The 50,021-nt window shown below is 52.6% G+C and carries 31 protein-coding genes; 19 read left to right on the top strand and 12 right to left on the bottom strand.

Features of this window, described 5'->3' with window-relative positions; genetic code table 11:
* Window positions 1–120: 120 nt before the first annotated feature.
* Window positions 121–393, bottom strand: a complete 273-nt coding sequence (locus KOR42_RS27915) for a 3'-5' exonuclease (protein WP_146511631.1) — start codon at window positions 391–393, stop codon at window positions 121–123.
* A gap of 700 nt (window positions 394–1,093) precedes the next feature.
* On the opposite strand from KOR42_RS27915, the gene KOR42_RS20105 reads away from it, so the two are divergent.
* Window positions 1,094–2,980 (top strand): redoxin domain-containing protein, encoded by a 1,887-nt coding sequence (locus KOR42_RS20105; RefSeq protein ID WP_146511630.1) that lies wholly within the window; start codon window positions 1,094–1,096, stop codon window positions 2,978–2,980.
* A 191-nt stretch (window positions 2,981–3,171) separates the two neighbouring features.
* On the opposite strand, the gene KOR42_RS20100 is transcribed toward KOR42_RS20105, so the two are convergent.
* From KOR42_RS20100 to KOR42_RS20090, 3 genes are all read right to left on the bottom strand, one after another.
* Window positions 3,172–4,224 carry a DUF1559 domain-containing protein gene (locus KOR42_RS20100; protein WP_146511629.1) on the bottom strand — a complete coding sequence of 351 codons (1,053 nt, stop codon included), beginning with the start codon at window positions 4,222–4,224 and terminating at the stop codon, window positions 3,172–3,174.
* 166 nt (window positions 4,225–4,390) lie between these two features.
* Window positions 4,391–4,810: a hypothetical protein gene (locus KOR42_RS20095; protein WP_146511628.1), complete on the bottom strand. Its 420-nt coding sequence runs from the start codon at window positions 4,808–4,810 to the stop codon at window positions 4,391–4,393.
* 656 nt (window positions 4,811–5,466) lie between these two features.
* Window positions 5,467–6,342, bottom strand: a complete 876-nt coding sequence (locus KOR42_RS20090; protein ID WP_231741024.1) for an alpha/beta fold hydrolase — start codon at window positions 6,340–6,342, stop codon at window positions 5,467–5,469.
* Window positions 6,343–6,624: 282 nt separating this feature from the next.
* Between KOR42_RS20090 and KOR42_RS20085 the strand changes: the two genes are divergently transcribed.
* A complete protein-coding gene (locus KOR42_RS20085; RefSeq protein ID WP_146511627.1) occupies window positions 6,625–8,145 on the top strand; it encodes a sugar ABC transporter ATP-binding protein in 1,521 nt (506 codons plus the stop codon).
* Between the two features lie 38 nt (window positions 8,146–8,183).
* On the opposite strand, the gene KOR42_RS20080 is transcribed toward KOR42_RS20085, so the two are convergent.
* Complete coding sequence (locus KOR42_RS20080) at window positions 8,184–9,416, bottom strand: hypothetical protein (protein WP_146511626.1); 1,233 nt, start codon at window positions 9,414–9,416, stop codon at window positions 8,184–8,186.
* Window positions 9,417–9,686: 270 nt separating this feature from the next.
* Between KOR42_RS20080 and KOR42_RS20075 the strand changes: the two genes are divergently transcribed.
* Both KOR42_RS20075 and KOR42_RS20070 read left to right on the top strand, forming a co-directional pair.
* Complete coding sequence (locus KOR42_RS20075) at window positions 9,687–10,799, top strand: serine hydrolase domain-containing protein (protein ID WP_146511625.1); 1,113 nt, start codon at window positions 9,687–9,689, stop codon at window positions 10,797–10,799.
* 6 nt (window positions 10,800–10,805) lie between these two features.
* Entirely contained in the window at window positions 10,806–11,798 is a 993-nt protein-coding gene (locus KOR42_RS20070; protein ID WP_146511624.1) for a prepilin peptidase, read from the top strand.
* Window positions 11,799–11,806: 8 nt separating this feature from the next.
* Here the strand turns inward: KOR42_RS20070 and KOR42_RS20065 are convergent, their stop codons facing one another.
* Both KOR42_RS20065 and KOR42_RS20060 read right to left on the bottom strand, forming a co-directional pair.
* Entirely contained in the window at window positions 11,807–12,805 is a 999-nt protein-coding gene (locus KOR42_RS20065) for a tetratricopeptide repeat protein (protein ID WP_146511623.1), read from the bottom strand.
* A 535-nt stretch (window positions 12,806–13,340) separates the two neighbouring features.
* Complete coding sequence (locus KOR42_RS20060) at window positions 13,341–16,424, bottom strand: serine/threonine-protein kinase (protein ID WP_146511622.1); 3,084 nt, start codon at window positions 16,422–16,424, stop codon at window positions 13,341–13,343.
* A gap of 206 nt (window positions 16,425–16,630) precedes the next feature.
* On the opposite strand from KOR42_RS20060, the gene KOR42_RS20055 reads away from it, so the two are divergent.
* On the top strand, window positions 16,631–20,161 hold the full coding sequence (locus tag KOR42_RS20055) for a WD40 repeat domain-containing protein (RefSeq protein WP_146511621.1): 3,531 nt from the start codon (window positions 16,631–16,633) through the stop codon (window positions 20,159–20,161).
* Between the two features lie 97 nt (window positions 20,162–20,258).
* Here KOR42_RS20055 and KOR42_RS20050 read toward each other — a convergent pair whose 3' ends face one another.
* Window positions 20,259–20,786, bottom strand: coding sequence for a DUF456 domain-containing protein (locus KOR42_RS20050; protein ID WP_146511620.1), 528 nt, complete (start codon window positions 20,784–20,786; stop codon window positions 20,259–20,261).
* Window positions 20,787–20,980: 194 nt separating this feature from the next.
* Here KOR42_RS20050 and KOR42_RS20045 point away from each other — a divergent pair, with 194 nt between their 5' ends.
* Entirely contained in the window at window positions 20,981–22,522 is a 1,542-nt protein-coding gene (locus tag KOR42_RS20045) for a B12-binding domain-containing radical SAM protein (RefSeq protein ID WP_146511619.1), read from the top strand.
* A gap of 38 nt (window positions 22,523–22,560) precedes the next feature.
* Here KOR42_RS20045 and KOR42_RS20040 read toward each other — a convergent pair whose 3' ends face one another.
* A complete protein-coding gene (locus KOR42_RS20040; RefSeq protein ID WP_146511618.1) occupies window positions 22,561–23,910 on the bottom strand; it encodes a dicarboxylate/amino acid:cation symporter in 1,350 nt (449 codons plus the stop codon).
* 391 nt (window positions 23,911–24,301) lie between these two features.
* Here KOR42_RS20040 and KOR42_RS20035 point away from each other — a divergent pair, with 391 nt between their 5' ends.
* The 8 genes from KOR42_RS20035 to KOR42_RS20000 all read left to right on the top strand — a co-directional run bounded on the left by KOR42_RS20035 (window position 24,302) and on the right by KOR42_RS20000 (window position 38,329).
* The gene (locus KOR42_RS20035; RefSeq protein WP_146511617.1) at window positions 24,302–26,719 is read left to right on the top strand and encodes a hypothetical protein; all 2,418 of its coding nucleotides are present in this window, start codon (window positions 24,302–24,304) and stop codon (window positions 26,717–26,719) included.
* 87 nt (window positions 26,720–26,806) lie between these two features.
* Entirely contained in the window at window positions 26,807–27,814 is a 1,008-nt protein-coding gene (locus tag KOR42_RS20030) for an ABC transporter ATP-binding protein (protein ID WP_146511616.1), read from the top strand.
* Complete coding sequence (locus KOR42_RS20025; protein WP_146511615.1) at window positions 27,811–29,472, top strand: ABC transporter permease; 1,662 nt, start codon at window positions 27,811–27,813, stop codon at window positions 29,470–29,472. The genes KOR42_RS20030 and KOR42_RS20025 overlap by 4 nt, the downstream gene beginning before the upstream one ends.
* Before the next feature lie 52 nt (window positions 29,473–29,524).
* Window positions 29,525–31,414 carry a HEAT repeat domain-containing protein gene (locus tag KOR42_RS20020; RefSeq protein ID WP_146511614.1) on the top strand — a complete coding sequence of 630 codons (1,890 nt, stop codon included), beginning with the start codon at window positions 29,525–29,527 and terminating at the stop codon, window positions 31,412–31,414.
* Window positions 31,415–31,577: 163 nt separating this feature from the next.
* Window positions 31,578–33,743, top strand: coding sequence for a sulfatase family protein (locus KOR42_RS20015; RefSeq protein ID WP_146511613.1), 2,166 nt, complete (start codon window positions 31,578–31,580; stop codon window positions 33,741–33,743).
* A 148-nt stretch (window positions 33,744–33,891) separates the two neighbouring features.
* The gene (locus KOR42_RS20010; protein ID WP_146511612.1) at window positions 33,892–36,459 is read left to right on the top strand and encodes a CehA/McbA family metallohydrolase domain-containing protein; all 2,568 of its coding nucleotides are present in this window, start codon (window positions 33,892–33,894) and stop codon (window positions 36,457–36,459) included.
* 446 nt (window positions 36,460–36,905) lie between these two features.
* A complete protein-coding gene (locus KOR42_RS20005) occupies window positions 36,906–37,865 on the top strand; it encodes an ATP-binding protein (protein ID WP_146511611.1) in 960 nt (319 codons plus the stop codon).
* Between the two features lie 194 nt (window positions 37,866–38,059).
* A complete protein-coding gene (locus KOR42_RS20000) occupies window positions 38,060–38,329 on the top strand; it encodes a DUF6116 family protein (RefSeq protein WP_146511610.1) in 270 nt (89 codons plus the stop codon).
* A 148-nt stretch (window positions 38,330–38,477) separates the two neighbouring features.
* Here the strand turns inward: KOR42_RS20000 and KOR42_RS19995 are convergent, their stop codons facing one another.
* Window positions 38,478–38,858: a SpoIIAA family protein gene (locus KOR42_RS19995; RefSeq protein WP_146511609.1), complete on the bottom strand. Its 381-nt coding sequence runs from the start codon at window positions 38,856–38,858 to the stop codon at window positions 38,478–38,480.
* A gap of 66 nt (window positions 38,859–38,924) precedes the next feature.
* Complete coding sequence (gene thiC / locus KOR42_RS19990) at window positions 38,925–40,745, bottom strand: phosphomethylpyrimidine synthase ThiC (RefSeq protein WP_197441380.1); 1,821 nt, start codon at window positions 40,743–40,745, stop codon at window positions 38,925–38,927.
* Between the two features lie 676 nt (window positions 40,746–41,421).
* Here thiC and guaA point away from each other — a divergent pair.
* The 3 genes from guaA (at window position 41,422) to ppk2 (ending at window position 46,294) form a co-directional block, all read left to right on the top strand.
* Complete coding sequence (gene guaA, locus KOR42_RS19985; protein WP_146511608.1) at window positions 41,422–43,014, top strand: glutamine-hydrolyzing GMP synthase; 1,593 nt, start codon at window positions 41,422–41,424, stop codon at window positions 43,012–43,014.
* A gap of 212 nt (window positions 43,015–43,226) precedes the next feature.
* Window positions 43,227–45,170 carry a substrate-binding domain-containing protein gene (locus tag KOR42_RS19980; RefSeq protein WP_197441379.1) on the top strand — a complete coding sequence of 648 codons (1,944 nt, stop codon included), beginning with the start codon at window positions 43,227–43,229 and terminating at the stop codon, window positions 45,168–45,170.
* Between the two features lie 209 nt (window positions 45,171–45,379).
* Complete coding sequence (gene ppk2, locus KOR42_RS19975; protein ID WP_146511606.1) at window positions 45,380–46,294, top strand: polyphosphate kinase 2; 915 nt, start codon at window positions 45,380–45,382, stop codon at window positions 46,292–46,294.
* 213 nt (window positions 46,295–46,507) lie between these two features.
* Here the strand turns inward: ppk2 and KOR42_RS19970 are convergent, their stop codons facing one another.
* Window positions 46,508–48,157, bottom strand: a complete 1,650-nt coding sequence (locus tag KOR42_RS19970) for a metallophosphoesterase (RefSeq protein ID WP_146511605.1) — start codon at window positions 48,155–48,157, stop codon at window positions 46,508–46,510.
* A gap of 228 nt (window positions 48,158–48,385) precedes the next feature.
* On the opposite strand from KOR42_RS19970, the gene KOR42_RS19965 reads away from it, so the two are divergent.
* Window positions 48,386–48,976: a DUF1294 domain-containing protein gene (locus tag KOR42_RS19965; protein ID WP_146511604.1), complete on the top strand. Its 591-nt coding sequence runs from the start codon at window positions 48,386–48,388 to the stop codon at window positions 48,974–48,976.
* A 336-nt stretch (window positions 48,977–49,312) separates the two neighbouring features.
* Window positions 49,313–49,924, top strand: a complete 612-nt coding sequence (locus KOR42_RS19960; protein ID WP_146511603.1) for a hypothetical protein — start codon at window positions 49,313–49,315, stop codon at window positions 49,922–49,924.
* Window positions 49,925–50,021 lie beyond the last annotated feature (97 nt).

The raw sequence follows: 50,021 nt of genomic DNA, 5'->3' as shown, positions 1-50,021 counted from the left end.
TTGCGAAGACTGGGCAGACCGATGACAGGGAGTGTTGACCGACATTTGTCGCTTTCTACCGCGGACACGCGGAATGTGGCGACCTCCTCGGAAGGTCAATATGTTTCGCGTTAGGGACTGTCATCGGGGGCTACCGGTGGCAGTCCTGCGCAGGCATGATCTACTGCATGCGGACGGAGCACCTGCAAGCATTTTGGGTGAAATGCCGTGAATGGAAGTCTCTCCCACATCCCGCATTGGGTCGATCAAGGTTTCATATTCATCAATGACCTCAAGATCCCTGTCGAGCACAACAATCCCGATCTCGATGACTCGATCCGTAGATCTCATTCCTGTCGTTTCGACATCGACGACTGCGTATTCTTGTTGTCCCGATTGAAGCTGATCTGACATCCCAAGCCCTTTCGATCTCTATAGCAATTGCCCGTCAAGTTCTCAGGATAACATTCGAAGGGATGCAGAGAAAATCACCCGAAACGAGTTTTGTCGAAAGAAGCGATCAGCTGCTGAGTTCACCAAGCTAGTTAGAGTCGAGTGATTTCAAGTGCGAGATAATTCTTCCCAAAGTGTCCGGAATCTGCATGGATAGAGGCAGGGCCCTTCGGGGATTTGATGTTGACGAAGGTGTGGCTCTTGGGAATTGAACCGGGTTCGTTGTTTTGGGCATGTTCTGTTTCGCATCAATCTTTGATTATCTTTGCATTCGGTGACCTTCGCCCTTGTGGCAGGTTGCTTCAAGCTCTAGCGTGGTGCGGTTCACTTCTTGTTTGTGTCGACTCATCACTGCAATAAAAGCTGTTGAGCAACTCAAAAGAATTACGTTTCAATTGAGAAAAACTGAAATCGCAGAGGGATCTCCTCCTCCGGTTTGCTCACGACTGCGGTGAGACCTCACTTTCAAATCATGGACAATTCGTCCGTTATCCGTTACTGACAATTCATTATCCCATCCGGCGAGTCCGCTCTCCTTGCATTCTCCGAGCACGTCGCAGTTGTCTGTCTGTCGATCGGCACAGATCAACACAGTCGCGGCTTGTTTTGCCTTGCAGGAGTCAGCGTTTGTTTCGATGTGCGCTTCAACTTAAGGTTTGGAATGGAAATTGGAATTCGTTACGTGGCCTGGCTTGTGTGCCTGGCGACGCTTTTGGCCAGTGGAATTCCAAGCTTTGGGGATGATGCAAATCTTAGCCGGGTCGACCTCCATCATCTTAAGGGGGTCGATTTAGAGGGGCATCCCCATCGTTTTGGAGACACGGAGAATCACCGGGCCACGGTCGTCGTCTTTCTTTCGACGAGTTGCCCCATCAGTTGCGCGACCATCCCAACCCTTCAGCGGATCTCGACGAAGTATCGACTGCAAGGTGTGGAAGTTTTCGGAGTCATCTCGAATCCCGGCACTTCCCGTGAGGAAGCGATCGACCACGTCGAGGAATTCGGCATTCGTTTTCCAGTCTTGTTCGATTCTTCCAAGGTGCTTCGAAACGCATTGCAGCCCACACACACGCCTCAAGCGCTCGTCATCTCAAATGCTGGAGTCGTCGCTTACTCAGGCCGAATCGACAATCGTTTCACGGCTCTTGGGCGTCGTCGGGGAAGACCGAGCATTCACGATCTCGAGGACGCCACGAAAGCGGTTGTTCTCGGTCGAAGTGTCAGGTATGCGTACGTTGAGCCCATCGGTTGTCTGCTCGAGAATAAGCCTCAACAAGATGGGGAAACCGAACTGAGCTTTCATCGGGACATCGCCCCGATCCTTCATGCGAACTGTGTGGAATGCCATCGGGCTGGGGAAGCTGCCCCGTTTACATTGCAGAGCTATGAAGAAACATGCCGCCATGCAGAACAAATTGTCCATGTGACGAAAACCAAATTTATGCCGCCATGGCATCCCTCAGAGGGTTATGGCGAATTCCGAAACACGCGGGGACTGGCCCCAGAAGAGATCCAACTGATCGAAGAATGGGTTCGATCGGGAATGCCGGAAGGTGACACCGCCGACGCGCTTCCTCATCAAGTCGTGGATCTTGAATGGCGACTGGGCAAGCCCGACCTCATTTTGACGATGGAAGACGAGTTCGAACTGGGGGCAGAGGGACCGGATATTCATCAGCATTTCGTGCTGCCGATTCAACTTCATGACAGCCGCCTCGTATCGGCTGTTGAGTTTCGGCCGGGGAATCGTCGAGTCGTTCACCATGCTTGCTTCTATATCGACACAACCCATTCTGGCCGCAAGCTGTCGGACCTTTATCCGGATGTTGGCTATGGGAGCTTTGTCGGTCCCGGATTTCTCAACGCTGGTGCTTTGAGAAGCTGGCTTCCGGGAATGTCTCCGCAGCGGCTTCCAAAGGGGACAGGACAGCCACTTCACGCACACAGCGACCTGGTTCTGGAGATTCACTATCAACGAACCGGAAAGGTCGAGAGGGACCGATCACAGGTTGGTCTGTATTTCACTCGCGGAGGACGACAGGTCGTGGGCGAGATTCAGGTGATGAACAAAGCTCTGGTGATCCCTGCGGGAGAATCAGACTACCGCCACGAATCGAGTTTCGTGCTTCCGGTCGATGCGACACTTCTTGATACCGCGCCGCACATGCACCTGCTCGGCAAGGAAATGAAAGCGACCGCGACACTTCCGAATGGGACAACTCAAGAGTTGGTCTGGATTCGAGACTGGGATTTCAACTGGCAAGGACAGTACCTGTACAAGAAACCCGTCCGGCTCCCGAAAGGAACTCGAATCGACGTTGTGGCGATCTATGACAATTCGGAGTCGAATCCGCTCAACCCGAATTCTCCTCCAAAGCAAGTGACGTGGGGAGAACAGACGAAAGACGAGATGGGAGTTTGCCACTTTCGCTATCTGTGCGACTCACACAGCGACCTTGAGAAGATGAACAGACACTATTTGCGGTACGCCGATCACGAGCAAGCGCGATACCGGTCGATGCTATCCGGAGCAGGGCGTTCGGAGTGAACGAGGAGAGGCCACGATCTTCATGGTCCCGTGGCACTCACTCGAGCCTCTTTATTTCGGCGAGTGCTTCGTTCGCTCGCCTGATCTCTTCAATCTGACTGATCACGCAGATGACGGTCGACTGATAAGTCCATAAAAAAAAACACCACGCCCAATCTGTTTTTTGGACGTGGTGTGTCGATTCATGAGGCCTAGAATTCACCGATTGGCTGGCCATCGTTGCGGCTGATGAGGTACTCGTAGACGCTATCCGCGACCGTGTTGTTGTTGCCTCCGTTCATCTTGAAATCAAGATTCTCTGAGAGAAACCGGACGGACCCGTCGAAGAGTGCAACTTGAACTCCGCCTGAGTGCAGGCTGCTCAAGCCTTGTTGTCGCACGAACGAGTTGAACACAGCTGTTTGTGTTGGATTCACAGGAGACCGGGCAGTGGCCCAGGAATCGTCGATGCAGTCGTCATGCCAGGCAGCGGCGCAACCAGCCCATGTCGCAGCGTGCATCATCGCTCCATTGACGAGATAGGCCCGTTCGCCGACACAGATTGTGTTGCTTGTTCCATCGACCATGTCGCGGAAGCTGAAGGAACTGTTGGGACCGAAACCGCCAGAGTATGTCCACCGCCCGCCGCTGATTTGGTGAACGCGGTGGTGATGCATCGCCACATAGTTTGAAGTGGCGAGGGCAATTCGAGGACCTGCTTGACTTCCATCGATATACCAGTCAGAGGCTGCGTTGGTCAGACCGTAAAGGAAGTGATGTTCGCTCGGTGCTTCATTTGTTCCAGGCCCGGTATCACTGGGGCAGCGATAAATCGGGATTGTTCTTTGCAATTCTTTGACGAGAACCGGGTCTGCGACAACGCGTCCCATGACCGGTTCGGCTCCAGCTGTGACTTGATAGAGCGGTCCCTGATCCATGAATGGAAGAATGAAGACACTCCACGTCCATCCGGCTGTCCGAGCCATATTGTTATTGTGCGATGTCGGTGGATACGGGTTTGTGTTCCCAGCTTGCGGGAGAACTGATCCGGGAGGAAAGCGAGAATAGGTGTCCTGGTAGTTGTGAATCGCCAGGGCGATGTTTTTGAGGTTGTTCTTGCACTGAGTTCGCCTGGCAGCCTCCCGAGCCTGTTGAACGGCAGGGAGAAGCAGGGCGATCAGAATCGCAATAATTGCGATCACAACCAGCAACTCAATCAATGTAAACCCACGAGAATGACGCTGTCGCAGTTTCCGAAATGACATAAGATCATCTCCTTAAGAAAAGAATGACGAGACCCTGAGAATTGTTCGAACGAATGGCAGCAACGAAAGGTATCCACGTCTGAGTTGCAAGCAGTGAGGTTCCACCGCAGAACAGAAATGTCGTGCGAATCCATCCATCTACGTAAACCTTGACGTCTTCCGGCCCTTAGAATTCGATCTTCACCTCCCCCATGCCCGGTTTGACTTCGATTTCCATTGTGGAATCGATGCAGGGAAATCTTTTCACGGCATCTGGATTGTCGGCTTCCGACGCTGAGTAAGGCCCAACAGAAACCCGGTGCTTGCCAACGATTGCCCCATCGCCGTTTTCATACGTGGTGAGTTCGAAGTTCCCTTCTTCGTCGGTCACACCCAGTGCTGGACGTCCCGGTCGTCCTTCTTTTCGATCCTCCCCATCCAACGGAGTGAAATTGACAAACGCCTTCGCCATTGGCACTCCCTGACAGGTGATCACCCCTCTCACAGGAACCACTCCATACTGATCGGGATTTCCACCGCACCCGAGCACACCCGCAAGAAAAACTCCGGTCCAAATGAACGAAGTGAAACGCCACAATTCTTTCATTTCCTATAGCCTTATGAATCAAACGTTTTCGTTCAGCATGAAAAAACAATAACCAACATCAAACACGACAGCAACAGACATATCCAAACATTCTGATATCATTTTCAATTGATGAATTTCTCTGAAATGACATCCGTTTTCATGCACTCATCGCTAAAGATCCGCAGTCAGCTGCATTGAGAGAAAGCGAAATCGTGAAGCCCGGAAGATTCTCATCACCCTGGCCCGAAACACCCTCTTTAGGAAAATTTCAACACTTCACTGACACAAAAGGATCGGAGAAATCATTTCATTCTGAAAAAAGATCCATGTCTACCTACGTGTCGAAAGAGAGACGTGTTGGATCGAATTTCGTTCCCGCCATTTTTCGGCTGAGATTGGGTCTGCCTTAACTGCTCGGAATACGCACACTGACTGGAAAACCCTGTGCCCCAATCACTGTGCCCCAAGAAGGGTTGAAGAGAGCCGCAGAAGCGGAACGGGCCTGAGCACCCGCTCCTGATCGTTTTCACGAGCCGTGCGAGCCTGCTCGAAATCAGCATGCCCCATTAGATGGATACAGCGATTGATCACGTGAGCAGCTGCCCGTTGCGGATTCTGAATCGACTGGGATCAGACGGATTGCCGTATCGCGGGGGAGGGCAATGTCTCGGGAGTTAGTCCTGAAGAAAGGCGTCGATCTCTGCGATCAGTTGTTCGGGAGCATCCTCAAAGATGTAATGGCCCGCATCCGGCATTCTGACAGTGGTGGCATGAGGGAAGCGCCGCTCCCACTCGTCCAGAAAGTGCGTCGTGAAGCACCAGTCTTTCTCGCCCCAGGGGAAGAGGAATGGGTGGTCTTTGAATTGTGCGAGGTTCTCTTCGACTTCGACGAGCGTTTGATAGGTCGGATGACTGGCGTGAAGAGGGATTTCCTGAACAAAGCGATGGACTGCAATCCGGTTCGCCCAGCTATTGTATGGAAACAGATATCCACTCTTCACAGCTTGAGACATCGGTTTTTCGACAGCCTGAGTGACAGCTGCACCGGCGAAGAGATTGAAGCCTCGCACGCCGATCGCGCCGAGAACGGGAGTTCGACAGACGGCAATTCTCCAGGGCATTTCCTGCGAACGAAACGCAGCTGTGTTCATCATCACGAAATTGCGAAAGCGATCCGGAAGCCGGCCAGCTGCTCCCATTCCGATACAGCCTCCCCAGTCATGGCCAATCAAAGTGATGTCCTTAAGGTCACGCTCTTCGATGAACCGACAGAGGTTCGAGATGTGCTGGTCGATTGTGTATGCGTAATCTTGCGGCTTGTCGGACAGTCCCATTCCGAGATGATCAACAGCGAGGCAGCGATAACTCGGTGAGTAGTGCGAGACGAGTCGACGCCACGCGAAGCTCCAGGTCGGATTTCCGTGTACCATCAACAGCGGACGACCTTGCCCCTCGTCGATATAGGAGTAGCTGTGACCATCAATCTCCAAAGTGTTTGGATGGAATGGATGCTCGCTTCGGAATGAATCGGGAATCTGAGGAGTCGGCACAGCAAATCAATCAATCGTTAGAGCTTGGTCCAAAATCACTTCGGAAATCGTGAAGTTCTGAAGAACGATCCGAGCTGCGTTTTTTGGAATCAAATCAAGTACTGAAGGAGCAGGGTACTGTATTGAGCGGACGTTGTGAGGGCTACGATAGAAGCAAAATTCCCATCAACTCTGTGTGCCAATCTTGGATCAACCGCGACTGTTGGATTGGTGCGATGTGGCTGATTCTCTAAGATGCGGACCTGTCGAACTGCAATTTTCCAGTTTTCATAAAGATGAGTGATGCAAGAGCCTGAGCTTGCGATTGAATTTCGCGACGTGACCAAACGATTCCCTGGTGTCATTGCACTTGAGAACGTTTCGTTTGATGTTCGTCGCGGCGAGTTCCATTCGATCTGTGGAGAAAATGGAGCGGGAAAGAGCACGCTCATGAAAATTCTCTCCGGAGTCCTCACCGACTACGAGGGAGAAATGTTCATCTCGGGAGAGCGGGTCTCTTTGACCGGAACACGCGCTGCTGAAGAAATCGGCATCAGCATTATTCATCAGGAATTAAATCTGGTGGAAGAGTTGAGTGTCGCTGCGAACATTTTTCTGGGGCGGGAAATTTCAAGGGGATGGTTTCTTAACGATGGGGCCATGGACTCGGCAGCGTCGAAACTTTTCCAACAGCTCGACTGCGAAATCTCCGCTCGTCAGCTTGTTCGACAATTACGTGTTGGCGACCAGCAGCTTGTGGAAATCGCCAAAGCATTATCGTTGAAATCTGACATTCTCATCATGGATGAGCCGACGAGCGCGCTGACGGAAACGGAAGTCGAACGGCTCTTTCGTGTCATTCAAAAGCTTCGCGACGACGGCGTCACGATTCTTTATATCTCCCACAAAATGGAGGAAGTTTTTCGTCTGTCAGATCGAATCACCGTTCTCCGCGACGGGAAGCATGTTCAGACTCTTAATCGGGAAGAGACAAGTCCACAAGAAATCACTCATCTGATGGTGGGTCGAGAGATTGAATCGGTCAAACTCGGTGCAAATCGTGCTGTTGGCGAAACGATCCTCGACGTGAAAAATCTGTCGCTTCCGTGGCCCGGACATGCGAGAGAATGGAGACTCAAGGATGTCTCATTTTCGCTTCGTCGAGGCGAAGTCGTGGGCTTTGCCGGATTGATGGGGGCAGGGCGGACAGAACTTCTCGAAGCACTTTTCGGTGCGAGCGAGACTCCTCCTCAAGGGGAAATTCTACTCCGCGGTGAGTCGGTTCACTTCGAGCATCCGGCTGATGCGAAAGCTGCGGGAATCGCGATGGTCACTGAAGACCGCAAACGCCTGGGTTTGTTTCAGCAGATGTCCGTGCGAGAAAATATTACCGTCTGCACGCTCGACGAAGCTTCGGTGAGTGGAATGATTCAACCGGGTCGCGAACAGAGTGCAGCTCGCGAGTCCATTTCCGAACTGGGAGTGAAGACTGCTTCTGCCGAAACACCGATCACGGCGCTTTCTGGCGGCAATCAGCAGAAATGCATCATCGCACGCTGGCTGAGAACCAATCCTGACGTTCTCCTGTTGGATGACCCGACGCGCGGTGTCGATGTGGGGGCCAAGGCGGAATTGTATCAGGTGATCGACAAGCTGTGCCGAGAGGGCTTGGCGATTATTGTGACATCCAGCGAGCTTCCGGAACTGATCACTCTCTGCGATCGAATTCTGGTGCTGTGCGAAGGTCGACTCACCGGAGAACTCACCAGCGATGAGTTCTCCGAAGAGCGAATTATGGAACTGGCTACCGAAATGAACTGTTGAAGTCGCATTCTTCTTCAACGACTCCAAGCTTTTCGCGTCTACCGAATTGGGACAACGTGTTCCACTGGCCAGTTAATTTCCCAGGCTTCCTGATGCGAATTCATGCCGGCGGGAAAGGTGATGGTCGACCGAATGATTTCCGGGATCTCGATTCGATTCCGTTTCGGAACTGGTGCGATCCAGGTTTTCGAATCGTTTTCTGAAGAAGTCACGCTTCCGATCAGTTCCTCTTCTTCTTCCTGAACGATGATTCGTGGACGAAGTGCGAGGAACAAATGGCGGTCTTCAGAATCGGGAACTTTCACGCCAAGGCTTTGCAATCTTCGGCGATCAAGTTGCCCCGAAAATTGCATTCCGTTTCCTTCGGTTGCTTCAGTTCCGATATACAGCACGAGAACATCCCCATCGCGAATCGTCTCGCAATGCTGGTCAACGGTCCGCCCGTGATCCTGAATCGAGATGAACGATTCGACATCGCGGCGATCGGGAGAAATCTTTCCGCAGAGTTCCAGCGTCAAACCATTGCTGGTGATTGAGGCTGTCTGATGATTGAAGAGAGTCACTTTTGGGGCAAAGAACGACTTAAAATCCGTTCCTGATCGGAGAGCTTCAAGTTGGCTGTCCCACTGTTTTGCTGTCTGGATCTTGCTGGACGGCCATGACTTCGCCAGGTCAGCAGGGATGGACAGAAAACGAGCTTCCATCGAAACCTGGAGGTCCTGCAGTCTTCTCAATTGCTCGAGCAAACCGGTGATGTTGTCGAGATTTTCAGCCGTCTGCAGAATCACCAATGAGAGAGTCGATTTGTCGAATCGGATTTCCCCGATGCCGTCGGCGATTCTTTTGTCTGTCTGGGAATCTTGCCAACTGTCGGGGCTGATGGTCTGTTTGATGAGATCCGTCAGTTGAATGGCGTTCTTTACCGTCATCTCGGACGTTCGAGCGTCTTCCACAGGGGGAAGCGGAATGACCAGATCAGCGACCGCGTAAACCCGGACGATTTGTTGTTGATCGGCCTCGACCGAATTTTTGGACGATGCTCGGTTGTTGATGGTCAACTTCCAGTGAGAAGTGACGAGTTTGGTCAGTGAATCGTCAGGGAATTCCTTCCGCAGTTCGCGAAAGAGTGAGCGAGCATGCTCAAAGTCATCGTTCTCGACAGCTTGATAGTAAGACCGGGCAAGCTGCGATTCTCTGGAAGTTTCATCAGTTTGGGCAAACAGAGTTGATGAGAAACCGAGTGCTAGCAAGAATCCGAACGTCTGTCTCATGTCACTCCTCCATGTTTCGTTGTCAGCAGCTCGTAGCGAACCACTTGAACGGGTCCAAAGGCTGATTGCGACTCATCAGGGAATTCGGAATTCGGCGCGAATTTCAGGCTCGAGTTTTGTTCGGAAGAGCGAGTGGCCCCCGTTTCAGTCGAACATGACGTGAGTCGAGATTCCTCTTAGGTCCCGGAAGAGAATTAGCGAGTCACTTGCTAGAGTACGATGAATTCCTGTTAACCACTACCCCAATTTCTCCACCACTGCCAACTGACAATGCCTGAGTTTGATGCCAAATTCCCGACGACATTCGAAGTCATCGAACAGGGAATCGAACGCGAACACCATCTCGGTGTTCAAGTCTATATTTCCCGGAACAACGAAACTCTGCTTGATGAGGCTGTCGGCGAGAATCGAATTGGAGATCCAATGACCAGTGAGACGTTGTCTCTCTGGCTCTCATCGGGAAAACCGCTCACAGCTGCTGCGATCATGCAACTGGTGGATCGTTCCAAGCTCGACATCGAACAGCCCGCCGCCAGCATCGTCCCTGAGTTCGCTGAAAAAGGGAAAGAGGCGCTCACGATTCGGCAATTGCTCACGCATACCGCTGGATTGAGACCGGTCTCGACCGGATGGCCTCAGCAGGAATGGGATGACATTCTCGCGAAGATCTGCGGGGCGTCACTCAGAATGAACTGGGTTCCCGGAGAACGGGCAGGGTACGATCCCGCTCGTTCGTGGTTCGTTCTGGGAGAAATCATCCGGCGGATCGACGGGCGTGGAGTCGACCAGTATGTTCGTGAGGAAATTCTCGAACCGCTCGGAATGCTCGATTGCTGGATGTCGATGCCTTCGTCGATCCATAATGCCTACGGCTTGCGAATCGGAATCATGTACACCGTTCTCGATGGCGATCTCAAAGCCACGCATGGACACCGTGAAGACTATTGCACATCGCCATCACCTGGCGGAAGCATGCGCGGCCCCGTCTGCCAGCTGGGGAAGTTTTACGAGATGCTTCTGGCGAATGGACTCAATTCCTCCGGAGAGAGAATCCTTTCGGAAGAGGCTGTCCAACTCATGACGTCTCGGCAGCGTGAAGGAATGTTTGATGAAACGTTTCAACACAAGCTGGACTTCGGACTCGGCGTGATCGTCAACTCGAATCGTTATGGAGCTGACACGGTTCCTTACGGATTCGGGCGATACGCGAGCGAAAGCAGTTTCGGTCACGGGGGAGCCCAGTCTTCAATCGGGCTTGCTGACCCCGGGCACGGACTTGTTGTGGCCGCAGTGGCAAATGGTTGTCCGGGGGAAGAAATTCACAACGAACGCTTCCGTGATCTGAACTCCGCGATCTATCAAGATTTGGGTCTGGTGGGATAAGAGAGCGTGTCCGTTCTGCAAGCAATCAATGACTTCGGTGTCCTCAGTTTTCCGGTCTGGCTCTGGGCAGTCATGGGAGGCATGGCGACGGGAGTTCTCACGTTCATCGGCGTTCGAAGGTCGCTGAAAGACTTTGGACTTCCGTTCGATCGCTGGCCGTTGATTTCATCCATTGCGAATGGTCTTCTGGGAGCGGCATTGGTCGTTTGTGTCCTAGGATTCCAATCTCAATCAACACCGGAAGTCATTCCTTCCGAAGCGGGGCGAAATCTGCGACTCATCGGGCATCTGGCTCTGGTCGTACTGCTGATGATGATCAGCGTCACCGACTTGCGCACGTACTCGATTCTGGACTGGAACTGCAAGCTGGGCATCTTGCTGGGAACAGGTCTTGCGTTTCTCTCGGGAGACACACAGCTCGCGCATCTGTGGGTCGACTGGAATCAGGAAGTTCCGCAATTGCGTGGCCCGTATCTTCCGGAGTGGCTTTCTGCACATCCCCATCTGCATGGCCTCGTCTGGAGTGTTGTCGGTGTTCTAACTGGCGGAATTCTGGCCTGGGGAACACGTTCGATCTCCGCTCGTCTTCTCGGGCAGCCTGCTTTGGGATCGGGCGATATTCTGTTGATGGGAATGATTGGAGCGTTTCTGGGTTGGCAACCGACGTTGATCGCTTACGTGCTTGCTCCGGTTTTAGCGTTGGTGATTGGATTGATCATTCAAGTCACGAGCAATCGCCCGGCGATTCCATACGGACCGTTTTTAGCATTGGGAGCGGTGGTGGTGCTCATCGCTTGGCGTTCGATCTGGATGCTCGAAATTCCGCTGACGCTGGCAGAAAATCCGGGACGTGGCTCCATCTTCGCGATGCGACGATTCTTTGGTGACCCGGTTTCGATGGCGATCACAGCCGGTTTGAGCATGGGCCTGCTCATCTTCATGTTGGCCCTGCTTCGCTACTATAAGTCGCTCAGCTTTGTCGACGAGAAGTCAGAATAAGCGTTCGGTCATCGCCCTTGTTGCTGAAGATAAGTCATCTGCCGGCGAAATCCGGAGAGTCGATTTGCGTACTCTCTTGAGTTCGTCATTCGTAATGCTTCATATTCGAGAGTGATTGCCTGAGAGAAATCTCCGCCTTCGGCAATTGTGCAAGCCAGCGTATCGAGAATGTTCGGATCTCGGTCTGTCTCGAGAGAACGCTGTGCATACTCAAGAGCTTCTGAGAATTCCATGACCTCTTGAACCTCACGATTCGAAACATACATCCAGGCCAGATTATTCGCTGGCCGCGGATGTCCGGGATCAATTTCCGAAGCCCGTCGATAGTCTTCGATCGACTTCAAGGGGCTTCCCTGTTCGTCCCAGGTTTTGCCTCGCATGAAATACGCATAAGCCAAAAGTCGCTTTGGGGAAAATGATCGTCCGTAGAACTTTCCAACCACTGCTGGGCGTCGAACGAAGCGTCCGTTGGTGTCCCAGTCGATCCCGGTGGAGTTTCCGAAATCCCAGCGGACAAAGTTATGGTTGACCGTGCTGCCGGGGATCTTACTTTCAACAAACGAGATAGGTAATCCAAGTCGCTGTCCGATGGAGACATAAAGCAAGCTGCTGGTGTCGCAATCGTATTCGTAATAGATTCTTCCGTATCGATCGCTCCGAGGAGTCAGCATCTCTGCAAACGACTTCACGCCAAGCCGTAGCCGAAACCCGCGCCGGGCAAGAAGTTGGCCGATTGACGCCAGCGATCTGATTGCTTCGTTTTGCGACGTAGTTTTGGCCAGCATCTCGTTATTCGCAAACAGCAACTCCGCATCTGAAAGAATGGATTCCAAAGTCTCGTAGTGCTTGTCGGTCACCTCGGAAGCTTCGGCTTCCAGATCGAGAATCTGATGGGCAATCGTTGGCTGATCGGGAGTCGATTCGACGGACACTTCTTCCGCAGAAGCGATCGACGTGCAAACGGAGACTGTCAGAACGAGCGAAAGAAGCGGACTCTTTGAGTTCATGTCAACAAGCCGTGACTAGAAACACGATTGGGCTCAACTAATGCATCCACTGACCGGAGGTGTTGCCTTCGGCGAGCTGTCAGAACCGAATTCAGAGGCAGCACGAATCAGAGGACGAGCGACTTGATTCATGCCCGACAAGAACTCACGAAAAAGCCATCGATCGAGCATCTTTACAAAGACTGTAGATTCCCAATTCCCAGTCGTCGGAAGCACGAGATCGAAAACGATTCATCCCGGAGGACTGAATCAAGAAGGAGGATGATTAGAAGAGTCGAGCAGAATTCACTGACTGAGCGGATGGTAAGGAATTGCTCTGATGAACGACTTCCATCAGGCCGCTTCAAAGACGAAATTCCAGCCACTGGGACGGATCGTTTCCACCGATCGCACTTCGAATGGACTGCTTCCCCGAACAAGTGAGAATTCAAAATCGGATGCCCCAGTACCTGCGAACCCCAGTTTCCGTGAAACCCACTGCCCGTGAAACAATGCGATCAATGATGGTTGAGACATTTACACCCTGAGACAGGAATCAATCCTCCTTCCCCTGCCAAAGCCGTAAATCACCAGCGAGCCCCGTCGAGATGACGGTATCTCCGTCCTCCGAAATCGAAATCGAGAAGACCTGTTTTTCGTGTCCGTAGAGGTATGTGATTGGCTCAATCCTCGCGGCATCCCAGATCGTCAACAGTCTGTCCCGGCCTGCAGTGATGAATCTCGGTTCATCCTGAAACGCGCTGATTGCATTGATTCGCGCGGTGTGTCCGTTCACTTCTTTCACTGTTCCTGAGACTCCTCGGTCCCAGACAAAAATTCCTCCTCGTTGATTACCAAGAATGAGGCGATCTCCTCCGTTCAAGAAACATAGAGCTTCCACCGGAGTCGGAACTTCGAGTGAGTGGGGCAAGCGCTCGCCGTTTTCGACGCTCCAGAAATTGACTCGCCCATCCTGGTGCGCGGTGACAAATTCGCTTCCGTCCGGAGAAAAGATGACTGCCGAAATGATAACTCCGTCCGGAGAAACATCGACGATGGAAGTTTCGAGGTCGGACCAGTCTCGCATCGAAATGCTGCCGTTCTGGTCAGCGACAATCAGTCGTGTTCCATCAGGAGAGACAGCAACGCGAGCTTCCAGATCGGACAGCTTCGGAATTCGTGACTCCATTTCGTTCTCTTCCAAATCCAGAACGATCAAATCTGTCCCGCGTCCGGCGAGCACAACTTTGTCTCCCTGAGACCGGAGCGCCAACGATGTAATAATTCCCTCGTCGGCTTCATAGATTTTCGTGGCGGTCACCGCGTCGCCGTACTCGTATCTCCAGACCGATTTATTCCCAACGAGAAGGATTGCCTCGCTCTTTGAGGGGATGATGGCAGACTGACTGATAAAATCATCTGCCCATATCACGCTCGGTTGAACGAGCGAGTTGGTGTCGAAGAGCTTAATGTCACCCGTTCCACTTCCGACAGCGACGATCTTTCCGTCGACAGTCTGGTCCATACAGCCAAAGCTCAAGTTATGACTTGTGACGGAATTCACTTCTTTGTGTGATTGAGAGTCATAAACATTGAGGTTTCCGGAACTCGCAACAACCATCAGGTGATTCGTCTGGCTTGCGAATCCAAGGTCTCCGACCGCCCCCAATTGGATCAGTTTTGTTTCAATTTGCTGAGCGTCAGCCAGGTTGAGATAAACAATTGTTCCTCCCGCTGTTCCCGCTGCAATCATGGTTCCGTCGGAGGTGTATTCAATTTTCTCGAGCATCATAATCGGCCCGAATCGGTCCTGCTTGATCCGCTCCGCATATTGCCAGAGTTGAATGCTGCCTTCGTGCGTCGTAGCGTCTCTTGCTCCAACAGCAAGTTGTTTCCCATCGGGTGAAAACTGAACATCCTTCACAATGTTCTTCCCACCGGTTGGGATCTCGATGACGTTCTCCATCGTCTGCGCATCCCAAATCCGAACCGCTCCGCGTGTTCCTCTTGAAAGGAAGCGAGTTCCGTCAGGGGAGTATTCCACTTGAGAGACTGCGGGCCCGTGTTTTGTTTCGTTCTCGATTCGGTCGCTGAGAACCGGATTCCAGATGCGCACGAATCCGTCGGATGATCCTGTTACCAAGTTTGCATTGATTGGGGAAAAGTCGACCGAGAGAAACTTCCCCGCTTCAATTTCCAGAGTTCGAACGAGTCGACCGGTCTGCGTTTCCCAGACGTCGACCGTGCGTTGATTCCCCACACCAGCAACGTACTTTCCGTCGCGCGAGATTGCGATTTCGCTGATAGGTGTTCCGGTTTGAATGCGATCGAGATATGGAGATAGGCGATGATTTAAGTAGTTCCATTCAAAGCCACGCAGACCAGCCAGTCTCTGCTTCGGACCAAACGGCGAGAGGCTTGCCCTGACGCCATCTATGTCGCCGCGCAATTCGTATTCTGATCCCAATCGCATTTGAGACCGATAGTAGGCCTGATCGGTCAGAGCTGCGCTTTTCTCAGATCGATACCAGAAGTAGCTGACCCCGACCAATCCAAAGGTGAGACTCGAAATCAATCCCGCAATCAGGAGTGCCACTCCCGGTCTGCGTTGGCACCATCTCCACAGTTTTTCGGCCGACGAAACCGGACGCGCCAGAATCGGCTCCCCTCGTTGAAACCGCACGAGTTCATGCGCCACTTCTTCTGCCGAGGCGTAGCGTTTTGATGGATCGCGTTCGAGACACTTCAGGCAGACGGTTTCCAGGTCTTTCGGAATGCTTGGATCGAGAGACCGCGGGGAAGGGGGCTCTTCATAAATCTTCTGATGAAGCACAGCCCGAACATTGCCGCGAAAGGGTGGGAATCCGGTGATCATCTCGAAGAGAATCACTCCCATCGCATAGATGTCTGAGCGGCGGTCCGTTTCGCGAGTTTTCCCGCTCGCCTGCTCGGGAGACATGTACTTCGCTGTTCCCAGAATTTGCCCTTCGGAGGACATCGACTCTTCGACCGAAATATTCTTTGCCAAACCGAAGTCCATAATGACTGGCTGGCCGGAAGCATTGATCATGATGTTGGAGGGTTTCACGTCCCGGTGAACAATCCCTCGCAGGTGTGCGTGATGAAGTGCTTTGGCGATCACGGTCGTGTATTCGACAGCGAGTTCCCGTTTCGGTTTCCCAGTACTCAGAACATCACGAAGCGTCAGACCTTCGATGTATTCACTGGCAATAAAGATCTGATCGTCGCTTGTTCCGACTTCATAAACCGACACGATATTCGGATGGTGAAGATTGGCTGCAACCCGGGCTTCGTGCACCAGGCTTGTCGCTTCCTCTCGCTGCGAGATGGGAAGCTTGAGGGCGACTTCTCGATTGAGGTCGACATCGAGAGCGAGCCAGACGGACCCGAATCCGCCTCGTCCAAGGAGTCGAATCAGTTCAAAGTGGGCAACTCGCCCGTTGCCTTCAACGCCAATCGCAGAGTTGATTCGCGTCTGCGTTTCTGCGTCAGGGAGATGGACGGTTCCGCAGTTGGGGCAGTCGACACTCGACAACGTTGCAAAAACGTCGGAGGTTTCGAGCAGATCGTCGTCCGCAAATTTCAGGGGATGCTGGCAAATTGGACACAAGAATTCCATGTCTCCCCCTTCTGATTGTAAGCTTGCCCCCGTTTCAACGAAGCACCAGTGAAGAATCTCCAGCGACGCCCGTTGATCTGCTGAACATTGAGAATAGCTTGCCGTATCGAAAAGAGGAACCACTGGTCCAATTGCAAACCGCGTCAGCGCAGATTTGCGAATCGCAATTCAATTGGTGCAATCGAAGTTGAAACGAGTTCCTACAAATGCAAGACTACATTCCTGCGGATACCGACCTCAACATGGGGACCGTAGCTGGGAGCCAGAAAGTGATGACACCGAAAGTTGTGATGATGCGAGACAGGATCAGTTCTTCACCAGTTTCATCGATCGGTTTGATCTGCGTGTTGTTACTCGGCTGTGGCGGCGGATCCGATCCCGGAGGATCTGTCGACCCGTATGCTGATGCTCCCGGATCCGACCAACCGGGATCTCTGGTCTCCGGAGCCCAGTCTCCCTTTGGCACAGGGAGTTCTGCTGACCTCCCGGCGCTCAAAGAGGCCGTTCGTGAAATTACGAACCTTCTCAACGGGATGAGCAACGAGTACGAAGGACTCGCGGGAAGCGGAAAGCAAAGTATTCAACTCACACAGACTGAGCAGCTCTATCAAAAGATGAGTCCCATCGAGAGCAAGGTCTCGCAAATGCAGGCCCCTAATGCTGAAGAAGCCAGAACTCTTAAAAGTGAAGTTCTGGAGAGTCTGCTCGATGCCATCAAACGTGCGGAAATCGCAGAACTCCATCTGGAGCGGCAGTACGATTTCAACTCCTTCGGATCTTTCTCTGGCTTCGGAGGAAGAGGGCATGACATCCACGATGGAATTTCGATTGCCAGAAGTGCATTGAATCTGAGCCAACGCAATCTTCCCGTCGCCGAAAAATTGACAACCGGCCCTCCCGCGTCGATTGGTGGAGCCCCTCCGACAAATCGTTCGTTTGGATATCTTCGTGGATTAGGTGTCAGCGAAGCACAATACCGCAGCATGAGCCAGCGTTCTCCCGGACAAGATCCTGTCCCGTGGCAGATGCAAGCTGACCCGGCGATTTATCCATACGAGCTCAGCGAAGAAGCGATGCTGGAGATTGATGTTCCTTCGACGGATTCGCCGCCGGGACCGTTTTATACTCCCTTGCGAATCCTCTATCCGCAAATGCCGTCACTCGTCGTCGGTCTCGGACTGAACGAACGAACCGGCCATCAGCGCGTGATTTGGCAACTCGATCCCAAGAAACGGCTGGGACTCGTCAAGAGCCTTCAACTTCAGGACAGTCACTTAATGGCTTTGAGTCCCGATGGACGTTATTTCGCTGCCCAGCCGGAGAAAACAAACATCATCGGGCTTTACGACATTGATCAGAGAAAGCCGATTGCTCAGACCAACCACGAAATACCTTTGGGTGGAGCGGCGTTTCTCATGTTCGCCGCGGACAACCGCCTCGTGCTTTACGATGGAGCAGTGGCGAAAGTCTGGACCGTTCCGAATCTCGAACTCGAACACACGATCGAAATCGGACGCGACGCTCGACGCTCGGTCTGGTATCCGGGAACGTCGTGGGCATTGAGTCCCGGCGGACGGTATCTCGCCGTTCCTGGCAATACGGGATTCACCTACGACATCATGTTCTACGATCTAACAACCGGACAGCCGGCCGCACAGATCGATATGTCCGGAAGCCGCTCGATCAGTCATGTTGCTTCTGCGTTTTCGTGCGACGGTTCCAAACTCGCGGTTCTGATGGATGGTTCGTGGAATACGTGGATTCAAATCTGGGACGTTGTCTCGGGACGCTTGCTGGCTTCTTATGAAAATGAAGGGTCGCTGAGTCGGGCTGTCGACGGCGAGAGAAAGTATCAGGGGCCCTCAGTCGACTGGTTCCCGGACGGCAAACGAATTCTGGTCTACGGAAAAGGAATCTTTAACACGGAAACCGGCGCCGGGGAAAAGTTCCTGACGTCCAACGTTTTCTATCGACTTGGGCTATTAACTGATCAGCACATTGGCGTCGTTCAGCGTGACGTCTTCGACACTTTCGATCTTGAGGAAGTTCCAACAAACCTCACACGCTGGAACAGCGAGCAACTCGCCTCCGAAGCGATGGTCGCCGACAATCCGTTCGAAATCACTCCAACCGGTGGAAAGAATGTCGCGACCGTCACTGATCGTTCACAGGTTCAATATGTCCATGTTGAACGGCAGCCTCTCTGGAATCTTCATCCCGACCCGGCTCAGACGCCGTCGTCTTCAACGGGACAAATCAACGGTTTCACTGGGCAACATGTCTATCACGCCAGTCTCACTCCCAGTGAGAACATGGCTGTCGCAGGTTATACCAATCAGGCGATCCGAATCTGGAACGGGAAAACGTCCGATCTTGACAAGCTCAAGAGCTGGATTGAATACGGCGACATCTCTTCAGCCACTCGACCTGAACGGTTCGAGTTTTCCTTCCCGTCCGGGTTTCACGGAATCTCTCCGTCCGGGAAATTCGTCGTCACTCGGGACCTCGAAGGCTTTAACCGATTCGATCTGTGGGACCTTGAATCGAAGAGTCACGTCGCCGGTTTCTTTCCTTATGATCAGGGAAGAAGCGACGGAGGCGCCCCGATTTTGTGGTGTGAGTTTCTTGACGACAGTCATCTCTTCACCATGGCAGAAAAACAGCTGACGCTTTGGTCAGTCCCCGAGGGCAAGGCAGTCTACGAGGTCTTTCTCGACTCCGTCCAAAACTGGCCGGTTTTCAGCCCGGGCCGAAAACAGCTGGCTCTTCTGGAAGGGGGCGGCATTACCGTCATCGCTTCGGACACAGGCGAAGTCCTCGCGCGAGGGGATCAGCTCGGACTCTCAGGTGAGTTGTCAGTAGTCGCCTACACAGCCGATGGAACGTCGCTGGCGTTGCTCAGTTCTCCTCCGGGCGGAGGCGAAATGGCCATCATCGACACAGCTACCGGACAACTCAAGACCTCGTTCCCGTTGCCGATGTCCGGAAAAACGCTGCAATGGTACGGAAACGATTTCGTCCTCGTGGACGGAGGATATCTTGTCTCAGTCGACAAGAAGGCCGTTGCTTGGATCTACAATCTCGACGGTCTGCGAATCGCTTCGCAGGGCGGAGAGAAGAACTGGTTTCTCTCGCAAATTAAATCCAACGATCCTTATCAGCTACTCAACACACCGTTGCCGACTTCTCAGGCCGTGAACGCTCTGGCGAGCGCCGATCCGCCGATTGACCTGCTGTTACAACCGGGGGGATCGATTGCCCTCGACATTCAGGTTCCGACTCCTCCGAATCGGGGAGGGTTCTCTCAGGAAGTCACCGAAGCAATGACGCGACAATTCGCGAGTCACAATGTTCGCATCGATCCGTCATCCCCACTGAGGCTTGTCATTCGCGGGGAACATGGAAAGACCGGCGACGGAATCAGCCTCGGCCGATACGGTTCGCTCTTCTCAAGAGACTCCGATCTCGACGAAGAACGCGTCACGTGGACGCTATCGATTCGTCAGGGAGAACAAACGCTCTGGCAGCGATCGAGTTCCACGAACAACACCGGCAGCGTCGACATTGAAGATGGCGTGACCGGGGACGCAGCCATCCAGCAGGCAGCCGCTCAACTGAGCGAAAGAATGTGGACAAACGCAGCTTCGTCTCTGCTCAGGTTTGAACTTCCGAGATACGTCTTCGGTCAAAACGCCGGACGCGGACTCGGTTCCAGCAAACTCGGTTCGTCCCTTTAATTGGCGTTATTTTCTCACTCACTCTTCTGAATCCGACACGAGCCATGATGTCTGTGTGCAAACAGAAGACTCGCTGCGGTTAGAAAGAGAGGGTGGATCAGAAGATTGAATCGACTGTAACCAGTGCGAGCATGATTGCACCGACGATCAGCTTTCCGAATGTCCCGAGAAGTCGTCCCCAAAACGCTCCTTTTCCGATGGCGAATCGGTCGCCATGCAGACGTTCCCGCTCGCCGAGATAGGCCCCTCCGAATGCCCCGAGGGCACCGCCGAAGACCGCTGCGACCACACTCCCGATGAAGGGAATCGGGACTCCCATCATCGCTCCGGTGAACGTTCCGATGAACGCGCCCACGATGGAATAAAGTGCTCCTCTTCGGGTTCCTCCCAAGCGAGTCACTCCAGCCGCTCCGGCTGCCGATTCAAGAATTTCTCCCAATATTGCGAGTACCGCGAGTACGCCCACGACTGTCCAACTCACTCTTGGTTGCAAGTCGAGCGGGAGGAGATAGGCATACAACGCCGAAAAGAAAAGAATGAGCCAGTTTCCCGGTCCCATCAGCAAAGTTGTCCCCCACGAACAGAAATTCGCAATGAAGAGGACGTTAATGTAGACGTAAACCATATGTGTCACACAAAACGGGGTCGGGACATTCCATTGGGATCAGGACATCATCGCATCTGCGGGTCGATCTTGGGGTGATCGCTACTGCGACGATGTCAATCACTGAGTAAGATAGATACCCTACGAACGGAAAATCGGTTCGTCCAAGTCAAACTTCGACGTCTGCTGTGCAATTTTGAAACAAAGCCTCTTTCATGTCTGCGATTGTTCTTTCCACTTTGAATGCTCGATATTGGCATAGCTCATTCGGGCTGCGCTATTTGATGGCGAATCTGGAGGAACTGGCCGCTCAATCGGTCATGCTGGAGTTCGGAATCAAAGATCAGTTGAGCGATGTTCTGGAGTCGATTCTTCAAGAGCGTCCGAAGATCGTCGGATTCGGTGTGTACATCTGGAATCTCGAACCGACAACCCGCCTCGTCACTGACCTCAAACGACTCGCCCCTGAGATCAAAATTGTGCTCGGAGGTCCGGAGGTCAGTTACGAGGCCGACAATCTCGACATTTGCGAGCATGCAGATTACATCATCTCGGGGGAAGCAGACTTCGCATTTCCCAATCTGTGTCGTGAAATTCTGAATGCTGAAGAAAGTTCGCCAAAATGGATCGCCGCCGGAGTTCCCGAGTTATCGAAAGTGCAGCTTCCTTATGAACTGTATACCGAAGAAGACATCCTGCAGCGCGTGATTTATGTCGAAGCCTCTCGAGGTTGTCCGTTCACTTGTGAGTTCTGCCTGTCCGCACTGGACATCCCGGTTCGACAGTTCGATATCGATGAGTTTCTCGCAGCCATGCAGAAGCTCCACAACCAGGGAGTCCGGCAATTCAAGTTCGTCGATCGAACCTTCAATCTCAACATGCGTGTCAGTCGCGCCATTCTTGAGTTCTTTCTTGAACGCATGAGTGACGATCTGTTTCTGCACTTTGAAATGATTCCCGATCGCCTTCCAGATTCACTTCGAGACCTGATCGTTCGGTTTCCCCCAGGATCGCTGCAATTCGAGGTCGGCGTCCAGACGTTCAACGACACGGTCGGCCAGTACATCAGTCGTCGACAAAACAATCAGCTGCTGGAAGACAACTTTCGCTTTCTGCGGAATCAAACTGGCGTCCACATTCACGCAGATTTGATCGTCGGTCTTCCGGGAGAATCACTCGAAAGCTTCGGAACGGGTTTCAACCGGTTGGTCCGACTCGACCCGCAGGAGATTCAAGTCGGGATGCTCAAACGCCTCCGAGGAACTCCGATCACGCGTCACGATGACGAATGGCAGATGATTTACCAGTCTGCTCCGCCGTATGAGATTCTCAGCAATCGGTTGATTTCATTTGAGACCATGCAACGGATGCGTCGCTTTGCGAAGTACTGGGATTTGATCGCCAATAGTGGAAACTTTCGTCAGTCACGCGATCTCATCTGGGAAAACCGCGACTCAGAATTTGACGCGTTTCTGAACTTCAGCGACTGGCTATATTCCCGCGAGTCTCAGTCACACGGAATTCCATTGACTCGTCTGGCGGAGCAGTTGTTTCGCTTTCTTGTCGATGTTGAAGGACTAGATGAAGAGATGGTCGCGCGATCAATCTGGGACGATTACACGAGCGGAGGACGAGAAGACCGTCCGCGTTTCTTGAAGAAATTCGATCTTCCGAATCCTCAAACACGCTCGAACCGCCAGTCAAAGCTACCTCAGCGACAGGCGAAACATACACCGCAGGCTGAACGGACTTCGTAAGACGATTTCGATGGTCTCACTGCTGGAGCCATTGCGATTTATTGTTCGCTTTGAGGGTTTGAGTCCGGAGCAATTGGAATTTGGTTCGCACTTTGAGAGTCGCTTAGAGAATCGCTGTCTTCGTCACCATTCGATGAATCGATCCCGGTGTGATCCGCCGGAGGCTTCGTTCGACCGTCGAGCAAACAGGCGACGTTGACATCGCCAAGCACATTGATTGTCGTTCGACATCGATCCAGGAACCAGTCGACCGTCAGAAGCAGCGGGATGTAGCTGATCGGGAGGCCGACCGCTGAGAAGACGAGTGCCATCGTCACAAGCCCCGCTTCGGGAATTCCTGAAGCACCGACTGAAGCGATGATCGACGTGAGAACCACCGTTGCCTGTTGGGCAATCGAGAGATCGTTTCCGATCAGTTGCGCGATGAACAGTGCAGCCATCGCTTCGTAAAGTGCTGTTCCGTCGTTATTGAAATTGGCCCCAACTAGTGCACCGAGACTGGCGGACTCCTCTGAAACGCCGACGTTCTCCTTGAGATTGGCATAAGTAACCGGCATCGTGGCTGTGGAGCTGTCTGTCGAAAACGCCATGATCATTGCATCTCGCACTCCACGAATTGCATCAAATGGTTTCACCCACGAGAAGAACTGAATTCGGAGGAGGTACCAGACAGCTTGAAGCGCCAGCGCGACGAGAACTGCGACCACAAAGTTGCCCATCTTGAGCAACTCACCGAGTCCCTTGACGCCCACGGTTGTTGCGACAACAGCAAAGACTCCGATCGGGACCAGTTGGATAATCCAGTGAAGAACCTTCAGTAAGACCTCATAGGCAATTTCAACGAGATCCACGATATTGACGATGGGACGATCGCGATAGCTGCGAAGAGCGGTTCCGAACGCGACCGCGATGATAATGATTCCGATCACATTCTGTTTGTCTCCCAACGGTCCCAGAAGACTTTTGGGGATGTTGGAGATCAGAAGTTCGAGCGGCGACTTTTGAGCGTGGTCCTCCTCCAGAGTGACCTGAGCGGATTGCTCTTCCTCGGAACGCGCACCGGGCTGCATCAGATTCGCAACGCTTAAGCCAATTAAGATCGCGACCGTCGTGTTCAGAATGAGCAAACCAGCCAGACGAACCGCTTTGTTGCTGGAGATTTCCGTCGTCATCAGAACATGCGTCACCGCAATCAAGATGAGCGGAGGAGCCAACGCAGCAAGCAGCTTTAGGATGACCTGACTGGGAATCTCGAAGATGATCGCACGTTCTCCCATCAGGAGACCGACGACCAACCCGATTCCCATGGAAATCAAGATTCTGAGGTAAAGCGGAATCGCGTTCCAGCGGCCGAGGATGCTCTTCGATGCAGTCGATTCATTGCTCATCTTGATCTCCGAATCACGAGGGAAACGTACTTCTTGCGTTCATCTTCCGTGCCTACAACCGCAACTCGGAATTGCTTGATGATGATCGATTGCAAAGCAGAGTAGGGTTGCCCACTTCAGTTCAGCAAGTGAATACAGCTGAGGGTGCAAAGTTGTTGAGCTGAATGCGACGCTCAATCCGAAACGGGAATTGAGTGACTTTGGATCAAAGGATTCTTGATTTCCCTTTCGTCATTGGGTTCTCAGATGCACCGTTTCAGGCGACTGATTGTTGCTTTTTAAAAAACTCAGAATGCGACTTCGCCGATCGAATGGAATCAGCATGTCAATTTCTCTACGATTTGCTCCTGCCTAAAGATCTCGTTTTCATGGACTCTTCCCCAGGTACAACGTGCGATCATTCATTCCTCTTTCTCTTGTCTTTATATTCTTCCTTTCTGGCAACGGATTGCAGGGACAAGATGGGTTCTCGCTCGGAAGCGGGGTAACAGTCCCGGGCCGCATCAGTTCTCCATTCAACACCTGGGTCCCGATTGAGTTTTCCGCGCGAAATGCATCGGATGAAGACCGGATGGTGCTAATTACATCCGCGCTGGATGGAGAAGCGAGTCAAAGTTACGGGCGAAGGCTTTGGCTTCCTGCCAATTCTGTACGACGCGCTTCCTATCTTGTCCGAACTCCCGCTCTTCCGAATCCCAAAAGCGATCCGGTGAATGCCGAACTGCGAACGATGTTTCTGCTCGAGAAGAACGGAGTTGAAACGGCCGTCACGTTTTTCGGGGAAGGCAAAGTCAATACACGACCGATTCGGTGTGCTCGCGACGCAGCGACAACACTCATCCTGACTGACTATGGAAAAGTAGAGGCTGAGTCTCTGGTCCGGTCGATCACGGACTACAACCAGATTTCCTACTATTCCATTCGAGGGCAAGAAAGCGCTCGACGCGTCATGGACTACGACGGGCTGACTCATCTTGTGCTGGCTTCGCGAAGCATGGAGATGGATCCCGAAGCGATCGATGCCGTTCGAGAATGGGTTTTCGCGGGCGGGCGCCTGTGGATCATGCTCGATCAAACAGGCGAATCTCTCGCCAACGCGCTGCTGACTGACGGAGGGAGTCTCGTCCCTGTCGACGAAACCGAACTGACATCAATCGCCATTACCTCGCATCCTGGGAGTTCGACATCCGGAGATTCGCAAGAAATTTCCTACGAAACTCCCGTCCCGATGGTGAACGTTCTGGCGGACGATTTCGAGACAATTCTCGATTGTCAGGGGTGGCCCGCCGCGATGGTCAAGCCGTATGGTCGCGGAGAAGTTCTTGTCACGACTGTTGGCGCACCGGCTTGGCATCTGACCAAACATTTTGAAGCTCGACGCGAGGAAGAAACGCCCGGTTTGACTCGCGCTGGTCTCTCTCTCAGCGAGCGATTTTATCGACCGAAGACGTTCATCGAAGTCGCGGAACCAGACTGTTCTGAGCCCACACTCAGCCAAATCGGTTACGTCATCCCCAGTCGATCAAGAGTCGTTTTCATTCTCATTGCTTTCTGTGCGGCTCTGGTTCTCGTCAGTCTGATGCAGTGGAAGCGTGAGCAATTGATGTCGATGACAGTTTACGCTCCACTTCTCGCATTCACTGCGATGGGAGCCCTCGTGGCGATGGGGGCAAGTTCACGAACAGCAATTCCAACAACATCCGCAACGATGTACATTGCCGAAGTCGATGAGAGTGGGCACAGACTTCTTGAAGGTGCTCGCACCATTTATCGCGATGATGCGGGAGACATTCCGATCGAACTCGACGCTGACGGGTTTTATGAGTTCGTCCCGAGTCTGCCGGGTGCCGCGAAACGCATGATCTGGACCGACTCGGGATCAGTTCGATGGGAAAACCTCGACATTCCCGCGGGTGTGCAAACGGCGAAATTTCGTCTGATGCAAAACGAACGACCAACCGCAGCTGTGTTGAGTTTCGGAATGGACGGACTTTCAGGCCGACTCACGAATGTTCCTGAAAGCGAAATCCGAGAGAGCTTAATTGCTTTTCCGGGAGGGCGTTTTTCGAGAGTTGAATTCGCTGAAGGCGGTCTCATTCAATGTCCGCTCAGCGGGACACTTGCTGATGATCAGTTTGTTTCCGGAGATGTTCTCGACGATCGTGAACGTCGATACGTTTCCATATCGAAGGAGCTTTTCCAAAGCCATCGGCGTCTCCCCGATTCCCCGCGATTGTACTACTGGACGGACGCTTCCCCGATCAGAATTGATGATATTTCCCCAGAGCGGCGCGTCGGCGATGCGTTGTTCAGTGTTCCGATCAGCATTCATGCTCCCGCGCCGGGATCACCATTTGCCGCTTCCTCGTCAATGATTGGTTACCGTGCGACCAACCATCCGATTTATGGAACGTCGACTGTTTACGTGAATCAGGACGGAGCTTGGCGAGCGTCCACATCTCAGGAAAGCTATACGACACTGCAATGCTTTCTGCCTGACGACATTGGTCCCATTGGCGTCTCCGAGATTCGAGCAACACTGGACCTGAGAATCGCAAACAGGGAACTGAAGCTTCTCGTCATTCGCCCCGACGGAGAGGAACAGGAAATCGCCACCTGGACGAGTCCCGTGGGTCAAAAACAAGTCGTCCTTCAAGACGAAGCATTCTTCTCGGACGATCCCCAAGACTTTCTAACGCTCCTTCTTCATGTTGGTCCGCCCCTGCAACAGATCGAAGGCGAAGGAGAAAACGCTTTGGGGTGGAGCATTAATGACATCACCTTCGAAGGAGAATTTGTCGCTCGGTAAATTCTCCCCGGCGTCGATCTGACCGATCCCGACCCGTCCCCATTTTCCCGCCGTTTCCCGCATTCAGACTTCGTGACAGTGAATCTTATGAACGACAGCGAGCCTCTTGTTGAAATCAATCACGTCACCAAACAGTATGGTGATTTCGTCGCACTGGACGATCTCAGCTTGCAGCTTCAACGTGGCCGGATTCTTGGTTTCATTGGACCGAATGGAGCGGGAAAGACCACGACGATCAAAATTCTTGTTGGACATTCCAAACCGACTTCCGGGTCCGCCAAAGTCGCTGGATGTGACTGTACGAACGAAGCTCACAAGATCAAACGCCTCGTCGGATACATGCCGGACACGTTCGGATCTTACGAGCACATGCGGGTGAGCGAGTATCTCGACTTCTTCGGCGCCGCTTTTGGAATTCCTCGCAAAGTGCGACGCAAGCGCATTGAAGAGGTAATGGAAACCGCCAGCGTCACGAGAATGAAAGATCTCTTCGTCGAAAGCCTTTCTCATGGGATGCGTCAACGTGTCGGGATCGCCAGAACGCTGATTCATGATCCGGACCTGTTAATTCTCGACGAACCTGCAAACGGACTGGATCCGCAAGCGCGAATCGAAATGCGTCTTCTGCTGCTGCGACTTGCAGAAGTGGGGAAAACGTTGATCGTGACCAGTCACATCCTTCCCGAACTGTCACGAATTTGTCACGACGTTGCTGTCATTACTTCCGGAAAGCTGCGTGCTTTTGGAACGCTGGATGACGTGTTGCGACAAGTTCATCAGAAACGTGTCTTTGAAATCCTCGTCACGGACACTTCTGATGTTGCGGAAATGACTCGACTTATCAATGAACAACCCGAACTGGAAGCAGACGTCGAAGCATCCGAGACGGAATCGACCGTCCGATTTCAAACGACCGTAGATGATGATTCAATGCAACGATTGCTTGCTCAGGCCATCACGCGAGGGTTGTCGATTGTTCAGTTCCGAGAGGTTCAAGTCGACCTTGAAGACACCTTTATGAGCGTGACCAAGTCCGATGCACAAAACTCACAATCCACGGAAAGCGTAATCGCATCCGGTGGAGGTGCCGAATGAACAATCCCGTCGTTGAGCGAGAATTGATGACGACCTTCCGGTCGCCACGGTCAATCATTCTGATGTTGGCTCCTGCGTTCGTGACGTCGTTGCTGGTCGTGCTTCAATGGCCAACTGACGCTGTTGTTTCTGAGTCGGGGCGACGGGCTCAGGAAGTCTTCAGCATCTTTGGATATGGACTCGGAGCACTGGTTTGCCTGCTGACTCCAGTAACGCCTGCCGTTTCGATCGTGCGTGAACGTTTAAAGGGAACTCTGAATCTCCTCTTTCATACACCGCTCGGACGTCTCACTATTTACATCGGCAAGCTCGTTGGAGCGGTCGCACTCTTCATTCTCTTCTTGATGATGACGCTTCCTGCGGCCGGAGCCTGCTACGCGATGGGAGGGATGACAATGACCGGGGATCTCATCCCCCTGTATCTCGTTCTGATTGTCGCGGGAATTCAGATCTCTGCACTGGCACTGGCAGTCAGCAGCTACAACAAGAATATCGATTCCGCAGTTCGCACATCTTACGCACTGACGCTGCTTCTCGTCGTCGGCACGATGGGGCCTTATCAGGTTCTTCAAGGATCCGAAAATCGGCTCCTTGCAATCGGTGCCGACTGGCTGCGACATGCGTCTCCGCTGCCTGCATTGTCCGAGGTTCTTGGACATGGAGATGTGGCGGGGCAGGGGATTGTTTCTCATGCGAACTCAGTGTGGAGATACATCATCGTCGCTGGAGTTTCGACGCTTGCTTTCGCGGCACTGACAATTCGGCGATTGAGTGTTTCGATCTTTGACGAGTCGCGGGATTCGGGAGTCATGACTGACGATCTCGAATTGTCGCAGCGGATGTCTCGTCGAGTGTTCTTTCTCGTCGATCCTCAAAAAAGGTCCGCTGGAATCGCCGACTGGTCGAATCCGGTTCTCGCAAAAGAATTTCGTTCTCGCAAATTCGGGCGTGCCACCTGGATGCTACGACTCATCGCCGTCTGCGCTGTTGCATCCATTGCACTCACATACTTCGCTGCAACAGGTGTTGAAGACTGGTCTGTCGAAATGATTGGCGGATTGCTCGTGATCCTGCAAATGGCGCTGATTGTGTTGCTGGCTCCGGGGATGTCCGCGGGGTTACTCGCAGGCGAGATTGAATCGGGCGGTTGGACGATGCTTCGAATCACTCCGCAATCGTCGATGGCCATTGTTATTGGAAAATTGCTGAGCGTCAGTTGGACGATGGGGATGATCCTTCTCGCAACTCTGCCGGGTTATCTGGTCATGATTTACGTCAAACCGATCCTCCAACAACAAATCCTGCTCGTCATCGGCAGCCTCGTTCTTTCATCAATCTTCACGGTGATTACGAGTGCCGCGATCGGATCGTTTTTCCGAAAGAGCACGCCTGCCACGCTCACCTCGTACTGCATATTAACTGCGATCACCGCACTTCCAATTCTCATCTGGCTCGGTCGAGATGCCCCGTTTGGATTTCGCACCGTCGAGACCGCTTTGATCATGAATCCAATGTCCTCCGCACTTGCTCTTATGGAAACACGAGGATTTGAACCTTATTCCATTGTTCCATGGAATTGGTATTTCCTGATCACTGGTTGCATCATCGGACTCGTAATCTTCTGGCGGAGAGTGGAAGAATGTCAGAAGCCCGACTGATTCTTTCCACTTCCATTTGAAAAGATCTTCATTGCGTTACTGGAGAAGAAACATGCTGACGGTTGCTCAGGGCAGCAAGCTTGGTTCGATGATTCTGTTCGCGTTCGTTGTGATCACCTCCACAGCTTGGATGTCTCATTCCGTCAATGCACAGGAGAATGCCGATCCTGAATCCGGTCCTCGAAGATCGATTCATTTTCGGACCGTCCCCTCATTTGAATTGCGTCAGTCTTCGATTCAGGAGCGAGACGTCCCGGCGAAGTTGTGGTTTCAGGCACTCAAGCGTCAGGAACGTGATCCGATTTGTCGAGCGGCAGAATCGTTTGTCGTCGCTCATCGCGAAAATCTCCCGGGAATCCCGGAGGAGACCGGAGCACTCCTTGAGAAAGTCTTCTTCGAAACGGACGATCCCGCCGCGAGAAAATGTCTGGCTCTTGCCATCGTTGAGTTTGACGCAATCAGCGACACCGAACCATACGAGGAAGTTGTCACCAGTGGTGAGTTCGAACTCTCGCAAATTCTGGAACCTGAACTCGCCCGGAAAGGATCGTCCGCAACGATTGAGCGAAATCTGTCGCGGCTGTCCGATCCCCTCACTGCCCGTCCGCTTTTGCTTTTGGCCATCGAAGTGGTTCGAGTTGGAAAAGTGACTGAGGCGCGAGAGGCGTTGCAGTCGATCGTACTCAATGGTCGTGCTCGTTCCGACCTGAGAATGAAATCTGCTCAAGCATTGGGCGAGATGTTTTCAACCGGATTGATCTCTGACGCGACAGAACTGGCTGACCGGACTGATGATGTTGCTGCTCCGCTTCTGGCAGTGCGGCTGATTGAAAACCATCCCGATGAATCCACTGTTCCGATTCTTCTGAAGCTTGCGAAGTCTCCCGTGCCCGTGGTTCAAGCAACGGCATTCACGCTTCTGGCGGATATCGACCCTCAACTCGTCGTCGATCTTTCTCAGGAGCAGTTCGAACTTGCACCGAGTTTAAGTCACCCACACGCTGGAGTTCGACTCGCATTAATTCAATCCGCGTATCGAGTCGGCGACTTCGACAGCGTCGAGATCCTCTGCGAGTTTCTCGACGATCCGAATCCGAAGAATCGACAGCTCGCGGCCGATGCATTGTTTGTGATCAGTGCTGAGAACGATCAACTTCGTCAAGCCGTGGTCGATAGCGTTCTCACTTCGCTGCAAAGCGATTCCTGGCGGCCCCTCGAACATGCAAGCCTGCTGGCTTCTGGCCTGGAGATGAAAGACGTCACTCCCAGGATGATGGAATTGCTGAAACACGATCGCCCTAAAGTTGCTGCTTCGGCAGCTTATGCCCTCAAAGTCTTTCAACAGGAAGAATCACTCGCAGCTGCGACCGAACAGATCGTCGAAAACACTCCCAGGATTTTCGACTTTCGCGACCCGCGAAACCGAGTCGCCTTCAAATTGATTTGTGAACAAACTCAGCATCTTGCAGAACTTGTCGGAATGATGAAGTATCGACCTGCCGACGAGGCACTCCGAGCATTCATCCCGAAAAAGGAACCGGGAAACATCGTCATCACTGATGATCTCACACGCGGAGTGGCAATCTGGTCGCTGGGACAAATGCACGCGGGCGACCCTGATCCTGAATTGATTGATGCCTGGATCGATCGCTTGAACGACACAACTTCTCTCGTTCCGGAGTTTGAGTACATTCGAGAAGGAGCTGTTTACGCTCTTGCGTGGTCCGGCGATCCCGGTCTGATTCCCTATTTGAAAGTTTATGCCCTGCGAGACAGCCTCTCGCGCGGAGTTCCCACCGCGAGTGCATGGGGAATCGCAGAACTGGGTGGCGAAGAAATTCCGCTCCCGGCGCCTGTTGAAGGATTCAATGACCGCAACTGGTCGCTTCGATATTCCGAAATTCCTGAAGTGAGTGAACCGTCGGACAACAACACTCCTTGAGGCTGTTCGTCGCTGGGGAACCGGCACCGTCGAGATTGTGGTGTTGTCTGTTGTTGCCTGACGCGAGCAACTGAAGGACTTGTGAATCAATGCGTCCTGAACAACGGACTGCAAAGGGGCGTCTGTCCAAAGCTGTTTCACTCTTTGATCGAAAGAGAAATCTATGGGGTTCTATCGAAATTGTCTCATGCTCGCTGGCTGTCTTCTGTCAGCTCTGAGTTTTCTGGGAAGTGGTGTCGTCGCTGCCTCCGAGTTGCCTCCGAACGTCGTGATCATGATGGCCGATGACATGGGACTCGGTGACACGAGTGCTTATCAGGACCTCAACGGCAATAGCGACGAATCGCAGATTCTGACACCCAACATGGAACGTCTCGCCAGACTGGGAGTGCGGATGACCGATGCTCATACTCCGTCTTCTCGATGCTCTCCGACTCGATATGGACTCATCACAGGACGATACCCGTGGAGAAACCGGCTCAAACACTGGGTCTTGTTCGGGGCTCAAGGTGATCCGATGATTGAACGGGACCGCCCGACGATTGCCACGCAACTTCAGGATTTCGGCTATCACACAGGAATGGTAGGCAAATGGCACGTGGGGCTGCGATTTCGCAAATCTGATGATCATCCCGCAGACGGATGGGACGATGCGGACCTGAAATTTCCTCTTTACGATACTCCGCTCGATCATGGATTCGACGAGTGCATCATTACCTCTCGCTCCCATGGAACATCGGGACCAAAATCGAACACCCGACAGAACACTTCCGAACAAACAGTTGGGCCGGGACACATTGAGGGGAGGACTGCGATCGGAGCGACGGGGAACGGGAAGCAACTCGTCGAGAGTGGCCCCAATGCCTACATTCTCGAGGATTTGGGAGGTCGGCATTCCGATCACGCCATTGACTTCCTGAATCGGCATCTCAAGAACACTGAAACCGCAGCCTCTCCGTTCTTTCTTTACTATGCCTGCAACTCGAATCACTCGCCGTACACTCCGGTCGATTCGATCGATGGTCAACCAGTGAAAGGAGAATCTCGAAGCGTGGCTGGCCAGAAAATGGGCGAGCGAGAAGATTTCGTCTACGAGAATGATGTCGCTCTCGGCCGCTTGATCGACTACCTCGAGAACACGCCCGATCCGCGTCGACCGGGACATTCATTGGTCGACAACACACTCGTGATCTTCACAAGCGACAACGGCGCTGAAAAGAATCGCGACACTGCGACCGGACGGTGGAGAAGCAATAAAGGGTCTTGTTACGAAGGCGGGCATCGCGTTCCGTTTATTGCTGCCTGTCCCGCTGCTGGAATCGGAGATGGAAATGATGAAACTCCCGGTCTGACCAACGAGTCTCTCATTTGTCTGACTGACCTCATGGCCACAATCGCTGATCTGAACGAACAGAGTCTTTCATCCATTGAAGACGGAGCCAAAGGGGCCGAAGACAGCGTCAGCATCTTGCCTGCCCTGAGAGGGGAGAAGCTGGCACCCCGTCCGATGTTCTACAATGATCATCGTCAGGCCGATGATCCCGCAGCATGTGCAATGCGTTTGGACGATCCGGTCGTCAACGGAAATCGCGTCGACGGAAAGTGGAAAATCTTCTTCGACGCAAACCTGATTCGCCGAGGAATCCCTCAGCCGTTTGAGCTGTACGATCTTGCTGTTGATCCGTATGAACAAACGAATCTCATTAACGACGTCCAGCTGAAAGAGTTAATCGCTCACTTATCGTCGGTTGCAGAGCGACACAGAAATTCTGGAGGTCATCGTCTCGCGGAAATCGCCAGCGATCAGAGAGTTGCATTCAACTGGGCACAAACCCCGTTCATTCCGGAATCGCCGGGACTCACACTCGTCGATCTCCGTGAACGCTTTCAGAACGAGGAGCACTCAACAGTGAGTGTCGAAGCAGAAGGCGTCACTGCAAAGTTCACCGCTGTGCCGGGATCGTCGAATTATCCGGCCCGCTTTTCCGTGAATCCACGCGGTGTCGGCATCGAAGGCGGGGCCTTCAAACAGGTCGATGACGGTGAGTCAATCATCGTGACTTTCGATAAAGATGTCATCGTCGAGTCGGTCGCGATCGTCGCTGGCAACGGTGTCTGCGGTGGATTCTATCAAGTCGGTGAAGGATCTCCGCTGGCGATTTATTGTGTGGATGCAGACATCGATGCGAAGGATCAAGCGGGAATCTTGAGTGATATTGGTCTTCTCAAGGCGGGCACTCCGCTCCGTCTCGACAGCCATCCACACTACGGTGTCGAAGCTCCCGGTCAATGGAGGCTGGAGTCGTTGACGATTCGATTCCTGAAGTGATGAAATGCGATTGGGGCAACGGTTCGAGAGATTTCGTTTCCCTTCAATCAACTCAGACACTGAGCGATTTCGAACAGTAAGAAGCTTTGTGTTTCCTCAGCGAGGCAAGTTCATCGATTGGCATCTCGCTAAAGTCAGGAGATTCAGAATGACGTTCATGAACAGCGCCCCGCGGTTTCTGGTCACTCGTCTCCCCGACAGTTTCGTCATTGTGCTCGGGTGTCTGATCTCCTGTGTCGCGGCGGCCAGTGAGGTCGAGCTGACGCTGAAAGTCGTCGATGCGGAAACGAATCGTCCGGTCGCTTCGCGAGTTGTTCTCCAATCTGAAGACGGGCAGTACTTCTTCTTCGAATCAATCGACAGCTCAGGCACTTCAGAACGTTATGAAAAGCGAAACTGGAACAACCATAACGCAGCAGAGTTTTATACGACCCTGTCCGCTCATCCAGCACGCTCAACCCTTCCGACCGGGACGTATCACCTCACCGTTTTTCGCGGGAAAGAATACCACGCGCACAGTGAACGTCTCCAACTGGATGAAGAGACATCGTTGACGGTCACGCTGAAGAGATGGATCAACCTTGCCGACCGCGGTTGGTATTCCGGCGACACGCATCTTCATCGAACGATTGAAGAACTCAAAACGGTGCTTCTGGCTGAAGATCTCAACGTCGCGTTTCCGTTAACCCATTGGGTCACGCATTCAGACACTCTTCCGAGTGCAGGCGACAAGAACCAACAGACCAAACTTCCGGACGGACTCGTCGAAGTTGACGAACGACATGTCATCTGGCCCCTTAACACCGAGTACGAAATCTTTCGTGTGGCCAATCAGCCACACAGTCTCGGAGCACTGTTCATTCTTGGACAAGAGGAACCGCTCACGAAACCGGTTCCGCCGTGGCGTCCGATGATCGAGTCTGCCAATCAAGGTGAGCTGCCGGTCCTGTTCGATATGGACAAGCTTGACTGGCCCTTCGCGATGGTCTTGCCAACGCTTGTACCGGAGTCATTGTACGAACTCGCCAACAACCACATGTGGCGAACCGAATTCGGGTTTCGCAATTGGAACACTGCTGCCCCTCGTGAGATGTTTCCGCCGTACGGGAGAAAAATCGGCGGGGAGCGGGAGTGGATCGATTACACGATGGGAATGTATTACGCGCTTCTGAATTGCGGCTTTCGACTCCCTCCTTCCGCCGGCACCGCCAACGGAGTTCATCCCGTTCCTGCTGGATTTGGCCGGGTCTACGTTTATCAACCCGAGGGTTTTGACTATTCGGAATGGAAGAAAGGACTTCAGGCGGGCCGCTCTTTTGTGACGACTGGTCCGATGGTTTTTGCAACGGCAGACGGACATCCTCCCGGACACCATTTCTCATGGTCCACTGACTCCGATCCTCAGAAGCAACAGCCATCGATTCCGTTGTCCATTGAGGTCTGCTCGGAAAAACCTGTGTTGTACGGAGAAGTCCTGATCAACGGACGACCGGAACATTTGCTCCGCGGCCAGAACCAACAGCTTCCCAACGGAAGTTTTCGGTCATTGATCGAGCTTCCGATCGAACCGATTCGATCCGGGTGGTTCGCCATTCGATTCTGGGAACAGCGAGAGCAGGGGAGGATTCGTTTTGCGCACACCGCTCCATGGTATGTTTCGGTCAACGATGAACCAGTCCGGCCGCTCGAACACGAGAGAGCCTATCTTGTGCGACGAATGGAAGAGGAAATTGCGCGAAGCGAATCAGTGTTACCAGCAGATGCACTTGCCGAGTACCGCCAAGCGCTTGAGTTCTATCAGAGCCTCCCGGTCGTCGACGATTCGCTAAGTGTCAAGAAAACATCCCGTCCATTCAAAGACGAAGCCGATCGTAATCGCTGGCTAAAGACAATGGTTCTTGATCATCATTTCTCAGCGACTGAAATTCGACAGGCGACGGGAATGACCATCGAAGAAGCGCAAGAGGCCGTCGAAGAATTGGACAGCGATCAACCTCTACAAGCTGTCGTGAAGATTCGTCCTTTTCCCGGAGGACGGCATCCTCGATCCGGATTTCTGGAAGGAGCCATTGACCCGCAACGTGAGACAAAGGTCAGCATCTTTCCGCCATGGGAAAACGGGGGATACGTCGTCGTCGATGTCCCGGAAGCGATCTTCTCGAACCTGGGCCTCACTTACCTTGCGCATACTCACATTCCGACGATCTGGGATGAACAGCAGAAGCAACTTCCTCAACTGGAATGGATCGAAACTGACGGAGAACTGCTGAGCGAGCGAACACTCCCGAACGGAATTACGTTCTCGAGTTCCGTCGCGAAAGAGGATACCGGGACGCGAATCAAGATTTCTCTGACAAACCGAACTGAAAACCCGCTGACGGGAATGCGGGTTCAGGTCTGCACGATGCTCAGTGCGGCCGTCGGCTTTGACCGGCAACAGCCCCTCGAATCGATCGAACGAGAATCGATGATCGCCGTTCGATCTTCAACAGGAAATCGCTGGATCTTGACGGACTGGAGACCGAATCATCGCGTCTGGTCGAATCCTCCAGTTCCCTGCATCCACTCGGATCCCAAGTTCCCCGATTGCCCGCCCGGAGAAACCGTCTCCGTCGAGGGCGGTTTGTGGTTCTATGAAGGAGACGACGTCGACCTGGAAATGGACCGACTCAGTGAACGGATGGAAAGCACTGCTTCATCCAGCGCAGGAAACTGATCGACTCGATTCGACGGTGCCATCGACAATGACACCTCACTCCGTGGACCGGCTCAGCGGACAGGCTGTGCAGACTCGGGAGAAGGCCGCTCCTCTTTTCACAGAGATGCGAGGAATTCGCCCCTCACGCATGAATTCTCGCAAACCGATCTCTGCTTCTTCGAACAATCCCTACAAGTGGACCTTGCGTCTTCGTTCTTGTCGCCGTTCGCGGAAGCAATTCTCCTGATTCGAGGTTGCGTGACCAACAGTTGAGTACCCGGGCAGAGCAACATCGTCACCGAACATCCTCTCGAAAATGAGGGGGTTTCCTCGTGAAAACGTGTTCAGGGACTCCGTGAAGATCCCTCCGATCCCGTTCTCAAATTGTTCTTCCCGATTGAGTGTTTCGAGCAACAACTCGAATCAAAGGTTTTCGGATCGCCTCAAATACGGACATCAATCCGATGAATAAGATTGTCATTGCTGGACAAGGACATTTCTACCTGACAAGAGCGAAGCACGCTCTTGAACAGTGGAGTCATGTCGTTGTCGTCGAAGCCGAAAACGAAGCTGGGCTCGCTCTCGAACTGGCTCATGCACCGGCGACAATTCTTCTCACCACGTTCTCGACACTTCGAAGCTGGCAGAAAGGATTCTTTAATCCACTTACCACGCTTTCGCCCGCAACTCTTGTTGTCGCGATTCAGCCACTTCATCGTGGAAACTTCTCAGTGAAAACGTTCGCTGGTGCGGCAGGAAATCGCGACTGGTCGACCTGTGACATCTTTCGTCTCGTGCTCCATTCGCTTGATCCGCAAAGTGTTTGCTGTCAACCAAAACTCGTGAGCAACAAACGCTTCGGCCTTCACATTGACAGTGATCCTGCTGAGGTCATGCCAACAATCAACCTGATCAAGAGCATCGTGAATTTTCAGAATGAACTGAATGAGGAGGAACGGATCGCTTTAGAAATGGGGCTGAGCGAATCACTTATGAATGCAATTGTGCATGGCAATCTCGAGGTTTCTTCTCATCTGAAGTCAGCAGAACCGGATGCCTTTCAGAAGCTGGTCGCAATGCGAAAACAAACGAGTCCCTATTGTGATCGGAAGGTCATGGTGTGCGTCGATGTTCAGCCCGATCGTTTTCAGTGCACCATCACGGACGAAGGGCAGGGCTTCTGTCTTGAGGACGTCGACAATCCGCTCGCTGAGGAGAACCTGTCGAAACCATCCGGTCGCGGTCTTCTGTTGATGGAGTCCTCAATGGATGGAATCGAGTGGAACTCATCGCGAAACGAAGTGACGCTCACCAAGTACCTTGGGAAAAATCCATCGACCGGACGCAAAACAAGCCCGGCCGAGAGGTCGCACTTCCATCCGACACGAACCCAGTCTCTGGAAGAAAATCACGCGAACTGTTGAATCCCGGAATTTCATCATCCGGTGCAATGCTTTCTCTGAACGCGTTCGATCCCGATTCGTTCATTGAATGAGACGTCGACTTGAGTGAATCGCAACTCGCCAGACTTGCGTTGAGTGGGCACTGAGTGAGAACATTGGGTCTATGAACAACGGACTCTTCCGAAAAGAGTCCCTGACCCCAAAAGTGATAGTTTATGCGATTCCCGATTGTCTCGTTCTTGCTTGGTTATCTTGCGAAGCTTCGGTTTCCGTGGCTCTTCCTGATCGTTGGAGTCTTGTTCGGAGTCGACCTCATTGTCCCGGACTTCATCCCGTTTGCCGATGAACTCCTGTTGGGTGCGATGACACTCCTGCTTGGCGCATGGCGAGGACACAAGTCCGAACGAAAACTTGCCAAAGATCGACAGAAAATCTCAGGACCAGATTCGTCATCGAACGAGCAAGCCGACGAACGCGAGAGTTAGACGATTCTCATCGTCCCTCCGCGCTCGTCTGAACTCACTTCTTTCGATGATCGCAGCGTTTGCTTGTGCGAATCGCTGCAATCGAATGAGAAAGGTGCTCGAGCGATGCGAAATCTATGATCGCCACCGGCATCGATGAATCGTACGCTCAACTCGATGCTTTCGCGGATTCTCGAATCCAAGCTTTGGCTTCACTGAGTTGCGAATACGGAAAGTGTTTGATGTCCGCTGCAACGAAATGACTTCCGAGTTTTTCAGCAATGTTGGCAATTGAAGAATCCGTCACCAAAGCCACACATTTCACCTTTTGATGATGTTGCTTTACAAACTTGAAGTGGGTCGAAAGGGCGGCAAACGAATCCCATCCAGGAAATTTCTGGACGTAGATCACCAGTCCATTCAACATTCCATGTTGCTCGATGACGGGGTCGATCTCTCTCGAGGCCGTTTCGAAATCGCTTGCATCGAGTGCCCCATCCGGAGTCAAAACCGCAATCAAGTCGCCAGGATCGACTTCAACATTTAGCATGAGAATCCCTCGTCGCTATCGATATTTATTGGCTTGCTGGAAATCAACATCGTGACTTCTTGGTCATCAATCGACCTTAAGCTCTACGATTTCTGAATTCTGAATCTGCTGCGCAGTCTCAGCATCTGTGTAGTCGCTGTGACAGGAAGCTTTCTTTTCTGCTGCACCCACGGCGTTCTTCGTCTTGGAAGCCAGTTTGTGAATTTCTTCCGGAGAGAGAACGCCTCGTTTTGCGAGAATCTCTTTTTGTTCTTCGCTGAGGGCCGCGGAGACTTTGGCCCGGTCCCATTTGTAGTCATCGTCTTTGCCGGAGGCGAATTCGACGATCTCTTTACTGATTCGTACGCTGCACCAGTCGTGACCGCACATCGCACAGAAGTCGGTATCGACGTCGAGGTCTTCGTCGTGATAGGCACGGGCTGTGTCGGGGTCGAAGCTGAGTTCGAAGTGTTTCTCCCAGTTGAGAGCGGCGCGGGCTTTGGTGAGTTCGTCGTCGCGGTCTCGCGTCCCGGGAATTCCCAAAGCAACATCTGCACTGTGAGCTGCGATCTTGTAAGCGATACAGCCTTGCTTCACATCATCCTTCTTGGGAAGGCCAAGGTGTTCCTTGGGGGTCACGTAACAGAGCATGCTGGCCCCATGGTACGCGGCCGATGTGGCACCGATGCAACTTGTGATGTGATCGTAACCGGGGAAAATATCGGTCACGAGCGGTCCGAGAACATAGAACGGAGCCCCGTGGCAAAGCTGTCGTTCAAGCTTCATGTTGTACTCGATCTGATCAAAGGGGACGTGTCCCGGCCCTTCAATCATGACCTGCACACCTTTTCGCCAGGCACGTTCAGTCAGTTCGCCAAGTGTCGAGAGTTCGGCGAGTTGAGCTTGATCGGTGGCGTCAGCGAGTCCACCGGGGCGAAGTCCATCGCCGATGGAGAAAGTGACGTCGTATTCGCGCATCACCTCGCAGATTTGTTCCCAGCCCGTGTACATTGGGTTCTGCTCACCGTGATCGATCATCCACTTGGCGAGCAGTGATCCTCCGCGAGAGACGATTCCGATCAGACGATCTTTCACGTACTGAAGATGTTCCTGCAGAACTCCTGCGTGGATGGTGAAGTAGTCGACTCCCTGAGCTGCCTGATGGCGAAGAGAATCGAGAATAATGTCCAGATTGAGATCGTAGAGTTTTCGCCCGATGATCATTGAATAAATTGGGACAGTTCCGATGGGAACGCGTGAGTTCTCAATGATCGCCTGTCGACATTCGTCGAGGTCCCCTCCTGTGGAGAGATCCATAACGGTGTCGGCGCCCCATTTTTCGGCCCACTTCAGTTTCTCGACTTCTTCATGAGTGCCCGACGAAACCGGCGAGGCTCCCATGTTCGCATTCACTTTTGTCTTCGACGCGCGACCGATGCACATTGGGTCGAGTTGATGTTCGAGATGCACCCGGTTCGCGGGAATCACCATTCGCCCGGAAGCGACTTCGTCACGCACCTGTTCTGCTGTCAGGTGAGATTCACGTTCTGCAACCCGCTTCATTTCGGGAGTCACAATTCCGAGTCGGGCGGACTCCAGTTGCGTGATTGGCTTGAAGTCAGCGGGGAAGGTGACTTTGCGCAGTGTTTCATCAGATTGCCGAAAAACCGTCTCACCAGGTTTGGACGAGCCTTCCTGGTCGACGATTTCAGTCGTCCAGCCGTCAGGCAGAAAGTCCCAGGCTGTCTTCGATGATGGCTCAGGCATTCCCGGCGTATCAGGCGAAGCAAATGTCCAACGTCCTTCCGGTCCGGGAGCGATATGAGACTTCTTCGCAAAACTTCCGGGAGTGGTTCCGGCAGCTGTGGATGATGGATTGTTTCCGAGATTCGGCAATTTATGTGACATTTCGTCATCCTTTCCGTGGAAGACGCCGTAGTGAAAGGCAATAAAGTTTCGGCGACTGATGAAGCAAACTCACCAACTATCGTAGCTGTGTCGGTTTGTGTCGTCCATGCGTTGAAGAGGGAAACCGATGGGATGTCCGGAGAAGTTGCGATCGGCAATTTCTGATCTGGGCACCAGAAGGGTTCCTCGTTGCCTGCAACTGCTCTCCCGAGCCAAAACAGTCTGAGCCCCTTGGACTTGGTGCGTTCGCGATTGTCGACGACTTCGCAATTGATCCGCGTTTCTGGAAAGTTCTCGATCGGGCACTCGAGCACGAAACCATCGCCAAACTGGTCTTTGAGATAGAAGAGATACTCACTCATGCTGATCGAGTTGGAATCAACAAACAATTGGGACGGAGGACATACCAATTCAACCGGCCGATGACTTGGAGAAACGTGAAGAGAGCGAAAACAGGGGAATCATCCAGATCGCGCAGCTGACAGTTCAGGTCGATGGCCACAAGGCGACAGTGGTCGCGGTGGCGGTATTGCAACACCGTTTTAAGAGGCGAATGAGTCCTTGAATCCAGTGTTGCGTGGGGAACTTGACAAGCTACAATGCTCGATTCCCCATTTTTTCGAGCCGCAAGCTGAGCGAGCATTTTGCGGCCTTTTTTATTTGATGTGTGGCCTCGATGAATTCACCTTCGCAAACCACTCCATCTCCCGAAACCAGTGCCGGAGATATCCAACAGGAAACTGTTCTCGTCCTGGACTTCGGTTCTCAAACTGCGCAGCTGATTGCACGTCGCGTGAGAGACCAGAACGTCTTCTGCCAGCTGGTTCGTCATGATCTTTCCGCAGAACGTATCAAAGAACTGGCTCCAAAAGGGCTGATTCTCTCGGGTGGACCGGCCAGCGTTTATGCTGAGAATGCCCCGCAGGTTGATCCCGAAATCTTCAATCTGGGAATTCCGGTCCTGGGAATCTGCTATGGAATGCAGGCGGAATGCCGCGCTATGGGCTGTGAGGTGAAGCCGAGTCAGTCTCGTGAATTCGGTCACACCGAGATGACCTGTGATGCTGACGACCCGCTGTTCCGCGGACTTCCGGAAAATTTCACCGTATGGATGAGTCATGGGGATCGAGTGGAAAATCTCGATGAGAGCTTCGTCGTTCTCGCTGAGACGGACGACTGCCCCAATGCAGCGATCAAACACAAAGACCGACCAATTTACGGTCTGCAATTTCATCCGGAAGTGACGCACACCCAGCACGGGGAGCACCTGCTCGGCAACTTCATTCGCAACATTTGTGGTTGTGAGGGTTCCTGGAAAATCTCATCGTTCATCGAGCAGGAAGTCGATTCGATTCGAGAGCGTGTCGGCCAATCGAGAGTCATTTGCGGGTTATCTGGCGGAGTTGATTCGTCAGTCACCGCCGCTTTGCTGTACAAAGCGCTCGGGTCACAACTCACCTGTATCTTCGTGGACAACGGGCTCTTGCGAAAAGGAGAGCGTGAGCAGGTCGAATACGAATTCGGAGAACACTTTAAGACGGACCTGCATGTTGTTGACGCACGCGACAGATTCCTAGAAGCACTCGCTGGAGTCACCGATCCGCAAAAGAAACGCAAAATCATCGGAAAAACATTCATCGATGTGTTCAAGGATGAGTCTGCGGGAATCGAAAATGCGCATTTTCTGGCGCAGGGAACTCTGTATCCCGATGTTATCGAGTCGGGGGCGAATCCGGACGGCCCAGCTGCGACAATCAAATATCATCACAACGTCGGCGGTCTCCCTGAACAACTCGGATTTGAATTGATCGAACCGATGCGGATGCTCTTCAAAGATGAAGTCCGCCTGATGGGACATGAGCTTGGCTTGCCTGAGAAACTCATCTGGCGTCATCCGTTCCCCGGTCCCGGACTTGCCGTGAGGTGTCTCGGTGAGATCACTCATGATCGTCTGGAGACACTTCGTGAAGCGGACGCGGTATTGATCGAAGAGCTTTATGACTCCGATTATTACCATAAAGTTCAACAGGCATTTGCCGTCCTGTTGCCGCTCCAGACTGTCGGAGTGATGGGCGACGCACGGACCTACGAAGATGTCATTGCGATTCGGTCAGTCGATACAGACAACTTCATGACCGCCGACTGGTCGAGGTTGCCTTACGATCTCCTGCAACGTGTTTCAACTCGAATCATTAACAGCGTGCGGGGAGTGAACCGGGTTGTCTACGACATCAGTTCCAAGCCGCCAAGCACGATTGAGTGGGAATAATCCGCCCGAGCTCAAGTTAGCGCCTCGTCGAAAACCGTTCTTCCGACGTCGAGACAGCTGAAGATCCGTACGGGTCCAGTGCGAAGATGTTCCATTTGAATCCGTTGTTTTGTTCGTTTCCGTTTCGACTTAACGGTCTATTCATACTCGTCAGTCTCTCTCGAACTATTCTTTTGTCAAAAAGTGGCAGATCGTTCTTGAGGAGGCTGATTGTGGCCAGCACCGTAGCAATCATTGGTTTCTTGCTTGCGGCATATTCCATTGTCGCGAATGACGCAATTCAAACACTTGGAACATTCTTAAGTTCCAATGCGAAACGCCCGTGGTGGATTTTGTGGGCGTTTGCCTGCACGGTTCTCGTGTTTGTGTTCGTTTATGGCTGGGTCGTCAATGACGGCGATGTTTCGTTCGGTCGGTTGTCCAAGTTTCCCGAACCAACCGGTGGGCTGACTTGGCTGCATGCGATTCCGCCGCTGGTGATCCTGTTTCTGACACGCTTCGGAATTCCGGTCAGCACCACATTTCTTGTACTCGCGGTCTTCGCACCGACGAACATGGGAGCGATGCTGACGAAATCTCTGGTCGGCTATGTGCTTTCGTTTCTTGTTGGAATCGGTGTTTACACACTGATTTCAAAGTCCTTCGAAAAACACATGATCGAATCGTGTGACACTCCCCCAAGCACACGCTGGATCGCCCTCCAGTGGACATCAACCGCGTTCCTCTGGAGTCAGTGGTTGATGCACGATCTCGCGAACATCTTTGTCTACCTTCCTCGTCATCTCAACTCGGCCTACTTCTTCTTCGCAACGCTCGTCATGCTCTTCCTGCATGCGGTGATCTTTTCGCGCCGTGGAGGAGAGATCCAACACATCGTGACGACGAAGACGAACACTCAAGACATCCGGTCCGCGACAATCATCGACTTTATTTATGGATTGATCCTGTTGTACTTCAAGGAATACAGCAACATGCCGATGAGCACGACCTGGGTGTTTCTGGGACTTCTCGCTGGTCGTGAAGTCGCCATGTCACTCCTGTTGCGAGTTCGGCCTCTCAAGGAAGCTTCCGGAATTGTTTTCCGCGATGCTGGGAAAGCGATGACCGGTCTAATTGTGAGTGTCGCACTTGCCTTTGGAATGCCGGTTTTGCTTGCCAATTTCGGCACAACTTCCGCAGCCACACCTTCGACCGCTGATCATCCGGAGCCGTTGTCGAAAGACTCAATCGCGCTTCTGCCTCCCTACGAAACAGAAGACGGTGTCTCGGGACTTGTTCGCTGCGTCGGGTCCGACACATTGAGGATTGTGTTTGAGAGAGTCCAAAGTGAACTCAGTGAGGTTCAACCCGGTCTCGAAATGGAGATTGAATCGGCAGGCACAGAAACAGCTCCGGAAGCACTCATTTCTGGCAGTTGCGAATTGGCACTGATGAGTCGCCGAATGACATCGGCTGAGCGCCGGGCATTTCGGAATGAGTTCTCTGAGAACCCGGTCGAATACCGCATCGGCCTCGATGCTCTCGCTGTCTATGTCAATCAGTCCAATCCCATCGAAGGTTTGACGCTCCGGCAGGTTCGGGACATCTTTGGGACCGAAGCTGAGACTTGGGGAAACTACGTTTTGCCGCCATTCCCGAACAAACCGATCGTGACCTACGGACGAAATGAAAACTCCGGAACGCGGACGTTCTTTCACGATGTTGTCATGCTGCGTGAACCATTCCGCTCCGATCTGATTGACGACGAAGATTCTGCGGCGGTCGTTGAGGCAGTTGGAAGCGACAAGTTCGGGATCGGGTTTTCCGGAATGGGATATCGAATTCCTGAAGTGAAATCGATCGCCATTGCAGCCAACGTCAACGGCAAATATTTAAACTACTTCGTCGACGACTACAGAGATTCTCCCGATCTCGCGAAGCGTTTCAAAAATGTCTACACCGGGGAGTATCCGCTCTCGCGAATGCTCTTCGTCTATGCACGGAAACCCGCTGGTGAAACGTTGCCGCCTCCTGTGAACGCTGTCATGAAGTACATTCTTTCACAGCAGGGGCAGCACGCGGTTCTCGACTCCGGATTCGTTCCGCTGACCGATGAATTGCTCAACCAGCAACTGCGAAAACTCTCGGCCGAATACATACCAGTGTGGTATGAGTAAATCTTCTCACTTGAGAGTCGTTTTATTCAGCGTAGTGAAGAATGATTTCCACGAGTCAGAATACCGATGCCCTCGTGACAGTTCGTCGAGAAGGTGCTTCGCCCCAATTGTGAGCACATCTCCAAACAGCTGCCGCGATTTCACTCGAACAAGCAAGTGGGCAGTAAGAGCAACTCGTCCCAGTCCTTTCAAACCAAACGGTAGAGATCATGTCTGAAGATGATCAACAACTCGATATTGACCGGACGCGTGAGGAACTTCTCGATTCGCTCGACGAAGAGTTTGAAGCCGAACTGGGTGATGCAATTGCCGGCTTTGATGGCCCTCCCGGTCGCCACGATCAGGATGGCCGAATCCCACGCAGGGTCTATTTCCGAGAGCTTCTTCGGCTGCAGCGGGAACTCATCAAGCTGCAGGACTGGGTGGTCGAGAACAAAATCAAAATCGCGGTTCTCTTTGAAGGTCGTGACGCTGCCGGAAAAGGAGGAACGATCAAACGCATCACCCAGCGACTCAATCCACGCGTCTGCCATGTTGTCGCATTGCCGGCTCCGACGGAACGTGAACAGAGTCAATGGTACTTTCAGCGATACGTCCAACACTTGCCCGCTGGCGGCGAGATCGTGATTTTCGATCGCAGCTGGTACAACCGGGCTGGGGTTGAGCGGGTCATGAACTTCTGCACCGAAGAACAATGCGAAGAGTTCTTTCAAACGGTTCCGGAGTTCGAACGAATGCTTGTAAGATCCGGAATCCACCTCATCAAATATTGGTTCTCGATCAGCGATCAGGAACAAAAGTTTCGTTTCCAATGCCGGATTGACGATCCACTCAAGCAATGGAAATTAAGCCCGATGGACCTGGAATCACGCCGCCGCTGGGAACAATACACGCTCGCCAAAGAAGAGATGATCGAACGGACCAACATCTCCGAAGCCCCGTGGTGGATCGTTGAAGCGGATGAAAAGAAGAGGGCTCGGTTGAACTGCATCCATCATCTCCTTCAACAGTTTCCTTACAGCGAAGTTGCACACGATCCGATCACGCTTCCTCCTCGGCAACACGACGACGGTTACCAGCGATCTCCGATGCCCCCCGAAGCCATCGTCCCTGCAGTTTATTGATGCGTTCAGAGTGGATGTTGTGACCGCAAAAGAGTGCGTCGAAAAGAATCTTTGTCGCTCCGAACCAACGCGCGAAGCGATTTGATTCCGGTGTGACCGATGCGGCTCCGATTAGAGCACTTTTCGATTTGGTTCGCACTCACTCGCACGAGAAAACTCAGCCTTTTATCTAATGAAACAGCGCAAGCGAGTGCACAGGAAATAGAACTTGCTCTAGTTTTTCGGTGCAGAGAGACCACCGGCCGAGCGTCGGATTTTGGCGGGTTCGTCGACGTGGTGCGGAGTTTCGAGACCGGAATCGGCCAGGCACTTCGAGAAGTCCAAGAACGTCGAGTTTAAGACGCTGCAAACGTAAATCATCAGATCGTTGTCGCGGATTTCATCAGCACTCGCTGAATAAAACGTCTGATAGGCTTTCGCATTCGCTCCGGAAGGAGACTCCCTGATCTTTACGAAGAGAGGATCGATTGACCGGGCAGAGACTTCTGTGATTCCAAAGATGTGACCCGCATCGTATTCCGATCTCCACTCGGTCTTCCTTGCGTCTTCACCGTGACTCTTGAGGTCAAGAATGTTGGTCTTCCAATTAGTCAGGGAACTAGATTCGCAATCGAATTCGTAGACTTGAAACGCAGGGTTGTTACCGAAAACTGGACTCACCGCCGGAGCGATTTTATGAAGAAGAACCGGCTGTTGTTTGACTCGCAAGACTCGGTAATCGTCCATGTGAGTATGTCCGGTAAACGCGATTCGAAGCACGTCTCGAAACCGATCAACAAGATCTCGATACCCCGTCGAGAACGGATCGTTCCACAATTCCGCGGTCGCACAACGCCCGCTGTTTTCCTCCTCAACATAGCTGTCGAGTCCGGGAGGAACGTGCATCAACAACCAAACTTTTTGGCCTCGTGATCTGGCGGCGACCAGTTCTTTTTCGAGCCATTTCAATTGAGCGAGTCCGGGAGAATTTCCCAGAGGTTTGCACTCACAACAGTTTTGCTGTTTGGGATCGTGATAGTCTGTGCAGTAGCTTCCGCTCCACAGAACGGTATTGAGAACAATCAAACGTTCGTCACTGAGTCCAGGAAGGTTGACTGCATAGGCCCCCCATTTAAGAAACGTCTCTCTGAAGTCGGGCCTGTCCACGGTCTCATTCAACGTCGGCTCCCAGATATCTGCAAAGGCGGACAGAAACGGACCATCCGCTTGAATCCAATAGTCCTGACAATACGAGTCATCGTTCCCGAGAGTTGCGTAGACTGGAATTTCCGGGAACACCTGTCGAAATTCCGTCGCAATCAGGCGGAGAGCCTTTTGTGTAAACTGGCGGTAAGCCTCAGCATCTTCAGCGATCGTTCGAGGAGCCAGAGCGTTGTATTTGGACTGCCAGTCGTGCGCGAGAAAATCACCGGGATACAGAATGAACAGCGGGTCCGGAACGCGTCTGTATGCCTCATTGATTGAGGAAACGAAAAGCGTGTAGTTGCTGTCCGAACCATAATGGCTGGTTGGCTGCTGTAAGGATCGAAAGTAGTCCGGCCATTCTTCTTCAGGAAGTTCCATCAACTTCTCAAACGCTTTGCGGTCGAGTCCTGAATACGGGTCAAAATGAATGTCGGAGATCAGAAGGATTTCTTCTGCGACGATCGCTTGCCCCCAGCAGAACAATGTCATGAGAACGACAACTTGCTTCAAGACTTTCAACGGCGCCCCGGTTATTCGTCTTGGTAATTCATTCGCTTTGCTGGACATCTCATTCCGATCGGCACACTCGTTCGACATCATTGTTGAACCTTCCTCGATGCTGGTTTCGTCGCGGTCCTGAAGTTTCGTTTCGATGTTTCGCAACGGAAGTCTGGGCATTGTGCTCTCTGAATCAATCTCGATGGCCGTTTTTCTTCACCACCGCGATCTTATACCGAATCATCGCGTAGACGACGTGTGCAAGTTTCGTCATGCTTTCGAATCGACTCAAGGATCTGACCGCAGCGTCATGAAGAAATCACGATTGAAGGACGTGTCGATGCGAGGAGCTACAAGACGCCAACACGTTCCCTTCATCCGATTGTGAATTGAATCGAATCAATATTGATGGAGCTTCCTGCGAAAGGATACGTCACGGACTGGAACGACGAACGGGGATTTGGTTTCGTCGTATCCGACGACGAAGAAGATCGTTTCTTCGCACATATTACAAATTTTGGGGAAGGCTCTCCGCGACCACAAGATGGAGATCGCGTCGAGTTCTCCGTCGAATCTGATGAAGAGCAGAGACTTCGCGCCGTTCAAATTCGGTTGCTTCGCAATCCTCTACAATGGACAAGGGCTGAATCGACCAATCTGCTCATCTCAATCGGAGCGATTCCAGGGATTGGCGTTTACGGAATGGTGACCGGTGTCCCTTTTCTAATCAATGCACTGATCCTGAGTTTCGATGTGATCCTGAGTCTGATGACTTACGTGATCTACGCAGACGACAAGAAGCGAGCGCGGACAGGAAGATGGCGATGGGAAGAACGTCAACTTCACCTGCTGAGCCTGCTCGGAGGCTGGCCTGGTGCTTTGGTCGCACAAAGAAAGCTTCGCCACAAAAACCGCAAAGTCTCATTTCAAATCACCATGCTGGCCAGGATTCTCCTCAACCTGACTGCGACAATCACCGTCTATACGTTTTCTTCCTGAGGTGATTTCCTCCATGCAGTCGAACGATCAGAAAGACGAACAACTGCACGAAGATCAATCACTTCCCGTGATCCAACCGCGCGGGTGAATTGGTTCATGCAAGCGACTTCCGAATGTGTCCAAAACTCTTTAGAACTCATCTTAGAGCGGATCGTGCCTGAATGTTCGTCCTGAATGAATGTCTCGCGGCACCGTTTTCGTTCTTCAGGTTTGACGAACAACTTGCAAACGTGAAACCGAATTGCCCCGGATGGGAAGAACCTGTCCAGAATCAATCCCCCCGATAGAACAATCCTCCATTTCCCCCTTAGTTCTCTCCAACCCAGATAGATTCCGATGAAATCGCTTCAAATCATCATTCTCGTTCTGTGTGCATGTGTCGAACTTCATGCCGACGATCTTTTGTTCCCGAATGCGGATTTTGAACAGGGAACATTAGAAAACTGGACAGCTGAAGGCGAAGAATTCCGCATTCAACCGACTCGAGGCGACAACACTTCCGCCCGAAATCGTGAACCGTCCAACCTTCAAGGGAATTGGTGGATTGGCGGATACGAGCGGTACAACGGTTCAATCGGTGAACCCGGAGCCACCGCTGGCGATCATCTGACAGGAACATTGACGTCGCGCGAATTCGAAATCAAACACCCCTATATCACGTTTCGAATCGGAGCAGGGCATCTGCCCGGTGAAGTTGGTGTCCGCTTGCTCGTGGACGGAGAATCGTTCGAACTCGCGACCGGAGTCAATCACGAGACGATGGTCATGGAAAGTTGTGATGTCCGCCAGCACATTGGCAAACGTGCTCGATTGCAAATCTTCGACACAGCAACGGGTGGATGGGGCCATATTAACGTGGACGACTTCCGCGGAACGGAGTCCCCAGCTCCGGAAACGTCGATGGATTTCGTGCTCGATTCTAGCAGCCCGTTGAAAAACTCGCATTGATGGGGGAGATGAATTATCTTTCAGCAGTTGGAGTTGATCAAGGAGGAAACGATGGCGTTGGGGCGACGGAAATCGGAAGTTCAGGGTGAGTTGTGGG

The organism is Thalassoglobus neptunius (assembly GCF_007859735.1).
In the GTDB taxonomy this organism is placed as follows: domain Bacteria; phylum Planctomycetota; class Planctomycetia; order Planctomycetales; family Planctomycetaceae; genus Thalassoglobus; species Thalassoglobus neptunius.
Note: the sequence above shows the minus strand (reverse complement) of the source record. Positions and strands in the feature narration are given on the sequence as shown.

Bases quoted from the DNA above. Each gene is read 5' to 3' on its own strand.
- KOR42_RS27915 (WP_146511631.1), bottom strand. From the start codon at position 393: ATGTCAGATCAGCTTCAATCGGGACAACAAGAATACGCAGTCGTCGAT.
- KOR42_RS20105 (WP_146511630.1), top strand. From the start codon at position 1,094: ATGGAAATTGGAATTCGTTACGTGGCCTGGCTTGTGTGCCTGGCGACG.
- KOR42_RS20100 (WP_146511629.1), bottom strand. From the start codon at position 4,224: ATGTCATTTCGGAAACTGCGACAGCGTCATTCTCGTGGGTTTACATTG.
- KOR42_RS20095 (WP_146511628.1), bottom strand. From the start codon at position 4,810: ATGAAAGAATTGTGGCGTTTCACTTCGTTCATTTGGACCGGAGTTTTT.
- KOR42_RS20085 (WP_146511627.1), top strand. From the start codon at position 6,625: ATGCAAGAGCCTGAGCTTGCGATTGAATTTCGCGACGTGACCAAACGA.
- KOR42_RS20080 (WP_146511626.1), bottom strand. From the start codon at position 9,416: ATGAGACAGACGTTCGGATTCTTGCTAGCACTCGGTTTCTCATCAACT.
- KOR42_RS20075 (WP_146511625.1), top strand. From the start codon at position 9,687: ATGCCTGAGTTTGATGCCAAATTCCCGACGACATTCGAAGTCATCGAA.
- KOR42_RS20065 (WP_146511623.1), bottom strand. From the start codon at position 12,805: ATGAACTCAAAGAGTCCGCTTCTTTCGCTCGTTCTGACAGTCTCCGTT.
- KOR42_RS20060 (WP_146511622.1), bottom strand. From the start codon at position 16,424: ATGGAATTCTTGTGTCCAATTTGCCAGCATCCCCTGAAATTTGCGGAC.
- KOR42_RS20055 (WP_146511621.1), top strand. From the start codon at position 16,631: ATGCAAGACTACATTCCTGCGGATACCGACCTCAACATGGGGACCGTA.
- KOR42_RS20050 (WP_146511620.1), bottom strand. From the start codon at position 20,786: ATGGTTTACGTCTACATTAACGTCCTCTTCATTGCGAATTTCTGTTCG.
- KOR42_RS20045 (WP_146511619.1), top strand. From the start codon at position 20,981: ATGTCTGCGATTGTTCTTTCCACTTTGAATGCTCGATATTGGCATAGC.
- KOR42_RS20040 (WP_146511618.1), bottom strand. From the start codon at position 23,910: ATGAGCAATGAATCGACTGCATCGAAGAGCATCCTCGGCCGCTGGAAC.
- KOR42_RS20030 (WP_146511616.1), top strand. From the start codon at position 26,807: ATGAACGACAGCGAGCCTCTTGTTGAAATCAATCACGTCACCAAACAG.
- KOR42_RS20025 (WP_146511615.1), top strand. From the start codon at position 27,811: ATGAACAATCCCGTCGTTGAGCGAGAATTGATGACGACCTTCCGGTCG.
- KOR42_RS20020 (WP_146511614.1), top strand. From the start codon at position 29,525: ATGCTGACGGTTGCTCAGGGCAGCAAGCTTGGTTCGATGATTCTGTTC.
- KOR42_RS20015 (WP_146511613.1), top strand. From the start codon at position 31,578: ATGGGGTTCTATCGAAATTGTCTCATGCTCGCTGGCTGTCTTCTGTCA.
- KOR42_RS20010 (WP_146511612.1), top strand. From the start codon at position 33,892: ATGACGTTCATGAACAGCGCCCCGCGGTTTCTGGTCACTCGTCTCCCC.
- KOR42_RS20005 (WP_146511611.1), top strand. From the start codon at position 36,906: ATGAATAAGATTGTCATTGCTGGACAAGGACATTTCTACCTGACAAGA.
- KOR42_RS20000 (WP_146511610.1), top strand. From the start codon at position 38,060: ATGCGATTCCCGATTGTCTCGTTCTTGCTTGGTTATCTTGCGAAGCTT.
- KOR42_RS19995 (WP_146511609.1), bottom strand. From the start codon at position 38,858: ATGCTAAATGTTGAAGTCGATCCTGGCGACTTGATTGCGGTTTTGACT.
- thiC (WP_197441380.1), bottom strand. From the start codon at position 40,745: ATGTCACATAAATTGCCGAATCTCGGAAACAATCCATCATCCACAGCT.
- guaA (WP_146511608.1), top strand. From the start codon at position 41,422: ATGAATTCACCTTCGCAAACCACTCCATCTCCCGAAACCAGTGCCGGA.
- ppk2 (WP_146511606.1), top strand. From the start codon at position 45,380: ATGTCTGAAGATGATCAACAACTCGATATTGACCGGACGCGTGAGGAA.
- KOR42_RS19970 (WP_146511605.1), bottom strand. From the start codon at position 48,157: ATGCCCAGACTTCCGTTGCGAAACATCGAAACGAAACTTCAGGACCGC.
- KOR42_RS19965 (WP_146511604.1), top strand. From the start codon at position 48,386: ATGGAGCTTCCTGCGAAAGGATACGTCACGGACTGGAACGACGAACGG.
- KOR42_RS19960 (WP_146511603.1), top strand. From the start codon at position 49,313: ATGAAATCGCTTCAAATCATCATTCTCGTTCTGTGTGCATGTGTCGAA.